Genomic DNA, 56,108 nt, shown 5'->3' with positions numbered 1-56,108 from the left:
GAGTATTTCCCCAAATGTTGAATTAGTTGTTGCGCCTTGGTGGCCTCGGCCTTCTGCGTGGTGGGTTTCTTCGTGGGCGTGACCTCACGAAGATAGCGGCCCAGAGCTTTCTCAAGCGTCATGCGCTCGGAGCCGCTGCGTTGTATGTAGACGCCACGTACCATCTCGTCTTCTGTGCGACGAGCCCAATCCTCGGCGTCGCGTTTGGTTCGGAAGGTCTTGGCGTTCGTTGGCCAGCCGGTTTTGCGGATAACCGCTTTCCAAGTGCCGGCAGTGGTCTTGACGATTGTGGCCATCAGGTTGGAGCTCCAAAGTTAGGCTGGTTTAGCAACTGCGCTGAATAGCGGTGGAGTCGACGTTTCCATCAACCGTGGTGCAGTGCTGTGTTTCCTAACAGTGGAAAGGGAGTGCCCCTAATGAGGCTCCTCCGATCCTGAGGGGATCGGATGGACGCTTTGGAATAAGTCCCAACCAGGGTGAGTCAATATGGCTGGGCTGGATGAAGATGCTCCATGCGATACAGCCTTCGGCTTGGTATGCCTGGTTCTCGGCTTTGCCCTTGGTTGGGAAGGTCTTGGGGGAAGTCGGGCAGCCAGCTTCACTGAGAAGGGCATTCCCAATACAGGAGAGTGTTTTGACGTTCGTGGTCATCTGAGAGGACTCCAAAGGTAGGCTGGCGTGCCAGCGCTGTACCGTTTTCGTACCTTTGGACCAAAGGACTGATCCGGGTGCCACGACCGTAGAAAGCACAAAGCCGCGCAGGACGCGGCTTTGAAGGTGGTGGGCCCACACGGACTCGAACCGTGGACCAAAGGATTATGAGTCCTCTGCTCTAACCGACTGAGCTATAGGCCCTCAGCAGGTGCGCCGGATTATAACGAGGGTTTCGATACCGTGCCATCCGAAAGATCCGATAGTGCTATGCGCAGGAAGGTCGCGGCGAACTCCGCGGGTGGCAGGGGCAGGCTGACGATGTAGCCCTGGATCTGTTCACAGCCCTCGGCGGCGAGGAAGCGCTGCTGGGCCTGGTTCTCCACGCCCTCGGCAATGATGGTGAGCTGCATGCTGCGCCCGAGCGCAATGATCGCACGGGCGATAGCGGCGTCGTGGGGGTCATCCGGCAGGCCGCGGATGAACGACTGGTCGATCTTGAGGATGTCCAGCGGCAGGCGCTTGAGGTAGCTGAGCGACGAATAACCGGTACCGAAGTCGTCGATGGCCAGCTGCACGCCAAGCTGCTTGAGCTGGTGGAGGACGGCCAAGGCTTCTTCAGCCTGGCTCATGATGAAGTTTTCGGTGATTTCCAGTTGCAGGTCACCCGCCTTGAGCTGGTATGTCCTGAGCAGTTGCTCGATGCGCTTGGCCAGGCTTGGCTGGCGCAGTTGGGCGCCGGCGAGGTTGATCGAGAGCGGGCCGAAGGACTGGTAGTTCTTTTTCCACGCGTGCATCTGCCGGCAGGTCTGTTCCAGCACCCAGTCGCCAAGCTGAAGGATGGTGCCGTTTTCTTCGGCGAGGTGGATGAACTGCTCGGGCGGCACCTCGCCGAAGGTGGGATGGGTCCAGCGGATCAGCGCCTCGGCGCCTACCAGGCCCTGGGTCTTGAGGCTGAACTTGGGCTGGTAGCACAGGCTCAGCTCGTTGCGTTCGATGGCGCGGCGCAGTTCGTGCTCGAGGGCGATGCGTTCGCTGGCCTGGGCGGTAAGGTCGCGGGTGTAGGCTTCGACCCGGTTGCGGCCCTTGGCTTTGGAGCGGTACATCGCGGCGTCGGCGTTGCGGATCAAGGTGGCAACGTCGGTGCCGTCCTGTGGGTACAGGCTGATGCCGATGCTGGCGCTGGTGAAGAACTCATGCTCGCCGGCCTGGAAGGGGGCATGGAAGCAGGCCAGCAGCTTGTTGGCGATGGCGCTGGCGTCGTCGGGCTTGTGCAGGCCGGGCAGCAGGATGATGAATTCGTCCCCCCCCAGGCGGGCCACGGTATCGACGTCGCGCACCTGCTCCTTCAGGCGTTGGGCGATACCTTTGAGCAGCAGGTCGCCGACCGGGTGGCCGAGGCTGTCGTTGATGTGCTTGAAGCGGTCGAGGTCGAGGAACAGCACCGCACCCTGGCGGTTGGAAACCTGGGCGCAGGTCAGTACGGCCTGCAGGCGGCTCTCGAACAGCGTGCGGTTGGGCAGGCCGGTCAGTGGGTCGTGATGGGCCTGGTAGTCAAGCTTGGCCTGGGCGTGCTTGAGGCTGGAGATGTCGGCGAATACGGCGACGAAGTGGGTGATCTCGCGCTCGCTGTTGCGCACGGCGCTGATGGTCAGCCAGCTGGGGTAGAGCTCGCCGTTCTTGCGTTTGTTGTGGATCTCGCCCTGCCAGTGGCCTTCGGCGGTCAACTGGTGCCACATGGCGAGGTAGAAGGCGCTGTCGTGCTGGCCAGAGGCAAGCAGGCGAGGGGTCTGGCCGAGGGCTTCGATTTCGCTGTAGCCGGTGATCTCGCTGAAGGCGCGGTTGACTGCGCTGATGCGCTGCTCGATGTCGGTAATCAGCACGCCTTCGGCGGTGTTCTCGAACACCGTGGCCGCCAGTTGCAGTTTTTCCTGCATCAGGTGGCGTTCGGTGATGTCGCGGGCGATGGTCAGCATGCAGTCGACGCCGCCGATCGGCAATGGTCGGGCGGCCAGCTCGCACAGGCGGATCTGCCCGTCGCTGCGGCGGATGTGGCAGCTGAAGTCGCGCACGGCACCCTCGCGCTGGAGCCGTTCGACCAGGCGCTGGCGTTCGTTGAGGTCGACCCAGATGCCGAGGTCCAGGGAGGTCTGGTCGACGTTCGGGCTTATGTCGTAACCGGTCAGGCGACAGAAGCCTTCATTGACCTCCAGCAGCAGGCCATCACTCTGGCGCGACAGCAGCAGGCCGTCGGGGGAGGCATGGAAGGCCTTGGCGAACTTTTCTTCCGAGGTTTGCAGTTGTTGCTGGGTCTCTTTCAGCTGGCTGATGTCGCGCACCGCCACCACCAGGGCCCGGGTTCCATCGAGGTCGAAGGCCTCGGCGGAGGTGAGGCCGGTGAACAGCTGGCCGTTGCTGCGGCGGAAGGTCATCTCGAGGTTGCGCACACCGCTGCGCTGCAGGCGTTCGAGCATGATCGGGCCGGTGCCGGCGACGCCCCACAGGTCGAGTTCGGTGGCGGTGCGGCCGAGTACCTGGTTCGGGCTCAAGCCGATCTGTTCTTCGAACGCTTCGTTGACCTCCAGCAGGCAGCCGTCGCTTTGCCGGGCAATGAGCAGGATGTCCGGGCACTGCTGGAATACCGAGGCGAACTTCTGCTCCGACAGGCGCAGTGCGTCCTCGGTGTGCTTGGTTTCGCTGATGTCGATCATCAGGCCGCGCATCAGGGGCTTGTGGCCGTGCTCGATCATGCTGACGATGTTGCGCACCCACAGGGCATGACCGTCGGCGCGGATCACCCGATAGTCGAGGCTGTGATCACGTCCGGCGGCAGTCTCGCTGTCGCAGTAGGCCTGAGCCCAGAGCGCGTCCTCCGGATGCAGGATGCTGCGCCAGAAACCGGGCTTGAGCCATTCGCTCAATGGGTAGCCGAGCAGGTCTTCGGCATGGGGCGAAACATAGCTGTAGGTAAAATCGTTGGCGTCGGCCTCCCAGGCGATCGCCGACAGGCTCTCGACCAGGCCGCGATAGTGGTATTCGCTGCTGCGCAGCTCCTGCTCCAGGGCGATACGCCGGGAAATTTCCGAGCTCAGCCGGCGGTTGATGCGAATCACCACGGCGAGGATGGCCACCAGCAGCAGGACCGCAGGCAGGCCGTACAGCAGCATGTCATGCCAGAAGGTACGCTGGTCGACGACATTGCCCACCCAGCGTTGCTGGATATGGCTGATTTCGCTGTTGCTCATGTCGGCCATGACCTTGTCGAGGATGGCCACGAGAATCTTCTGCTGCTGTGGCACGGCCATGGCCAGTTGGTAGCGGTAGGGCGTTTCGCCGCTGACGTAGAGGCCATCGAGCTTGAGCTGGCGCAGGCTCCAGATGCTCGAGGCAAGGTCGCCGACCACGGCGTCCACGGCGTCGGTGGCCAGTGCCTGCAGCGCCGAGCTGACGTTGGGCATGGCCACCAGGTTGAGGTCCGGGTGGTGCGTGCGCAGCAGCTCGTGGGGGGCGTAGTTCTCTACCACGGCGATCTTCAGGCCGTAGAGGTCCTTGAGGTTGCGCGGCTGCGCGCCACCGGAGTGGGCGAGTATGACAATCGGGAAGTCCAGGTAGGGGCGGGTGAAGGCCAGGTAGCTCTGGCGCTCCGGGGTGGACATGATGCCGGGCAGCAGGTCGATGCGGTTGTTGCGCGCCTGCTCGAGCACCTCGGTCCAGCTGCTGGGCTCGACCGGTTTGAGCGTGACGCCCAGGCGCTCCTGGATAAGGGCGATGTAATCGGCGGCCAGTCCCTGGTAACGGCCTTCCTGGTCGCGAAATTCGAAGGGCGGCCATGAAGCATCTACGCCCAGGCGCAGCTGCGGGTGCGCGCTGAGCCAGGCTTGTTCCTCGTCAGTCAGGGTCAGGGCGCCGGCCGTTGTGTTCCAGACCATCAGGAGCAGCAACAGGAGGGCCGGCATCAAGGGCATAGCGGCCTCTCGATCAGGGGGTCTGAGTCGAGTGTAGACGGGCATCCTGCCAGCAGGGTGACGCCGGTCATGACCTTTTGTCACATAAGAAAAACCCCGGCCTGGGCCGGGGTTCGTCATCACTCGTCGAGGAAGGAGCGCAGATGCTCGCTTCGCGTCGGGTGGCGCAGCTTGCGCAGCGCCTTGGCTTCGATCTGACGGATCCGCTCACGGGTCACGTCGAACTGCTTGCCGACTTCTTCGAGGGTGTGGTCGGTGTTCATGTCGATACCGAAACGCATGCGCAGCACTTTGGCTTCGCGTGCGGTCAGGCCCGAGAGCACGTCACGGGTCGCTTCCTTGAGGCTTTCGACCGTGGCCACGTCGATCGGGGACTGCATGGTGGAGTCCTCGATGAAATCGCCCAGGTGCGAGTCTTCGTCGTCACCGATCGGCGTTTCCATGGAGATCGGCTCCTTGGCGATCTTCAATACCTTGCGGATCTTGTCCTCTGGCATCTCCATGCGCTCACCGAGCTCTTCCGGGGTCGGTTCACGACCCATTTCCTGCAGCATCTGCCGGGAAATGCGGTTGAGCTTGTTGATCGTCTCGATCATGTGCACCGGAATACGGATGGTGCGCGCCTGGTCGGCGATCGAACGGGTGATCGCCTGGCGGATCCACCAGGTGGCGTAGGTCGAGAACTTGTAGCCGCGACGGTATTCGAACTTGTCCACCGCCTTCATCAGGCCGATGTTGCCTTCCTGGATCAGGTCGAGGAACTGCAGGCCACGGTTGGTGTACTTCTTGGCGATGGAGATCACCAGACGCAGGTTCGCCTCGACCATTTCCTTCTTGGCGCGGCGGGCCTTGGCCTCACCGATGGACATGCGACGGTTGATTTCCTTGATTTCGGCAACGGTCAGGCCGGTCTCGGTCTCAAGGTCGATCAGTTTCTGCTGGCAGGCGACGATCGCGGCGTTTTTCTCACCCAGGGCAGCGGCCCATTTGGTGCTGCGCTTGGCGAGGTCTCCGCTCCAGGTCTGGTCGGTCTCGTTGCTCGGGAACAGACGCAGGAAGTCGGCACGCGGCATGCGCGCGTCACGCACGCACAGCTGCATGATGGCGCGTTCCTGCTGGCGCAGACGGTCCAGGGCGCTGCGAACGCGCTCTACCAGTGCTTCGAACTGCTTGGGCACCAGCTTGATCGGCATGAACAGATCAGCCAGGGCCTGCATGGCGCCAATGCTTTCGGCATGGGTGCGGCCATGTTTCTTCAGCACCTTGAGGGTGATGACGAGCTGCTCGGAGACGGCACCGAAACGCTGGGCTGCAACGACCGGGTCCGGACCGCTTTCGGCCTCTTCCTCGTCGTCGCTGCTCTCGGCGTTTTCTTCGTCTTCGTCTTCGTCTTCCTTCGCGGCAGCGGCCTTGGCACCAGGGATCGGTACTTCTTCGGTCGGTGCGGCGATGTTGTCATCAGGGTCGATATAACCGCTGAGGACGTCGGACAGACGGCCACCTTCGGAGGTGACGCGGTCGTATTCGCTGAGGATGTGGTCGACAGTACCGGGGAAGTGGGCGATGGCGCCCATGACTTCGCGGATGCCTTCCTCGATGCGCTTGGCGATTTCGATTTCGCCTTCGCGGGTCAACAGCTCGACGGTACCCATTTCGCGCATGTACATGCGCACCGGGTCGGTCGTGCGGCCGATATCGGTCTCAACTGCCGCCAACGCTGCGGCGGCCTCTTCGGCTGCGGCTTCGTCGGTGTCGGCTTCCGCCAACAACAGGGCATCCGCATCCGGAGCACTCTCGAATACGTTGATCCCCATGTCGTTGATCATGCGGATGATGTCTTCCACCTGCTCCGGATCTGAAATATCCTCGGGCAGGTGGTCGTTGACCTCCGCGTAAGTCAGGTAGCCCTGCTCACGACCGCGGGTGATCAACTCTTTGATGCGAGATTGCTGTTGCGCTTTTCCGGACATAACACCCTATCCACTGAAGGTCTTGGCGGGCAAAAAACAAGCCGAGGATTATACCCGAGCATGGACCTCACGCGCCAGATGAGGTCGGGTTTTGTGCGGGAACATTGCGGCGGAGCAAGTCACGAAGCTTGGCAGTTTCGTCCTCGTCCAAGCCTGTTAGACGAGATTTGCTGATCAAATGTTCCAGGCTGCGCTCGCGTTGGCGGGCGGACAAACTAGTTATAGTGTCGAAAAACTGTTGTTCAAGGTTGTCGGCATCGATCAACCATTCCTTTTCCGCCAGGGCGCGCAGCAAGCGGCCTTGTTCGGTGCCATGCCAGCGTGCGATCAACTGCATAGAGCTTAGCTTAGGATTCTTCTGCGCAGCCTCGATCAGGGCCACCAGCAGTTGGCTGTAGAGTTGCTGCTCGTCGGCGAAGTGGCCGGCATCTTCGACCTTGCCGGCCAGCAACGGGTGGTGCAACAGCGTGCGCAGCGCCGATAACGACGGTGGTTCCACCGGCGCCGGTACCCGCGGTGGCGCCTCGCCACGTTGGCCATCGCGCTGCCAGGGCTTGCCGCCTTTCTTGTCCCAGGGCTTTCCATCCCATTGTTTCTTGCCGCCCTTGTTCGGTGTCCAGGGGCGTTGCTCCTGTTGCGCCGGGGCGTAGTCGGGCTGGTGCTGCAGGTCGCCATAGTCCGGGGTGTAGCTGGCCATGGCGTCGTAGTCGAAGCCCGGGTCGTAATCCGGCACGCTGCTGGCGGCCGGCGCACTCTGCGCCAGTTGCTCCAGCTGCTGCGGGTCGAGGCCGGTGATCTCCTTCAGGCGGTTGCGCATCAGTTGGCGCAGGTTCGCTCCTGGGACCTTTTCGATCAGCGGGGCGGCCAGCGTGACCATGTGCGCCTTGCCTTCCAGCGAGCGCGGATCGGCCTCGTTGCTCAACTGCTCGAAGAAATAGTCGGCCAGCGGCTGGGCGTGCTGGTTGATGCGGGCATGGAAGGCGTCGGTGCCTTCCGCGCGGACCAGGCTGTCCGGGTCTTCGCCCTCGGGCAGGAACAGGAAGCGTGCGCGGCGGCCATCCTGCAGGCTCGGCAGGGTCGACTCCAGTGCGCGCCAGGCGGCCTTGCGTCCTGCCTGGTCGCCGTCGAAGCAGAACAGCACGCTGGGCACCACGCGGAACAGGCGCTTGAGGTGTTCTTCGCTGGTAGCCGTGCCCAGTGTCGCCACGGCGTTGCGCAGCCCCTGCTGGGCCAGGGCGATGACGTCCATGTAGCCTTCGACGACGATGATTTCGTCGAGGTTGCGGTTGTTCTTGCGTGCCTCGTACAGGCCGTACAGCTCCTGGCCTTTATGGAATACCGGGGTTTCCGGGGAGTTCAGGTACTTGGGCTTGTCGTCGCCCAGCACCCGGCCGCCGAAGGCAATGACCCGGCCACGGCTGTCGCGAATCGGGAACATCACGCGGTCGCGAAAACGGTCGTAACGCTTGCCGCTCTCGGCGTTCTCGATCAGCAGGCCGGCATCGATCATGACCTTCTGCTGCAGCGTGTCGGCGCCCAGGTGCTTGAGCAGGTTGTCCCAGCCTGGCGGGGCGAAGCCCAGGCTGAAATCGCGGGCGATCTCGCCGGACAGGCCGCGGCCCTTGAGGTAGTCCACCGCCGCCTTGCGGGTCGGGTGGCTGCGCAGGGCCTGGCGATAGAATTCGCTGGCCGCTTCGAGCAGCGGGTACAGGGGGGAGTCGGTTGGCTGGCGCGGCTTCTGCCCTCGACGGCCCTCTTCGCGTGGCACTTCCATGCCGGCTGCACGGGCCAGTTCCTCGACCGCCTGGGGGAAGTCCAGGTTGTCGTGGTCCATGATGAAGCCCAGCGCGTTGCCGCCGGCGCCGCAGCCAAAGCAGTAGTAGAACTGCTTGTCGGGGCTGACGGTGAAGGAGGGAGACTTCTCCTTGTGGAACGGGCAGCAGGCGGAAAGATTCTTGCCGGTCTTCTTCAGCTGGACGCGCGAACTCACCACGTCGACGATGTCGGTGCGGTTCAGGAGGTCATCGATGAAACTCTGGGGAATCAGCCCGGCCATGGCAGCCTCGTCATCTGGCAACTGGCAAGTCTAAACGCTTGTGCTCGGGTTTGGCGTGGGGTGTTGCGAAGGGGTATGTGCTCGTCACCAGCCTGTGAGGGCTCGTCAGAAAGGACGTGCACGTCTGGCCAATGGCCAGGTCTGACGTGTTATTGCAGGTTGCCCATGGCTTTTGCCGGGGCACCCCAGGCGCATGGCCAAGGGTTTGAAGCGACCGCTGCCATCAGCCCGGCACGAGGCCGGGCGGGGCAGAAGCTTTGCGTAGAACGGCTGTATTAGTACAGACGAACTGCGCGGCGCTGTTCGCGCTGAACTTTCTTCGCGTGACGCTTTACAGCGGCAGCGGCTTTGCGCTTACGCTCGGCGGTCGGCTTCTCGTAAAACTCGCGGCTACGAACTTCAGCCAGTACACCGGCTTTTTCGCAGGAGCGCTTGAAACGACGCAGAGCTACGTCGAAGGGTTCGTTCTCTTTAACTTTGACGGCTGGCATCCAGGGCTACCTTAATTCATTACCGGGGTAGACGTGCTCCTGGCAAAACATAAGGTGTGCTGGAGTACGTCGGTTTTCAAGGGTTGCGGATGTTAACCCTTAGCTGGCAGGAATGCAAAGCCTCTGATCGAAAACCGCTGGTCGGCACAGGGTGCGGGGACTATCATGCGCGCCTTCGAATTCAGCCTCGACAGGGCACGAACCCATGCTAGTACTGGGATTGGAAACATCCTGCGACGAAACTGGCGTCGCATTATACGACAGCGAACGCGGCTTGTTGGCCGACGCGCTGTTCAGCCAGATCGACCTGCATCGCGCTTATGGTGGTGTGGTGCCCGAGCTTGCCTCGCGCGACCACGTCAAGCGCATGCTGCCGCTGATCCGGCAGGTGCTGGAGGAGGCCGACTGCGTCGCCACCGAGATCGACGCCATCGCCTACACCGCGGGTCCTGGCCTGGTCGGCGCGTTGCTGGTGGGCGCTTCATGCGCCCAGGCCCTGGCGTTTGCCTGGGATATCCCGGCGATCGGTGTGCACCATATGGAAGGGCACTTGCTGGCGCCGATGCTTGAAGAGCAGCCGCCGGAGTTTCCGTTCGTCGCTTTGTTGGTGTCGGGCGGCCATACCCAGTTGGTACGGGTCGATGGCATCGGCCAATACGAACTGCTCGGCGAGAGCCTGGACGATGCAGCTGGCGAGGCGTTCGACAAGACGGCCAAGCTGATCGGCCTCAATTATCCAGGTGGGCCTGAAATCGCTCGCCTGGCCGAGCAAGGCACCCCGGGGCGCTTCGTGTTCCCGCGGCCGATGTGCGACCGCCCAGGCCTGCAGTTCAGCTTCAGCGGCCTCAAGACGTTCGCCCTGAACACTTGGCAAAAATGCCGCGATGCCGGGGACGACAACGAGCAAACCCGTAGCGACGTGTCGCTGGCGTTCCAGCAGGCGGTGGTGGAGACTCTGACCTTCAAGTGCAAGCGGGCGCTCAAGCAGACCGGCCTGAAGCGCCTGGTGATCGCCGGTGGTGTGAGTGCCAACACCGCCCTGCGCACGTCACTGGAGACGATGCTGGCCGGCCTCAAGGGTAATGTCTATTACGCGCGCCCGCGCTTCTGCACCGACAATGGCGCGATGATCGCCTATGCTGGCTGCCAGCGCTTGATGGCCGGGCAGCAGCAGGACCTGGCGATCAGCGTGCAGCCGCGCTGGCCGATGGAGCAGTTGCCGGCACTGTAACAAAGGGCTGGGTTCGGGCGAGCGTTTCAGAAGTGCCGTTCGCGCCCGGCAAACAAGTCACGCAGATTGTTGCGATGGCGCCAGACGATCATCACCGTGAGCACGGTCATCGGCAGCAAGGCTGCCGGCTCGCGCCAGGCCAGCAGTGGCAGGGTGAGGGGCGTGGCGATCAACGCGGCCAACGAGCTGGTGCGGGTGAGGTAGAAGGTCAGCAGCCAGGCGCTGATGGCCAGCAGGGCGGCCGGCAGGTACAGGGCCATGAGCATGCCAGCGGCAGTGGCCACGCCCTTGCCGCCCCGGAAGCGGAAGTAGATCGGGAACAGATGGCCGACTACCGCGCAGATACCGACCCAGGCCTGCTCTTGCAGGTCCAGCCCGGCCAGGCGTGCCAGCAGCACCGGCAGCATGCCCTTGCACAGGTCGCCCAGCAGCGTCAGGATCGCCAGCTTGCGCCCGGCCAGGCGCAGCATGTTGGTGGCGCCGGCATTGCCCGAGCCGCTGGAACGCGGGTCGGGGCTGCCGCTGAGGCGGCTCAGGACGATGGCAAAGGACAGAGAGCCGAGCAGGTAGGCAAGCAGCGCCAGTGACCAAAACATGCTAACTATTCCGGGCGAGGACGCCCTGATTCTAACGGCGCCCGTCGCCCTTGTCGTGCTGTGGAGAGAAGTGCTTGGACAGAGTGTTCATCGAAGGCCTGGAAGTCGATACCGTGATCGGCGCCTACGACTGGGAGCGGGATATTCGCCAGTGCCTGCGCCTGGACCTGAGTTTCGCCTGGGACAACCGCCCGGCCGCCGCCGGTGATGACCTGTCGCTGGCACTGGACTATGCCAGCGTTTCGGCGCGGGTCCAGGCGTTTGCCGAGCAGGCTCGCTTCGAGCTGGTCGAGACCTTCGCCGAGCGCCTGGTGGCGGTACTGATGGCCGAGTTCAACATCCCCTGGGTGCGCCTCAAGCTCACCAAGCCGGGCGCAGTGCCAGCGGCTCGCGGCGGCGTTGGCGTGGAGATCGAGCGCGGATGTCTCTGAACACGGTTTACCTGGGCCTGGGCAGCAACATCGACCGCGAGCGGCACTTGTGTGCGGGGCTCGATGCGTTGGCTGGCATGCTCAGCGGCATGCAGTGTTCGGCGGTGTTCGAGAGCCAGGCGGTGGGCATCAAGAGCGGCCCGTTCTACAACCTGGTAGTGCGTGGGCAGACCGAGCTGCCGCTGCTGGAGTTCGACCGCCGGCTCAAGTTCATCGAGGCGGAAAATGGCCGCTATGCGCCGGACCGCAAGGGTTTGCCGCTGGATATCGATGTGCTGATGTACGGCGATCTGCACGGCACCTTCGATGGCTTGGTGCTGCCGCGTGCGGAAATCCTGAAAAATGCTTTTGTGCTCTGGCCGCTGTCACTGCTGGCGCCGACGCTGATGCATCCGGGCGCCGGGAAAAGCATGGCGCAGCTGTGGCATGAGGCGAGCATCGAACAGGTGCTGGCGCCGGTGCCGTTCGAATGGCGTGGGTTGCAGTTGACCCCAGCGTGAGCCCGCGCCGCCCCTTCGCGGGCATAGAGCAGGTCTTGAGTTCGGCGCGGTCAGGTGGGAGCGCCTTTAGCCGCGAAGCAAGCGACGCGGTGGATGGCACCGGCTCTGCCGGTGTTCGCGGCTAAAGCCGCTCCCACATTGATCGCGCTAACCTCGAGGCAAGCATCGTACCTGTGGGAGCTGCGGTTCGCCGCCGCGACTTGCCAGCGATGAGGCCAGTCAGATCATACCGACGTGTAAGCTTCGAGCGCCTTGAGGCGCTCGGCTTTGAGCGCTTCGCCCAGGCCCTGGCCAGTCAGCCCGGTTTCCAGCAACGGCTTCACATCCACGGCACGCGCTGCTTCTGCGGCCCCGCGCAAGTACTCGCCTTGTGGATAAACTGAGCCCAGCGTCGCCATCTCGCAGGCGGCGATGAAGTCCTCGAAGCGCTGCGGCCGCCGATACACGTCGAACTTTTGCAGCATTTCCAGCAGGCTTGCAGGCTCCAGCTCCAGGGCATGGTCCGCCCGCTCGGCAAACTCCCCCACCAGCGCCGCCAGTTCCTGGCATTCACGCGGGGCTTTGAGGCGCTGGTTGAGCGCCTTGATCGCGGCAAGCGGCAGCCCTCGCAGCAGGCACGCCCAGCGCACTGGCAGCGGTTGCTGACGGCTTGCCGCCTGGTGCAGCGCCGGCAAGGTTTCAGCGCCGTGCGCAAGCTCGGGCATCAGTTCCGTCAGCCCGCCACAGCTACGCAGCACTTCGATGAACACCTGGGGCTCGCGCTCCATCAGCGCACGCTCGATCTCTTTCCAGCTGCGCTCTGCGGTCAGCGCCTGCAGTTCGCCCGACTCGGCAATCTGGCGCATCAGCCCCAAGGTTTCTTCGGCGACCTTGAAACCCAACGGCGCGTAACGGGCAGCAAAACGGGCAACACGAAGTACCCGCAAGGGATCTTCGGCGAACGCCGGGGAAACATGACGAAGGATGCGTTCATCCAGGTCGCGTTTGCCGCGGTAGGGATCGTACAGCGTGCCCTTTTCGTCCTCGGCCATGGCGTTGATGGTCAGGTCACGACGGATCAGGTCTTCTTCGAGGGTGACATCCGGGCTTGCGTGAAAGGTGAAGCCGCCATAGCCACGGCCGCTTTTGCGCTCGGTGCGGGCCAAGGCGTATTCCTCGCCCGTCTTCGGGTGCAGGAACACCGGAAAATCGGCACCGACGGGGCGAAAGCCCTGGGCCTGCATCTGTTCGACGGTGGCGCCGACCACCAACCAGTCGATGTCGCTGACCGGGCGGCCGAGCAGGCGGTCGCGCACGGCGCCGCCAACCTTGTAGATCTGCATGTGGAACCTCCATTACTGGCGACAGGATACCTTGTCGACAGCAATGGAGGGGGCGTTGCGCTAGAGGTGGTGCACCACGGCCAGATCCATGCGCCCGTAGTCACCTGCCTCGCCGTGTTCACTGCGCGGCGGCATGTGGTGGGTTTTCATCACCTGGTCGCCCTGGACGGTCTCGAGGTGGATGTCGAAGCCCCACAGGCGGTGCAGGTGCTTGAGTACTTCGTCGGTGGAGTCACCCAGTGGTTTACGGTTGTGCTGCTGGTGGCGCAGGGTCAGGGAGCGGTCGCCGCGGCGGTCGATGCTCCAGATCTGCACGTTGGGTTCACGGTTACCCAGGTTGTACTGGGCGGCCAACTGTTCACGGATGGTGCGATAGCCATCTTCGTCATGGATTGCCGGCACCAGCAGATCGTCGCGCTGATCGTCGTCGAGAATGCTGAACAGCTTGAGATCGCGGATCACTTTGGGTGACAGGTACTGCAGGATGAAACTCTCGTCCTTGAAGCTGCTCATGGCAAATTTGAGGGTGGAAAGCCAGTCGCTGCCGGCGATGTCCGGGAACCAGCGGCGATCTTCTTCCGTCGGGTTTTCGCAGATACGGCGGATGTCGGTGTACATGGCAAACCCCAGGGCGTAGGGGTTGATGCCGCTGTAATAGGGGCTGTCGAAGCCCGGCTGGAACACCACGCTGGTGTGCGACTGCAGGAACTCCATCATGAAGCCTTCGGTGATCAGCCCTTCGTCGTACAAGTCGTTCATCAGGGTGTAGTGCCAGAAGGTCGCCCAACCCTCGTTCATCACCTGGGTTTGTCGCTGCGGGTAGAAGTACTGCGCAATCTTGCGCACGATGCGCACTACCTCACGTTGCCAGGGTTCGAGCAACGGCGCGTGTTTTTCGATGAAATACAGGATGTTTTCCTGAGGTTCGGCAGGGAAGCGCGCATCGTCGCGCTCGCCGCCCTTTTCGGTGCCTTTGGGGATGGTACGCCACAGATCGTTGATCTGCCGCTGCAGGTGCTCTTCACGCTCCTTCTGCCGGCGGCGCTCCTCTTCGGCCGAGATCGGGTAGGGGCGTTTGTAGCGGTCGACGCCATAGTTCATCAGGGCGTGGCAGGAGTCGATCAGGTCCTCGACGGCATCGATGCCGTGGCGTTCCTCGCACTGGGCGATGTACTGCTTGGCGAATACCAGGTAGTCGATGATCGAACTTGCGTCTGTCCAGGTGCGGAACAGGTAGTTGCCTTTGAAGAAGCTGTTGTGGCCATAGCAGGCATGGGCGATCACCAGTGCCTGCATGCACATGGTGTTCTCTTCCATCAGGTAGGCGATGCACGGGTCGGAATTGATCACGATCTCGTAGGCCAGGCCCATCTGCCCACGGCTGTAGGATTTCTCGGTACTGAGGAATTGCTTGCCATAGGACCAGTGGTGATAACCCAACGGCATGCCCACGGACGCGTAGGCGTCCATCATCTGCTCGGCGGTGATCACTTCGATCTGGTTGGGGTAGGTATCCAGCGCGTAACGCGCGGCCAGGCGACTGATTTCGCGGTCGTAGGTCTGGATCAGCTCGAATGTCCATTCGGAGCCGGTGGAAATGGGTTGGCGTCTCTGCTCTCTGGCGGTCATGTGGCTAACCTGCGCTGGAAGAGTTCACGGAAGACCGGGTAGATGTCGCCGGCCGATACCAACTGTTGCTGGGCAAAGGTGTCGGGGAAGCCCTCGCCGATGCGCTCGTATTCGTACCACAGCGCCTGATGCTCGCGTGGGGTGATTTCGACGTAAGTGTAGTACTGCACGTGCGGCATGATCTGCTTGGACAGGATGTCGCGGCAGATTGGCGAGTCGTCGTTCCAGTTGTCACCGTCGGACGCCTGGGCGGCGTAGATGTTCCAGTCGCTGGCCGGGTAGCGCTCGGCCATGATTTCCTGCATCAGCTTGAGCGCACTGGAAACGATGGTGCCGCCGGTTTCGCGGGAGTAGAAGAATTCTTCCTCGTCGACTTCGCGGGCACTGGTGTGGTGCCGGATGAACACCACTTCGATGCGGTCATAGTTCCGCTTGAGGAACAGGTACAGGAGGATGAAGAAGCGTTTGGCGATGTCCTTGGTGGCCTGGGTCATCGAGCCGGAAACGTCCATCAGGCAGAACATCACCGCCTTGGAACTGGGGTTGGGCTGCTTGACCAGCAGGTTGTACTTGAGGTCGAAGGTATCGAGGAACGGCAGGCGGTTGATGCGTGCCTTGAGCCGCTCGATTTCGGCCTCGGTTTCCTGGATGTCGGTGAAGTTGTCGGGCTCCTCGACTTTCAGCCGGTCCAGCTCCTTTTGTGCCTCGCGCAGCAGCGCGCGGCTGCTGCCCGTCAGCGCGATGCGCCGGGCATGGGCCGAACGCAGGGTGCGCACGATGTTGATGCGCGAGGGGTTGCCTTCGTTGGCGATCCCGGCGCGCACGGTCTTGAAGGTGTCGGCACCGGTCAGGTGGCGTTTGACCAGGTTGGGCAGCTCGAGGTCCTCGAACATGAATTCGAGAAACTCTTCCTGGGTGATCTGGAAGACGAAATCGTCCATGCCCTCGCCGGAGTTGCCGGCCTTGCCGCGCCCGCCACCCCCGCCGCCGCCTTGTGGTCGAGCGATATGCTCGCCTGCAGTGAACTCTTTGTTGCCGGGGTGGACGACGGTCTGCTTGCCGCCGCGACCGTGGTGCAGCACCGGTTCGTCGATGTCCCGGCCCGGGATGCTGATCTGCTCGCCGTGCTCCATGTCCATGATGGAGCGGCGGCTAACGGCCTCTTCGACGGCTTTCTTGATGTGCTCACGGTAGCGCCGCAGAAAACGCTGGCGGTTGACCGTGCTCTTGTTCTTGCCGTTCAGGCGTCGGTCGATTACGTAGCTCATGATCCCTCCGGTGACTGGATGCAGCTACCACTCTCAAGCTGCAAGATGGAGCAGCCACCGCTGCTGAAAGCCGTGGCGCCAGAGCTCGCCCTGGCGCCGTGCGGCTTGCAGCTTGCGGCTTGTCACTTGCCGCTTTATTGCGATTTGCGGACCCGCAGGTACCACTCGGACAGCAGGCGCACCTGCTTGTCGGTGTAGCCGCGTTCGACCATTCGGGTGACGAAGTCGTTGTGCTTCTGTTGATCCTCCTTGCTGGCCTTGGCATTGAAGCTGATGACCGGCAGCAGGTCCTCGGTGTTGGAGAACATTTTCTTCTCGATGACCACCCGCAGCTTCTCGTAGCTGAGCCAGCTGGGGTTCTTGCCATTGTTGTTGGCCCGGGCGCGCAGCACGAAGTTGACGATTTCGTTGCGGAAGTCCTTCGGATTGCTGATGCCGGCCGGTTTCTCGATCTTCTCCAGCTCTTCGTTGAGGGCGATGCGGTTGAGGATTTCGCCGGTTTCCGGGTCGCGGTACTCCTGGTCCTGAATCCAGAAGTCTGCGTACAGCACGTAGCGGTCGAAGATGTTCTGGCCGTACTCGCTGTAGGACTCGAGGTAGGCGGTCTGGATTTCCTTACCGATGAACTCGATGTAGCGCGGCGCCAGGTATTCCTTGAGGTAGCGCAGGTAGCGTTCGCGCACTTCGGCCGGGAATTGCTCCTGCTCGATCTGCTGCTCCAGCACATACAGCAGGTGCACCGGGTTGGCCGCGATTTCGTGCGGGTCGAAGTTGAACACCTTGGACAGGATCTTGAAGGCGAAGCGGGTCGACAGGCCGTTCATGCCCTCGTCGACGCCTGCCGCGTCGCGGTACTCCTGAATCGATTTGGCCTTGGGGTCGGTGTCCTTGAGATTTTCACCGTCATAGACCCGCATCTTCGAGTAGATGTTGGAGTTTTCCGGTTCCTTGAGCCGCGAAAGCACGGTGAACTGGGCCAGCATCTTGAGGGTGTCGGGCGCGCAGTGGGCCTTGGCCAACGAGCTGTTGACCAGCAGCTTGTCGTAGATCTTGATCTCGTCGCTGACCCGCAGGCAGTAGGGCACCTTGACGATATAGATACGGTCGATGAAGGCTTCGTTGTTCTTGTTGTTGCGGAAGGTGTGCCACTCCGATTCGTTGGAGTGGGCCAGCAGGATACCGGTGTAGGGGATGGCCCCGAGGCCTTCGGTACTGTTGTAGTTGCCTTCCTGGGTGGCGGTGAGCAAGGGGTGCAGGACCTTGATCGGCGCCTTGAACATCTCGACGAATTCCATCAGGCCCTGGTTGGCCCGGCACAGCGCGCCCGAATAGCTGTAGGCGTCGGCGTCGTTCTGCGGGAATTCCTCGAGCTTGCGGATATCCACCTTGCCGACCAGGGCAGAGATGTCCTGGTTGTTCTCGTCACCGGGTTCGGTCTTGGCGATGGCGATCTGGTTGAGGATCGAGGGATAGAGCTTGACCACCTTGAACTTGCTGATATCGCCGCCGAACTCCTGCAGGCGTTTGGTGGCCCAGGGCGACATGATGGTGTTGAGGTAACGGCGGTTGATGCCGAACTCTTCTTCGAGAATCGCGCCATCTTCGGTGGCGTTGAACAACCCCAGCGGTGACTCGAATACCGGCGAGCCCTTGATGGCATAGAACGGTACTTTCTCCATCAGCTGCTTGAGTTTCTCGGCCAGCGACGATTTACCGCCGCCCACCGGGCCCAGCAGGTAGAGGATCTGCTTCTTCTCTTCCAGGCCTTGGGCGGCATGGCGGAAGTAGGAGACGATCTGGTCGATGCATTCTTCCATCCCATGGAAGTCGGCAAAGGCCGGATAGCGGCGGATCACCTTGTTGGAGAAGATCCGCGACAGCCTGGAGTTGCTTGAGGTGTCGATCAGCTCTGGGTCGCCGATGGCCAGCAACAGCCGCTCGGCCGCCGAGGCATAGGCACTGCGATCCTCTTTGCACAGCTCGAGGTATTCCTGCAGCGTGAGTTCTTCCTGGCGGGTGGACTCGAAACGTTGTTGGAAGTGGCTAAAAATGCTCATGACGTCACCTCGCTCGATACGTGGAGACGACGCCGGATCAGTCAGCCGATGCTGGCATGCAACCGGTTTTTGCCGGTTGCTGTATACCCCCCAGAACACCCTGAAACGCTACCGATGACCCGCACGCCGGTGTACCGGCTCTCCCCTTTTTTGGATGGCCTGGGCTTAAGGATAGTTGGTTATACGAGAGGTCAAGGGCGGGGGGCGAAGAAGACGACTGCGACCGTTCGTCAGGTCGGTCGCAAGCCCGCACGGAGCGCGGGCTGCAGGAAAAATGAAAAAATTATTCAGCGCTGCCCTGGGCGGTTTCGCCCGGGTAGGTGGTGCGCCACAGCTCGAAGCCTCCGTCGATGCTGTAGACGTTGGAGAAGCCCTGGCCGACGAGGTAGGCGGCGGCGCTCTGGCTGGAGTTGCCGTGGTAGCAGACTACCAGTGTAGGTGCGTCGAGGTCGGCGTTGCGGATGAAGTCGGCAACCGAGTGGTTATCCAGATGAGTGGCGCCGCTGATGTGGCTGGCGGCATAGGCTTGTGGGTCGCGAATGTCGACCACGACCGCGCCTTCTGCGCGCAGGGCGAGGGCCTGTTCGGGGGTGATGCGCTTGAATTCGCTCATGGGGCGGTTCCTTCAGGGCTGATCGGTGGGGGCGGCCGGTGCTGCCGGCAGGCGAGGGGTGCCCTCGCGGGTGCAGTCGCAGCGGTGGTACTCGCCGCTGTCGACGTTGTACAGGGTCATGGCGCCACCCCAGACGCAGCCGGTGTCCAGGGCGATGACGCCCGGCGCATTGACGCGGCCTTCAAGGGCGGCCCAGTGGCCGAATATGATCTTCACATGGCGTGCGCGACGGTCGGGGTGGTCGAACCATGGCTTGTAGCCTTTCGGCGCGCTGTCCAGGCCTTCCTTGCTCTTGAGGTCGAGCTTGCCGGCGGCGGTACAGAAGCGCATGCGGGTGAAGTAGTTGGTGATCACCCTCAGGCGCTCGACGCCGGTAAGGTCCTTGCTCCACTTGTTCGGTTCGTTGCCGTACATGCCGTCCAGGTAGAGCTTGAGGCGATTGTCGTCGCGCAGCACTTCCTCGACTTCGCCAGCCAGCTCCAGCGCTCTGCCCAGGGTCCATTGCGGCGGGATCCCGGCATGAACCATGGCGATGCCACGGGGCTCGTCGTAGTGCAGCAGCTTCTGCTGGCGCAGCCAGTCGAACAATTGGTCGGCGTCCGGCGCTTCGATGATTTCGCGCAGGGTGTCGCTCTTCTTCAGGCGCTCGACGTTATGCCAGGCCGCCAGCAGGTGCAGGTCGTGGTTACCCAGCACGCACACCAGGGCGTGGCGAATGGAGTACAGGTAGCGCAGTGTCTCGAGTGACTCGGGGCCGCGGTTGACCAGGTCGCCCACCAGCCACAGTCGATCGACGGCAGGATCGAAGCGTACGCGTTCGAGCAGGCACTTGAGCGGCTGCAGGCAACCTTGCAGGTCACCGACCGCGTAAGTGGCCATCAGTGCAGGGCCCCGGGAACGGCCAGGCGGAACGGTGCGATCTCGGCGTCGAAGCGTTTACCGTCTTCGGCGAACATCTGATAGCTACCCTGCATGGTGCCGACGCGGGTGGTGATGACCGCCCCGCTGCTGTAGGTGTGGCTCTGGCCTGGGTCGATCAGCGGTTGTTGGCCGATCACGCCGGCGCCGCGCACTTCCTCGACTTCGCCATCGCCATTGGTGATCAGCCAGTGACGCGACATCAGCTTGGCCTTGACCGTGCCGTTGTTCTGCACGGTGATGGTGTAGGCGAAAGCGAAGCGACTGTTTTCGGGGTCGGATTGTTCTTTGAGGTAGCGGGTCACGACGCTGACGTCGATCTGGTAGCGGGGGTCGGACATGCAAGGGCCTTGGGCGAACTGACGCAATAACGCAGTCTAGGCCATTGGCGGGGGGGAGGGCCAGTCATGGCAGATCGCGGGGCAAGCCCGCTCCCACGGGAGCGAGCCTGTGTTGCGAGGCGGGGTCAGCCTTGCTGCTCGGCCAGCTTGTCGGCCAGGCGCACGAACGCTGCCAGGTCGAGCTGCTCGGGGCGCAGGCTGCCGTCCACGCCGGCGGCCTCGATGGCCTGGCTGTCGAGCAGGCCCTTGAGCGTGTTGCGCAGGGTCTTGCGGCGCTGGTTGAACGCTTCGCGCACGACCCGCTCCAGCAGCAGCGGGTCCTTGGCCGGGTATGGCAGCACTTCATGGGGCACCAGGCGCACGATGGCCGAATCGACCTTCGGTGGCGGGTTGAAAGCGCCGGGGCCTACGTTGAACAGGTGCTCCACGCGGCAGTGGTACTGCACCATGATCGACAGCCGCCCCCAGTCACCACCGCCAGGCCCTGCGGCCATGCGCTCGACCACTTCCTTCTGCAGCATGAAGTGCATGTCGCGGATCAGGTTGGCGTGTGCCAGCAGGTGGAAGATCAGCGGCGTGGAGATGTTGTAGGGCAGGTTGCCCACCACTTTCAGGCTGCGTGGCGGTACACCCAGCTGATTGAAGTCGAACTTCAGGGCGTCGCCCTGGTGCAGGCGGAAATTGTCACGCCCGGCGAACTTGTGTTGCAGGATCGGCACCAGGTCCTTGTCCAGCTCCACCACGTCCAGTTGTGCGCCGCTGTTCAGCAGGCCCTCGGTGAGGGCGCCCTGGCCAGGGCCGATTTCCAGCAGGTTTTCGCCGGCCTTGGCGTGGATCGCCCGCAGGATGCGGTCGATGATTCCGGCGTCATGCAGGAAGTTCTGGCCGAAGCGCTTGCGCGCCCGGTGTTGGTAATGCTCGGTCATGGTCGGTTCTCGGCCATCTGGTAGGCGGTTTCCAGGGCGACGCGCAGGCTGCCGGTGTCGATCTTGCCGGTGCCGGCCAGGTCCAGGGCGGTGCCGTGGTCGACCGAAGTACGGATGATCGGCAGGCCCAGCGTCACGTTGACCGCGGCGCCGAAGCCTTTGTACTTGAGTACGGGCAGGCCTTGGTCGTGGTACATCGCCAGCACCGCGTCGCAGTGCTCCAGATATTTGGGGGTAAACAGGGTATCGGCCGGTAGCGGTCCGCGCAGGTCCATACCTTCGGTACGCAGGCGCTCCAGTACGGGCTCGATGATGTCGATTTCTTCGCGGCCAAGGTGGCCGCCTTCGCCGGCATGCGGGTTGAGCCCGCAGACCAGGATGCGTGGTTTGCCGATGCCGAACTTGTCACGCATGTCCGCATGCAGGATGCGGGTCACGCGCTCCAGGCGCTCGGCGGTGATGGCGTCGGCAATGTCGCGCAGTGGCAGGTGCGTGGTCACCAGGGCCACGCGCAGGCCGTGGGTGGCCAGCATCATGACCACCTGTGCGGTGTGGGTGAGCTCGGCGAGGAACTCGGTATGCCCGGAGAACGCGATACCGCTCTCGTTGATCACGCCCTTGTGTACCGGGGCGGTGATCATCCCGGCAAAGTGCCCGTCAAGGCAGCCTTGCCCGGCGCGTGTCAGCGTTTCCAGCACGAACGCGGCGTTGGCCTTGTTCAGCTGCCCGGCGGCCACTGGCGCGGCCAGGGGTGTGTCCCAGACATACAGGCTGCCGGCAGGGGCAGGCTGATCGGGCAAGTTGTCCGGAGTGACGACCAGCAGGCTGACGGCCAGGCCCAGCTGCGTGGCCCGCTCGGCGAGCAGGTCACGGCTGGTGATGGCGATCAGGGGATGGGGCTGGGCCTCGGCGGCGAGCAGCAGGCACAGGTCGGGGCCTATGCCGGCTGGTTCGCCGGGTGTAACGGCAAAGCGCAGGGGCTTCACTGGGTGGCCTGGTCAGCGCCAGGCAGCTTGACTTCAACGTAGGCCTCGTCGCGGATCTGGCGCAGCCAGGTCTGCAGCTCTTCGTCGTACTTGCGGTTACGCAGTACGCTCATGGCCTGCTGTTCACGGGCTTTTTCGGTGCTGTCGGTGGCGCGGCGGCCCAGCACTTCCAGCACATGCCAGCCGTACTGAGTACGGAACGGCTTGGTCACCACGCCTTGTTGGGCGTCGGCCATCTGCTCTTGGAATTCCGGGACCAGGCTGGCCGGGTCGACCCAGTTGAGGTCGCCACCGTTGAGTGCCGAGCCTGGATCTTCCGAGAAACTCTTGGCCAGGGTGGCGAAGTCTTCGCCGCTGGTGATCCGGTCGTACAGTCTTTCGGCGAGCTCCTTGGTGGCGGCTTCGCTGCGGATCTCGCTTGGCTTGATCAGGATGTGACGCACATGCACTTCGTCGCGCAGCACGTTCTCGCTGCCGCCACGTTTTTCCTCGAGCTTGAGGATGATGAAACCGTTGGGGATGCGAATAGGCTGGGTGACGTCGCCGACGGTCATGCTGCTGAGCATCTTGGCGAAGTCCGGTGGCAACTGGCCGGCTTTACGCCAGCCCATCTCGCCGCCTTCCAGGGCGTTTTCGCTGGCCGAGCGTTCGATGGCCAGCTTGCCGAAGTCGGCGCCTTGCTTGAGCTGCTGATAGACCTGGCCGGCCTGCTGGGCTGCTGCCTGGATGGCCGTGGAGTTGGCGCTTTCCGGGGTCGGGATGAGGATGTTGGCCAGGCGGAACTCTTCCGACATCTGCATCTTGCCGAGGTCGGAGTTGAGGAAGTTCTTCACTTCCTGCTCGGACACCTGGATACGTTCGGCGACACGACGCTGACGCACGCGGCTGATGATCATCTCGCGCTTGATCTGTTCGCGGGCGTCGTCGAACGACAGGCCATCATGGGCCAGGGCGGCACGGAACTGCTCGGGCGACATGCCATTGCGCTGGGCAATGGTGGCGACGGCCTGGTTCAGCTCCTCGTCGGTGATGCGGATGCCCGAGCGCTCGCCGATCTGCAGTTGCAGGTTCTCGACGATCAGGCGCTCCAGTACCTGCTGCTCCAGCGCGCCGGCCGGCGGCACGCCGCCACCGCGCTTGGCGATGGTCTGCTGGACTTCACGCACGCGCTGGTCCAGTTGGCTCTGCATGACCACGTCGTTGTCGACGATGGCCACCACGCGGTCCAGGGACTGCGGTGCGGCATGCGCCGCGCCACTGAGTAAAACGGCGCCCAGCATCAGCGGGCGCAGACGATCAATAAGCTTGGTCTTCACGTTCACGATAACCTTGAATGCCTTTGTCCAGGAACGACTCAACCTTGTTGCCCACTACACCGCCGAGGCCCTTGAGCACGACTTGCAGGAAGATACCGTGGTCGCCCTTCTCGTTGTCCGGGATCGCCTGGCTGAAATCGTCGTAGTCGATCCAGTAGCGGTTGATCAGGCGCAGCTTCCAGCAGCAGTTGTCGTACTCGAAACCACCCATGGCTTCCAGGGTGCGGTTACGGTTGTAGTCATGCTGCCAGCGCGCGATCACGCTCCACTGCGGCACGATCGGCCAGATGACCGAGAAGTCGTGCTGCTGGATCTTGTAGTAATCCTTGATGTAGCCAGGTTGGCCCGGCGTGCCGTAGTCACCGCCACCGACTTTCCACAGACCGGTCAACTGGTCATAGGTGATCAGGTCGTTGCGATAGCGGTAGCCGAGGTTGACGATCTTGTTCGGATTGTCTTCAGGCTGGTAGTGGAACATGGCGCTACCCGAGCGGGTGCTGCGGCTGTCCGGGTCCCAGTTGAAGTCCGAGTTGAAGCGCCAGTCGCGGTTGAAGGCGTACTCGTATTCCAGGGCATACGGTGAAACATCCGACAGGCTGTCCTTGCGGGTGCTGTAGTCGATGCCCGGCAATTGGACCTTGCGATCCTTGAAGTACAGGGCCTGGCCAATGCTGAAGCGCTGACGCTGGAAACCGTTGTCCTCGATCCAGCGGGAGGTCACACCCAGCGACAGCTTGTTTTCGTCGCCGATGCGATCGGTGCCGCTGAAGCGGTTGTCGCGGAACAGCGAACCGTAGTCGAACAGGCGCTCGCCGGTATCGAAGATCGGAATGTCCTTCTGGTCCTCGTACGGGACGTAGAGGTAGAACAGTCGCGGCTCGAGGGTCTGGCGGTAATTGGTGCCGAACATCTGGGTGTTGCGGTCGAAGTACAGGCCGCTGTCGACGCTGAAGATCGGGACGTCGCGGCTCAGCGAGCTGTTGTAGCTGCCATAGCCCGGAAGGCCCGACTGCGTGATCGCCTGGGCCTTGCCCTGGCTGTCCAGGTCGAGGTCGTAGCGAGTGACGGCGTACTTGAGCTTCGGCTTGATGTAGCCGTAGCTTGCTTCCATCGGCAGGCTGATGGCCGGTGCCGCGTGCAGGCGGGTACCGTTGGCACGGGCGATGCCGGTGACACTCTCGTCAAGGCGGCGGCCGCCCAGGACATTGCCGTTGGCATCGGTCACGAGGCCGAGCGAATCGTCAGGCTGGCCATCCTTGTCGAACACCAGATCGTTCTTCAGGTCACGTTCGAAGCGAACGGCCTCGGCTTCGTAGCTGAGGTCGAGCCCTTCGGGGTGGTACGGCAGCAGGCCGGTAATCGAAAGCTGTGGAAGCTTGTCGTAAGGAGTGATCTGCGAAATGGTCGCCATTTCGTAGGCATGCACGTTCAACCGGGCGGTGTAGTCGTCGCCACGGTAGTTGAGCGTGCCGCGCTGGTTGACGTAGTCCTGGCTGTTGACGCCGATCTGGTCCGATTCCAGGTCCTGGAAGTAGAACGGGTCGCTGATGTCGGTGTAGTCCACCTCGCCCATCAGGCGATCATCCAGGCCGCCTTTGTGCTGCCAGTTGATCATCCAGCGTTCTTTCTTGTAGTCCGTTTGCAGCTTGCGGTCGTCGTCCTGATCGCTCAGGTAGGCGCCACCGAACTGACCTTCGCTGGATTTGGTCAGGTAGCGGAATTCGCCTTCCATGAGCATGCCGCGCTTGGCCATGTAGCGCGGGTACAACGTGGCGTCGTAGTTCGGCGCCAGGTTGAAGTAGTACGGGGTGACCAGCATGAAGCCGGTATCGCTGCTGCTGCTGAACGATGGCGGCAGGAAGCCGGACTGCCGACGATCATCGATCGGGAAGTAGATGTACGGCGTATAGAAGACCGGGAAGTCCTTGACCCGCAGCGTGACGTTGGTGGCAGTACCAAAGCCGGTGGCCGGGTTGAGGGTGATGTTGTTGCCCTTGAGCTGCCAAGCGTTGCTGCCCGGCTCACAGGTGGTGTAGGTACCGTCCTTGAGGCGGATGATCGCGTTTTCCGCGCGCTTGGCGTACAGCGCATTGCCGCGGATGTGCGATTTGTGCATCACGTATTCGGCGTTGTCGACCCGGGCTTCACCGGTGTCGAGCTGAATCTGTGCCTCGTCGCCGACCACCAGCGAGCCGTTGTCACGGATCTTGACGTTGCCCTTGAGCTCGCCACGGTTCTCGGCCTGGTACAGGTTGGCTTCGTCCGCTTCGGCCTGCATGCTGCCCTGGCGCATGACCACGTCACCGGCGAGGGTGGCGATCTGCTGCTCCTGCTGGTACTTGGAGACCTTGGCGTTGATGTAGGTCGGGGCCTCGTCCTTGGGCGTGGTGTCATCCATGCCCGGGCGGATTGGCTCGATATAGGCGCCACCGCAGTACGGGCCGGTCTCGGCCAGCTGCGCGGCAGTGAGCTTCTCGCGGGGTACCCAGTCGAGGTGGCTGTAGTCTTCGCTGCGCGATTTCAGGGCGCGGCCCTTGCTCTCGGTGACCAGCACCGGCTTGTCGGCCTGTTCCTGGGCTACTTGCTCCGGTGTTTCATCACCGGAACTGGCGGCAGCGGCACCCGGATGAACCGGGCGAGGCGGCAGGTTACTGGCTGCCTTGGGCTTGCAGTCCCAGCCACCGGAAGCGGACACTTGGCAGTCGAACTGCTCGGCTGCTAACGCATGCGGCATGGCCAAAGGTTGCAGGGCCAGCAGACCGCCAGTGACCAGCAATGGAAACTTTCTACGAAACGCGGGGGATTTCAATGCCATCTTATTAGTCCGGGCTTCCTGCGTGCCATCTGCCCGCGTGTGGGGGCCGCACGCCTCTCGATGGTCTGAAAAAGATGCTGGATAATAAAGCATGACCCGCTTGACGGCTAGCGCCGTCGGAGACCCTTGTAATGCCCGACCACGATGTACGTCTGCAACAACTGACTGCCTGGCTCGCCGAGCAGCTCGAGATTCTATTTCGCACCAACGGCTGGGGTGAGGTGCCCGCCGGCAGCCTGACCGCCGCCAGCAGCGATGCGAGTTTCCGTCGCTACTTCCGCTGGGAGGGCGCCGGCCACAGCTTCGTGGTCATGGATGCGCCACCGCCCCAGGAAAACTGCCGCCCGTTCGTTGCCATCGACCACTTGCTGGCCAGCGCGGGCGTGCATGTGCCGCAGATCCATGCCCAGGACCTTGAGCGCGGCTTCCTGCTGCTGGGCGATATGGGGCGCCAGACTTACCTGGACGTCATCGACGCCGACAACGCCGACGCCCTGTTCAAGGACGCCATCGAAGCCTTGCTGGCGTTCCAGCGCCTGCCGATGGACGCCCCGTTGCCCAGCTACGACGATGCGCTGTTGCGCCGCGAAGTCGAATTGTTCCCGGAGTGGTACGTCGGCCGCGAGCTGGGCGTGAAGCTGACCGAGGCCCAGCAGGCCAGTTGGCAGCGGGTCAGCCAGCTGTTGATCGACAGCGCCCTGGCGCAACCTAACGTGCTGGTGCACCGCGACTACATGCCGCGCAACCTGATGCAAAGCACGCCGAACCCTGGCGTGCTGGACTTCCAGGACGCGGTATACGGCCCGGTCACCTACGACATCACCTGCCTGTTCAAGGACGCTTTCCTCAGCTGGCCCCAGGCCCGTGTCGAGGGGTGGCTTGGCGATTACTGGCAAAAGGCCCGGGCTGCCGGCATTCCAGTACAGCCGGCATTCGAGGACTTCCACCGCGCCAGCGACCTGATGGGGGTGCAGCGCCACCTCAAGGTGATCGGTATTTTCGCCCGCATCTGCCACCGTGACGGCAAACCGCGCTACCTCACTGACGTACCGCGTTTCTTCGCCTATATAGATGAAGTGATTGGTCGCCGTCCGGAGTTGGCCGAGCTGGGCGCGCTGATCAGCGAACTCAAGGCCGAGGCCCATTCATGAAGGCAATGATCCTCGCGGCGGGCAAGGGCGAGCGCATGCGCCCACTGACCCTGCACACCCCCAAACCGCTGGTGCCGGCCGCCGGCAAGCCGTTGATCGAGTACCACCTGGAGGCGCTGGCCCGCGCCGGCTTCACCGAGGTGGTCATCAATCATGCCTGGCTCGGCCAGCAGATCGAGGATCACCTGGGCGATGGCAGCCGCTTCGGCCTGCGCCTGCGCTACTCGCCGGAAGGCGAACCGCTGGAGACCGGCGGCGGCATCTTCAAGGCGCTGCCGCTGCTGGGTGATGCGCCGTTCGTGCTGCTCAACGGCGATATCTGGACCGACTACGACTTCAGCGCGTTGCAGGCGCCGCTGCAGGGGCTCGCGCACCTGGTGCTGGTAGACAACCCCGGGCACCACGGGCGCGGCGACTTCCGTCTGCAGGGCGAGCAGGTAACCGATGGTGACGACGCGCCCGGGACGCTGACGTTCAGCGGTATCTCGGTGCTCGACCCGGCGCTGTTCGAGGGCTGCCAGCCCGGCGCCTTCAAGCTCGCACCGCTGTTGCGCAAGGCCATGGCTGCAGGCCAGGTGAGTGGCGAGCACTACCAGGGTCACTGGGTCGATGTCGGCACCCTCGAACGCCTGGCCGATGTCGAACGCCTGATCGGCGAGCGCGCCTGACATGTGGTGGCCAAGCACAGTGATTGGTGCCGGGGCCGGTTTCGCCATGGCCAGCATCCCCGGGGCTTTGCTCGGGGCGCTGCTGGGCCAGGCCATGGATCGGCGCCTGCGTCTGCAGGGATGGGACGACATGCGCGAGCGCCTGGGCGGGCGCCCGGCGCTGCGCGACGAAGAGTTGCTGTTCGTGCTGCTCGGGCGACTGGCCAAGAGCGATGGTCGGGTTGCCGAGGGGCACATCCAGCAGGCGCGCCAGGAAATGACCCGGCTGGACCTGGCGGAACCCGCGCGGCTGCGGGCGATTGCTGCGTTCAACCGAGGTAAGTCGGGCAAGGGCCGGCTGGGCCATTACCTGCGCCGAATCAAGTTGCAGCCGCATGCCGCCGAGGGCACCTTGCGCGCCTGCTGGCGAATGGTCTGGGCGGATGGCAAGGCCGGTCGGCATGAGCACGATCTGCTGCTGCGCTGGGGCGAGCAGCTGGGGCTCAGCCGTCAGCAGGTGCAGGCCCTGGCCAAGGAGTACGAGCCACGGCGCTCGTCCGTCGAAGGCGGTGTGATGACCTATGCCGCCGCGCTGCGGCTGCTTGGGGTGGAGCCGGACACCGAGGCCGACAAGGTCAAGCAGGCCTATCGGCGACTGCTCAGCCGGCACCATCCGGACAAGCTGGTGGGCAGTGGTGCCAGTGAGGCCAAGGTGCGCGAGGCAACCGAACACACGCGCGAACTGCACCAGGCCTATGCCCTGGTCCGCAAGCGCCGGGGCTTCTAGCAAAGCTATCGCGGGGCGACGATGCGACGTGCCCCGCGCTGATCGTCACTGTTCCTGCGGGCTCAGCCAGCCGCGAACCCGGCGCAGCAACTGCTCTTGCTCCGCTGCCTTGTTGCCCGGCATGGCCATCAGCGAAAGCTGGCGGTACGCGCTGTCCTTCTGCCGCTTGCTGGCCTGCAGGCGCTGCTCGGCGGCCTGGCGGTCCTGGGGGCGCGTGGTGTAGTAGAGGTCGGCGGTCGGCACTTTCAGGGTTGGGGTCAGGCTCAGCAGATCGTGCTCGACCCGCGCCGGCGTCTGCGCCGCGACCATCACCAGTTTCTGTACCTCTGGCGGCTGCTTCTCGCTGAGGTAGCGCGCCGCCCAGTAGGCGCCGCTGCCGTTGCCCAGCAGTACGATGCTGCGTGCCTGCTGCTGTTGCGCATAGGCCACGGCAGCATCCAGGCGGGCGAAAATGCGCTCGGCGTCGGCCTGGTCGGTGTGTTCGTCGGCCTTGGCGGCGTCGGTGCTTTCGGCGGCGTCCGCCTCGGCGGCCGTGGCTTGGGCAACGTTGGCGTTGGCGTCTGCGGGCGTATCCTTGGTTGGCGCGGTTTCACCCGCTTCCTTGACCGGTTCTGCGGCAGGCTTGGCCTCGACGCGCGCCTGCGGGCGTTCGGCCAGCAGGTCTGGAAGGCTCACGCTCAAGGTGTGCCAGCCGACATCGGGGAAGCCGCGGCGCAACGGCCCGACCGTGGTCGGCCAGTCGGCGTTTTCGCCGGCACCGGGGACGATGATCACCGCACCTTTCGGGTCGCTGTCGTTGGCCGGCTTCCACAGCGCCAGGAAGGGTTCACCGTTGGCCTGCAGGGTCTGCTGCTCGGCCTTGGGTACCTGGCGCTCGAGGGCGAGGGCATCGTCCTGGCTGCGTTCGGCCAGCGCCGGGCGTACTGCGGGGGCAGGGGCTGCCTCGGCGGCAGCCTCGGTTTTTTCGGCATCGGCTGCTTGCGCGCCGAGGGGCAGGAGCGAAGCCAGGCAGAACATGGCCAGCGTCGTGCGATAGAGTGTGAACATGGATCGGTCCAAGGCCATAAAGTTACCGGCAGCCTAATAGTATTTGTCCGCGACGGCCACGTCAGGTGGCCGTCCTTGCCAAGATGAGCGTAGAGATGAAGCGAGTGCGTTGCCTGTGGGTTATCGGCTGGTTGTGTCTACCCTTGATCGCGCTGGCGCGCCCGGAGACGCCGCCTTCGGTAGTGCTGGAGCCCAGCCAGCAACACTGGCTCGAGGCGCATCGCAGCCTGCGGGTCGGCCTGGTGCTGCAAGCGCCCTATGCCCAGTTCGACCGGCGTCTGCAGCAGTTCTACGGGGCCAACGTCGAGCTGGTCGGTGCGCTGGCCCAGGCCCTCAGGCTCGACCTGACCTGGCGCGGTTTCACCGATGAAGCGGCCCTGGAGCACGCCTTGCAAGCTGGCGAGATCGATTTCGCCCCAGGCCTGACCCAGACCCCCGCCAGCCTGCGCAACTGGTTGTTCAGCGACCCGTACATGCGCGTGCCGCAACTGGTGGTGGGCCTGCGCAGCGGTGCGGTGGCGGTGGACCTGGAGAAGCTCGGCGCCAACGACCGAGTGGCCGTGCGCATGCCATCCAGGCTCGCCGACTACCTGCGCGGCAACTACGGCAACCTCAACCTGCAGGGCGTGCCCAACGAGCGTGAGGCCCTGCAACTGGTGCTGGGTGGCCAGGCCGGTTTTGCCGTGCTGGACGAGGCGCAGCTCAGTCGCCTGTCCCGCGAGAGTGAGTTCGGCGAGCTGGCCGTGGTCGGAGACATCGGCCTGCCGCAATTGCTGCGGGTGGGGTCGCGACGCGACTGGCCGCTGTTGGCCGACGTCCTTGAACGTGGGCTGCAGGCCATGCCGGCCAAGGACCTCGAGCAGATCCACCAGCGCTGGCTACAACCGAAATACCCGCGGTTCTCTGAATCGCCTGGCTTCTGGCAGAACCTTGCCTTGCTGTTCGGCCTGTTGCTGTTGTGCGCCTTGGCCACGCTGGTGTGGCAGCGTCGCCAGCAGCGGGGGCTGGAGCGCGGCTTGCTGGCGGCACGCGAGAGCCTGGCCGAGCGCCAGACCCGCGAGCAGGCGCTGCGCCTGAGCCAGTTTTCCATCGACCAGAGCACCGTCGGGATTCTGTGGGTCAACTGGGACAGCCATGTGCGCTACGCCAACCACGCCGCCGAACGCATGCTCGGTTTCGCCGAAAACGCCTTGCTCGAGCGCCCGTTGATCGACATCGAGCCCACCCTGGCCATGGACCGCTGGCTGGCGCTGTGGAAGCGCGCGCGTGGCGGCGAAGGCGAGTTGCAGTTCGAGAGCCAGTGCCGCTGCGCCGACGGCAGCTTGCTGCCGGTCGACCTGTCGCTGTCGTTCCTGCGCTTTCGCGATGCCGAATACCTGGTGGTGTTCCTCACCGATGTCACCGAACGCCGCCGGGCATTGGCCGCCCTGCGCGAAAGCGAGGCGCGGCTCAAGGGCATTGCTGGCAACGTGCCAGGGCTGGTGTTCCGCCTGGAGCGCGACGCCGCCGAAGGCGAGTTGGAGTTCCCCTATATCAGCGAAGGCAGCGAAGCGCTGGTCGGTTACACCCCGGCGGCGATCCAGCACCCTGACATGGGCCTGCGCAACCTGGTGCACCCGCAGGACCGCGCCGATTATCACCGGGTCCAGGACATGGCCCTGGCCACTGACCAGGACTGGTCGTGGCAAGGCCGCATCCTCACCCGCCAGGGCGAGCAGCGCTGGGCCGACATCAAGGCCACCACCCGGCGCCTGGCCGATGGCCGAGTGGTGTGGGACGGCGTGGTCTGGGACATCACCCAGGGCAAGCAGGCCGAGTTGGCGCTGGCCGGGTCCCAGGAGCAACTGCGCGAGTTGTCGGCGCACCTGGAGAGCGTGCGCGAAGAGGAGAAGGCGCGGATTGCCCGTGAGGTGCACGACGAACTGGGGCAGATGCTCACGGTGCTCAAGCTTGAAGTGTCGATGTGCGAGCTGGCGTTCGCCGAGCTGGACCCCGCCCTCAACGAGCGCCTGGCCAGCATGAAACGCCTGATCGCCCAGTTGTTCCAGCTGGTACGCGACGTGGCCACGGCCCTGCGCCCACCGATCCTCGACGCCGGCATTGCCTCGGCCATCGAGTGGCAGGCGCGGCGTTTCGAAGCGCGCACGCAGATACCCTGTCTGGTGCAGGTACCGGACAATCTGCCACCCTTGAGTGATGCCAAGGCCATCGGCCTGTTTCGTATCCTGCAGGAGGCGCTGACCAACGTCATGCGCCATGCCCAGGCGCACACGGTGCAGATCGAACTGGTGCACGAGGCCGGGCAGTTGCGCATGACCGTGATCGACGACGGCGTGGGGTTTGCCATGGAGGCAGCGCGGCCGACGTCGTTCGGCCTGGTGGGTGTGCGTGAACGGGTGTTGATGCTCGGTGGCAGCATGAGCCTGGACAGCGAGCCGGGGGAGGGCACCAGCCTGAGCGTGGCGATTCCTTTGAAGCAGGAGAAACAATCGTGATTCGAGTGCTGGTGGCCGAAGACCACACCATCGTCCGGGAAGGCATCAAGCAATTGATCGGCCTGGCCAAGGACATGCAGGTGGCGGGCGAGGCGGGCAATGGCGAGCAGTTGCTCGAGACCCTGCGCCACACGCCCTGCGAGGTGGTGCTGCTGGATATCTCCATGCCTGGGGTGAACGGCCTGGAGGCGATCCCGCGGATCCGCGCGCTGAACAACCCGCCGGCGATCCTGATGCTGTCGATGCACGACGAAGCGCAGATGGCGGCGCGGGCGCTCAAGGCCGGTGCGGCGGGCTATGCGACCAAGGACAGCGACCCGGCTCTGCTGCTCACGGCCATCCGCCGGGTGGCCGGGGGCGGGCGCTACATCGACCCGGCCCTGGCCGACCGCATGGTGTTCGAGGTGGGCCTGACCGAAACCCGGCCGTTGCACACACTGCTGTCGGAGCGCGAGTTCTCGGTGTTCGAGCGCTTGGCCCAAGGTGCCAACGTCAACGACATCGCCCTGCAGCTGGCGCTGTCGAGCAAGACCATCAGCACCCACAAGGCGCGGCTGATGCAGAAGCTCAAGGTCAACTCGCTGGCGGAGCTGGTGAAGTACGCCATGGAGCACAAGTTGGTGTGAGTGTTCTGGTTGCGACAGGCAGGGCCGCGGCCTGGCGCATATCGCTGTGGGAGCGGGTTTACCCGCGAATGGGCCTGACCTGCTGATTTCGGTGGCTGCACCGGCCTCTTCGCGGGTAAACCCGCTCCCACAGGCTCGGCATGGCCCCAGGTTGGCATTCCAAACGCGCCATCCTTGTAGGGCGATCCCTACAACAAGTCTTCCATCCGGATGATGGCATTCTCTCAGTACCCCCGATTTTCGGGCGTTTGCGCCTCTTCTACTCTTTTGCCTACGCAGTCATTCCAACAAGAAGGTGCAGGGCATGAGCGAGGCGAATTCAAACGAGACGCTGGTCAGCTTCCGTGGTGTGCAGAAGAGCTACGACGGCGAATCGCTGATCGTCAAAGACCTCAACCTGGACATTCGCAAGGGTGAGTTCCTGACCCTGCTCGGCCCCTCCGGCTCGGGCAAGACCACCAGCCTGATGATGTTGGCCGGTTTCGAAACCCCTACCGCCGGCGAGATCCAGCTGGCCGGGCGCTCGATCAACAACGTGCCGCCGCACAAGCGCGATATCGGCATGGTGTTCCAGAACTACGCGCTGTTCCCGCACATGACCGTGGCCGAGAACCTGGCCTTCCCGCTGACCGTGCGCAACCTGAGCAAGACCGACGTCAGCGAGCGGGTCAAGCGCGTGCTCAACATGGTCCAGCTCGACGCCTTCGCCAAGCGCTACCCGGGGCAGTTGTCCGGCGGCCAGCAGCAGCGCGTGGCACTGGCCCGGGCATTGGTGTTCGAACCCCAGCTGGTGCTGATGGACGAACCACTCGGTGCCCTGGACAAGCAACTGCGCGAACACATGCAGATGGAAATCAAGCATATCCACCAGCGCCTGGGCGTGACCGTGGTCTACGTGACCCACGACCAGGGCGAGGCGCTGACCATGTCGGACCGGGTGGCGGTGTTCCACCAGGGCGAGATCCAGCAGATCGCCGACCCGCGCACCCTCTACGAAGAACCCTGCAACACCTTCGTCGCCAACTTCATCGGTGAGAACAACCGTATCAACGGCACCCTGCTGGCCAGCGATGGCAAGCGTTGCCAGGTGCAGCTGGGCCGTGGCGAGCGGGTCGAGGCATTGGCGGTCAACGTCGGCCAGGCCGGCGAGCCGGTCACCCTGTCGATCCGCCCCGAGCGCGTGCGCCTCAACGGCCACAGCGAGAGCTGCGTCAACCGCTTCTCTGGCCGGGTGGCCGAGTTCATCTACCTGGGCGACCACGTGCGGGTGCGCCTGGAAGTCTGCGGCAAGGCCGACTTCTTCGTGAAGCAGCCGATTGCCGAACTCGACCCGGCCCTGGCCGTGGGCGATGTGGTACCGCTGGGCTGGGAGGTGGAGCACGCCCGCGCGCTCGATCCGATTGCACAAGCCCACTGATGGATTGCTTCACCAACCCTGTACTGTGGAGAGAATAATAATGCGCAAGCAGTTGAAACTGACCGCCCTGGCCCTGGGGTTGTTCGCCGCCGGCCAGGCCATGGCGGCCGACCTCACCGTGATTTCTTTCGGGGGCGCCAACAAGGCCGCCCAGACCAAGGCGTTCTACGAGCCATGGGAGAAGGCGGGCAAGGGCAAGATCGTCGCCGGTGAGTACAACGGCGAGATGGCCAAGATCAAGGCCATGGTCGACACCAAGAGCGTGAGCTGGAACTTGGTGGAGGTGGAGTCGCCAGAGCTGGCCCGCGGTTGCGACGAGGGCATGTTCGAGGAGCTTGACCCGGCGTTGTTCGGCAATGAAGGCGATTATGTGCCGGGCGCCATCCAGCCATGCGGCGTGGGCTTCTTCGTCTGGTCCACGGTCATGGCCTACAACGCCGACAAGCTCAAGACCGCCCCCACCAGCTGGGCTGATTTCTGGGATACGAAGAAATTCCCGGGCAAGCGCGGCCTGCGCAAGGGCGCCAAGTACACCCTCGAATTCGCCCTGATGGCCGACGGTGTCGCGCCGAAGGAAGTCTACAAAGTGCTGGCCACCAAAGAGGGCCAGGACCGTGCCTTCAAGAAACTCGATGAGCTCAAGCCGAGCATCCAGTGGTGGGAAGCCGGCGCCCAGCCGCCGCAGTACCTGGCCTCGGGTGACGTGGTCATGAGTTCGGCCTACAACGGCCGCATCGCCGCCGTGCAGAAAGAGAGCAACCTCAAGGTGGTGTGGAACGGCGGCATCTACGACTTCGACGCCTGGGCCATTCCGAAAGGCGCCAAGGATGCCGAAGAAGCGAAGAAATTCATCGCCTACAGCGTCCAGCCCGAACAGCAGAAGACCTACTCCGAGAACATCGCCTACGGCCCGGCCAACAGCAAGGCCGTGAGCCTGCTGTCGGACGAGGTGAAGAAAGACATGCCGACCACGCCTGAGAACATCGCCAACCAGGTGCAGATCGACGTGGCCTTCTGGGCCGACAACAGCGAGCAGCTGGAGCAACGCTTCAACGCCTGGGCGGCGAAGAAGTAAACCACCTGGAGCCGCTGCGCGGCTCATCGCCGGCAAGCCGGCTCCCACAGGGATCGCACACTCCCTGAAGCCAGTGCAGTACTTGTGGGAGCCGGCTTGCCGGCGATGGGCTGCGCAGCAGCCCCAATTTCAGCCTGTATCGCGGAGTTCGCCATGGCTATTGCAGTGCCCCTCAACGAAGGCGCAGGTCCAAGCCTCAAACAGCGCCTCAAGCATGCCGAGCGGGTCAACCGCTGGAAGGCCCAGGCGTTGATCGCGCCGCTGGCGCTGTTCCTCCTGCTGGTGTTCCTGGTGCCGATCGCCGCGCTTTTATACAAGAGCGTCGGCAACCCCGAGGTGGTCGCCGGCCTGCCGCGCACCGTCGAGGCCGTGGCGCAGTGGGACGGCAAGAGCCTGCCCGGCGAGGAGGCCTACAAGGCCTTGAGCCAGGACCTGGCCGAATCACGCAAGAACCAGACACTGGGCGATCTATCCAAGCGCCTGAACATGGAGCTGGCCGGCTACCGCAGCCTGCTGGCCAAGACTGCGCGGGCGCTGCCGTTCAAGGCCGAGCCTGCTTCCTATAAGGATGCCATGCAGACGCTGGACGAGCGCTGGGGTGATCCGGCCTACTGGCAGGCGATCCGCCGTAACACCAGCAGCGTCACGCCGTTCTACCTGCTGGCGGCGCTCGATCACCGTATCGATGATCTCGGTGAGCTGGCCAAGGCCACGCCGGACCAGGCCATCTACCTCGACATCTTTGCCCGCACCCTGTGGATGGGGGTGGTGATCACCGCCATCTGCCTGGTGCTGGCCTATCCTCTGGCCTACCTGCTGGCCAACCTGCCCACCCGGCAGAGCAACCTGCTGATGATCCTGGTGCTGCTGCCGTTCTGGACCTCGATCCTGGTGCGGGTGGCGGCGTGGATCGTGCTGCTGCAGTCGGGCGGGCTGATCAACAGCGCGCTGATGGCCATGGGCATCATCGACCAGCCGCTGGAGCTGGTGTTCAACCGCACCGGCGTGTACATCTCGATGGTGCACATCCTGCTGCCGTTCATGATCCTGCCGCTGTACAGCGTGATGAAGGGTATCTCGCCCAGCTACATGCGTGCGGCGATCTCCCTGGGCTGCCACCCGTTCGCCAGCTTCTGGCGGGTGTACTTCCCGCAGACCTACGCCGGCGTAGGTGCCGGTTGCCTGCTGGTGTTCATCATCTCGATCGGCTACTACATCACCCCGGCACTGCTGGGCAGCCCGAACGACCAGATGGTCAGCTACTTCGTCGCCTTCTACACCAACACCAGCATCAACTGGGGCATGGCCACCGCGCTGGGCGGGTTGCTGCTGCTGGCCACCGTGGTGCTGTACCTGATCTATAGCTGGCTGGTCGGCGCCAGCCGCCTGCGCCTGAGCTGAGGAGCCTTGTCATGCTGAGCCCCTACATGTCGCCCGTGGAGCGGGTGTGGTTCTACACCTTGCGCATTCTCTGCGGGCTGGTGCTGCTGTTCCTGGTGCTGCCGGTGCTGGTGATCGTGCCGCTGTCGTTCAACAGCGGGAGTTTCCTGGTGTACCCGCTGCAGGGCTTCTCGCTGCACTGGTACCAGGACTTCTTCGCCTCGGCCGAGTGGATGCGCTCGCTGAAGAACAGCATCATCGTCGCCCCCGCAGCGACAGTGCTGGCCATGGTGTTCGGCACCCTGGCCTCGATCGGCCTGACCCGCGGCGATTTCCCCGGCAAGTCGCTGGTGATGGCGCTGGTGATCTCGCCGATGGTGGTGCCGGTGGTGATCATTGGTGTGGCGAGTTATCTGTTCTTTGCCCCGCTGGGGATGGGCAACAGCTTCATTTCGCTGATCCTGGTGCATGCGGTGCTGGGTGTGCCCTTCGTGATCATCACCGTGTCGGCCACGTTGCAGGGCTTCAACTACAACCTGGTGCGTGCGGCAGCCAGCCTTGGCGCATCGCCGCTGCTGACCTTCCGTCGGGTGACCTTGCCGCTGATTGCGCCGGGGGTCATTTCCGGGGCGCTGTTTGCCTTTGCCACCTCGTTCGATGAAGTGGTGGTGACCCTGTTCCTTGCCGGGCCCGAGCAAGCCACCCTGCCGCGGCAGATGTTCAGCGGCATTCGCGAGAACCTGAGCCCGACCATTGCGGCGGCGGCAACCCTGTTGATCGCGTTTTCGGTGGTATTGCTGCTGACCCTGGAGTGGTTGCGTGGGCGGAGCGAGAAGCTGAGGACCCAGCAGCCGGGCTGATTTTCGGATGCCTGTAGCGGCCTCTTCGCGGGTAAACCCGCTCCCACAGGTGATGTGCGGCTCTCGAGATCTGCGCGATCCCTGTGGGAGCGGGTTTACCCGCGAAGGGCCAGCACAGGATTGACACCAATCAGCCCCGATCCGCTTCCCTGGGTTACAATGCGCGCCACCGTGATTCTGCCCAACAGGTGCGCCATGCAGCCCTACGCTATTGCCCCCTCCATTCTTTCCGCCGATTTCGCCCGTCTGGGCGAGGACGTCGACAAGGTTCTGGCCGCCGGGGCCGACATCGTCCACTTCGATGTCATGGACAACCACTACGTACCCAACCTGACCATCGGCCCGATGGTCTGCACCGCGCTGCGCAAGTACGGCGTGACCGCGCCGATCGACGTGCACCTGATGGTGAGCCCGGTCGATCGCATCATCGGCGACTTCATCGAAGCCGGCGCCACCTACATCACCTTCCACCCGGAAGCCACCCAGCACATCGACCGATCGCTGCAGCTGATCCGTGACGGCGGCTGCAAGGCCGGCCTGGTGTTCAACCCGGCCACCGGCCTGGATGCGCTGAAGTACGTGATGGACAAGGTCGACATGGTCCTGCTGATGAGCGTCAACCCAGGCTTCGGTGGGCAGAAGTTCATCCCCGGTACCCTCGACAAGCTGCGTGAGGCCCGTGCACTGATCGACGCCAGCGGCCGTGATATCCGCCTGGAGATCGACGGCGGCGTCAACGTCAACAACATCCGCGAAATCGCCGCAGCCGGCGCCGACACCTTCGTTGCCGGTTCGGCGATCTTCAACGCCCCGGACTATCAGGAAGTGATCGCCAAGATGCGTGCCGAAATGGCGCTGGCACGCGCATGAGCGGCTTCGAGCAGCTGTTCCCGGGGACGCTGCCCAGGCTGGTGATGTTCGATCTGGATGGCACCCTGATCGACTCGGTCCCCGACCTGGCCGCAGCCGTCGACCGCATGCTGCTCGAACTCGGGCGCGAGCCCGCCGGGCTCGACGCCGTGCGTCATTGGGTGGGCAACGGCGCCCAGGTGCTGGTGCGCCGGGCGCTGGCCGGTGGCCTGGACCACGACGGCGTGGACGATGCCTTGGCCGAGCGCGCGCTGGCGCTGTTCATGGAGGCCTACGCCGACAGCCATGAGCTGACCGTCGTCTACCCCGGTGTGCGCGACACCCTGCGCTGGCTGAGCAAGCAGGGCGTGGAGATGGCGCTGATCACCAACAAGCCCGAGCGCTTCGTTGCCCCCTTGCTCGACCAGATGAAGATCGGGCGCTACTTCCGCTGGATCATCGGCGGCGACACCCTGCCACAGAAAAAGCCCGACCCGGCGGCGCTGCTGTTCGTGATGAAGATGGCCGGTGTCGAGCCTGCGCAGTCGCTGTTCGTCGGCGATTCGCGCAGCGACGTACTGGCGGCGAAAGCGGCCGGGGTGAAGTGCGTCGGCCTGAGCTATGGCTACAACCATGGCCGTCCCATCGACGAGGAGTCTCCCAGCCTGGTGATCAGCGACCTGCGCCTGCTGCTGCCTGGTTGCTTAGTCACCGACACTGGGATAACGTTGGCGGACCTTCAAGCCCCGCACAGCAGAGACAACGACGTGGTGGTTACTGGCAAATTCTGGATGAAAGTCATCAAGGCCCTGGCCCGCTGGCGCTGGCGCGCCTGACTTATGCCCGCCGGCGCCTGCCGGCCCGTCCGCTTGCCTGACCCCATTGCTGCTTGCCACGAGGCTACACATGACCCGCGAAGAATTCCTGCGCCTGGCCGCTGCCGGCTATAACCGCATCCCCCTGGCCCGCGAAACCCTGGCCGACTTCGATACCCCCCTGTCGATCTACCTCAAGCTGGCCGACCAGGCCAACTCGTACCTGCTCGAGTCCGTGCAGGGCGGCGAGAAGTGGGGCCGCTACTCGATGATCGGCCTGCCGTCGCGCACCGTCATGCGTGTGCATGGCTACCACGTGAGCATCCTGCACGATGGCGTGGAAGTGGAAAGCCATGACGTCGAAGACCCGCTGGCCTTCGTCGAAACCTTCAAGGATCGCTACAAGGTCGCCGACATTCCGGGCCTGCCGCGCTTCAACGGCGGCCTGGTCGGCTACTTCGGCTACGACTGCGTGCGCTATGTGGAAAAACGCCTGGGCGCCTGCCCGAACCCGGACCCGCTGGGGGTGCCGGACATCCTGCTGATGGTTTCCGACGCGGTGGTGGTGTTCGACAACCTGGCGGGCAAGATGCACGCCATCGTGCTGGTCGACCCCAGCGACGAGCAGGCCTTCGAGCAAGGCCAGGCCCGTCTGGAAGGCCTGCTGGAGAAACTCCGCCAGCCGATCACTCCACGTCGCGGCCTCGACCTCGATGGTCCGATGGCGGCCGAGCCGGCCTTCCGCTCCAGTTTCACCCAGGGTGACTACGAGCGCGCGGTGGACACCGTCAAGGAGTACATCCTCGCCGGTGACTGCATGCAGGTGGTGCCGTCGCAGCGCATGTCCATCGATTTTGCGGCCGCGCCGATCGACCTCTACCGCGCCCTGCGCTGCTTCAACCCGACCCCCTACATGTACTTCTTCAACTTCGGCGACTTCCACGTCGTGGGCAGTTCGCCGGAAGTGCTGGTACGGGTCGAGGACAACCTGGTCACGGTGCGCCCGATCGCCGGTACCCGCCCGCGCGGCGCCACCGAAGAGGCCGACCGCGCCCTGGAAGACGACCTGCTGTCGGATGACAAGGAAATCGCCGAACACCTGATGCTGATCGACCTGGGCCGCAACGACGTGGGCCGTGTGTCGGCCACCGGCAGCGTGCGCCTGACCGAGAAGATGGTGATCGAGCGTTATTCGAACGTGATGCACATTGTCTCCAACGTCACCGGCCAACTGGCCGAGGGGCTGACTGCAATGGATGCGCTGCGGGCGATCCTGCCGGCGGGCACCCTGTCGGGGGCGCCGAAGATCCGCGCCATGGAGATCATCGATGAGCTGGAACCGGTCAAGCGCGGCGTCTACGGCGGTGCGGTGGGCTACTTCGCCTGGAACGGCAACATGGATACCGCCATCGCCATCCGCACTGCGGTGATCAAGGACGGCGAGCTGCATGTGCAGGCCGGCGGCGGCATCGTCGCCGACTCGGTGCCGGCACTGGAGTGGGAAGAAACCATCAACAAGCGTCGGGCGATGTTCCGCGCGGTGGCCCTCGCCGAGCAGACCAGCAAACGCTGAGCCGGCCGTGGTCCATGAGCCCGGCGGGCCGCCACGCGCCCCCGGAGTCCCCCGTATTCAAGAGGTTCGTTCCAGATGCTACTGATGATCGACAACTACGACTCCTTCACCTACAACGTCGTGCAGTACCTCGGCGAGCTGGGTGCCGAGGTCAAGGTCATCCGCAATGACGAGATGACCATCGCCCAGATCGAAGCCCTCAACCCCGAGCGCATCGTGGTTTCCCCAGGCCCCTGCACCCCGAGCGAAGCCGGTGTGTCCATCGAGGCCATCCTGCACTTTGCCGGCAAACTGCCGATTCTGGGCGTCTGCCTTGGCCATCAGTCGATCGGCCAGGCCTTCGGCGGTGACGTGGTGCGTGCCCGCCAGGTGATGCATGGCAAGACCAGCCCGGTGGTGCACCGAGACCTTGGCGTGTTCGCCAGCCTCAACAACCCGCTGACCGTTACCCGTTACCACTCGTTGGTGGTCAAGCGCGAGACGCTGCCGGACTGCCTGGAAGTGACCGCCTGGACCGCCCACGCCGATGGCTCGGTCGACGAGATCATGGGCCTGCGCCACAAGACACTGAATATCGAAGGGGTGCAGTTCCACCCCGAGTCCATCCTGACCGAGCAGGGCCACGAGCTGTTCGCCAATTTCCTCAAGCAGACCGGCGGCCGCCGCTAAGGATCGAGCATGGATATCAAGATTGCATTGAGCCGTATCGTCGGCCACCTGGACCTGAGCACCGATGAAATGCGCGAGGTCATGCGCCAGATCATGACCGGCCAGTGCAGCGAGGCGCAGATCGGCGCCTTCCTGATGGGCATGCGCATGAAGAGCGAAAGTATCGACGAGATCGTCGGCGCGGTGTCGGTGATGCGCGAGCTGGCCGACAAGGTCGAGCTCAAGAGCCTCGACGGCGTGGTCGACATCGTCGGCACCGGCGGCGATGGCGCCAACATCTTCAACGTTTCCACCGCGTCGTCGTTCGTCCTCGCGGCCGCCGGCTGCCCGGTGGCCAAGCACGGCAACCGCGCGGTATCCGGCAAGAGCGGCAGCGCCGACCTGCTGGAAGCCGCCGGTATCTACCTGAACCTCACCCCGGTGCAGGTCGCCCGCTGCATCGACAGCCTGGGGATCGGCTTCATGTTCGCCCAGAGCCATCACAAGGCCATGAAGTATGCCGCCGGCCCGCGTCGCGAGCTGGGGCTGCGCACCCTGTTCAACATGCTCGGCCCGCTTACGAATCCGGCCGGGGTGAAGCATCAGGTGGTCGGTGTGTTCAACCAGGCGCTGTGCCGCCCGCTGGCCGAAGTGCTGCAGCGCCTGGGCAGCAAGCATGTGCTGGTGGTGCACTCCAAGGACGGCCTGGACGAGTTCAGCCTGGCGGCGCCGACCTTCGTTGCCGAACTGAAGAATGACCAGATCACCGAGTATTGGGTCGAGCCCGAAGACCTCGGCATGAAGAGCCAGAGCCTGCACGGCCTGGCGGTCGATGGGCCGCAGGCGTCGCTGGACCTGATCCGTGACGCCTTGGGCCGGCGCAAGACCGAGAACGGCCAGAAGGCCGCCGAAATGATCGTGCTCAATGCCGGTGCGGCGCTGTACGCCGCCGACCACGCCATGACCCTGGCCCAGGGCGTGGAACTGGCCCACGACGTGCTGCACACCGGGCTGGCCTGGGAAAAGCTGCAGGAGCTGGGCGCCTTTACCGCGGTATTCAAAGTGGAGAACGAAGCATGAGCGTGCCGACGGTGCTGGAAAGGATCATCGCCCGCAAGTTCCAGGAAGTGGCCGAGCGCAGTGCGCGGGTCAGCCTCGCCGAACTGGAGCGCCTGGCCAAGGCGGCCGACGCCCCGCGTGGCTTCGCCAATGCCCTGATCGAGCAGGCCAAGCGCAAGCAGCCGGCGGTGATCGCCGAGATCAAGAAGGCTTCGCCAAGCAAGGGCGTGATTCGCGAAAACTTCGTACCGGCCGAGATCGCGGTCAGCTATGAAAAGGGTGGGGCGACCTGCCTGTCGGTGCTGACCGACGTGGATTACTTCCAGGGCGCCGACGAATACCTGCAGCAGGCCCGCGCCGCAGTGTCGCTGCCGGTGATCCGCAAGGACTTCATGGTCGACCCCTACCAGATCGTTGAAGCCCGCGCCTTGGGTGCCGACTGCGTACTGCTGATCGTATCGGCGCTGGATGACGTGAAGATGGCCGAGCTTGCCGCCACGGCCAAGGATGTCGGCCTCGACGTGTTGGTCGAAGTGCACGACGGCGATGAGCTGGAGCGCGCGCTGAAAACCCTCGATACCCCGCTGGTCGGTGTCAACAACCGTAACCTGCACACCTTCGAGGTCAGCCTGGAGACCACCCTCGACCTGCTGCCACGCATCCCCCGCGATCGCCTGGCCATCACCGAGAGTGGCATCCTCAATCGGGCCGATGTCGAGTTGATGGCTATCAACGAGGTGTATTCGTTCCTGGTCGGCGAGGCGTTCATGCGCGCCGAACAGCCGGGGCTCGAGTTGCAGCGGCTGTTCTTCCCTGACCAGGTGAAGAAGACCGTTCAGCCACTGGACTGATTGAACCGAAGCCGGCGTTTGTTGCCGGCTTTTTTGTGTCTGTATTCGAGGGCCTGATCGCGGGGCAAGCCCGCTCCCACGGGTGACAACGTAGGAGCGGGCTTGCCCCGCGATGAGGCCGGTAGAGCTTTCATCAAAGGTGGATCAATGACCGATCAACCCCTGGCCCTGACCGTCGAGCAAGGCCTGCACGCCGAGCAGGAATTGCTGGCCGCCGTGTGCCGTGGCGAGCGTGACGCTGGCGTGCTGTTCTGGCGCCCCACCGATCATGCGCTGGTGATGCCACGCCGGATGAGTCGTCTGGATAACTTCGAAGCCGCCTGCGCCGAGTTGGCGATCGCCGGCTGGCCGGTATTGCTGCGCGAAACCGGTGGTGAGCCTGTGCCGCAGTCGCATTCGACCGTGAACGTGGCGCTGGTCTACGTTGCCCCGCGCAGTGAAGGCGATCACGGGCGCATCGAGAATGCCTACGAGCGCCTGTGCCTGCCGCTTTGCGATGTACTGCGCGAGTGGGGTGGGGTGGCGTCGGTGGGAGAAATCGACGGCGCCTTTTGCGATGGCCGCTACAACGTCAACCTGAACGGCCGCAAACTGGTCGGCACTGCCCAGCGCTGGCGCCAGGGCCTGGGTGGCAAGCGCCCGGTGGTGCTGGTGCATGGTGCACTGCTGCTGGATAACGAGCGTGAATCGATGGTGGCGGCGGTCAATCGTTTCAATGAATGCTGCGAACTTGAACAGCGTTGCCGGGCCGACAGCCATATCGCTCTGCATGAAGTGGCGCCACAGGCGCCCTGGTTCGAGCGCCTTTCCCTGGCCTATGCCGAGGTCATTGCCGGGCTGCCGAAAGACTAACGGGTGCCGTAGACCACCATGGTCTTGCCCTTCACCTGCACCAGGCTGCGCTCCTCGAGATCCTTGAGGACGCGGCCGACCATTTCCCGTGAACAGCCGACGATGCGCCCGATCTCCTGGCGGGTGATCTTGATCTGCATGCCGTCGGGGTGGGTCATGGCGTCTGGCTGCTTGCACAGTTCGAGCAGGCAGCGGGCAACTCGGCCGGTCACGTCGAAGAAGGCCAGGTCGCCGACCTTGCGGGTGGTGTTGCGTAGCCGCTGGGCCATTTGCGCGCCGAGGGCGTAGAGAATCTCCGGGTCCTGGCGGCCCAGTTCGCGGAACTTGTCGTAGCTGATCTCGGCCACTTCGCATTCGGTCTTGGCCCGCACCCAGGCGCTGCGCTGATGCTCCTGGCCGACGGGCTCGAACAGGCCAAGCTCACCAAAGAAGTCGCCGTTGTTGAGGTAGGCGATGATCATTTCGTGGCCATCGTCGTCCTCGATCAGGATGGTCACCGAACCTTTGATGATGAACGAGAGGGTCTCGGCCCGGTCGCCCGCGCAGATGATGTTGCTTTTGGCGGCATAGCGACGGCGCTGGCAGTGCACCAGCAGCTTTTCGATGTTCTTGATCTTGGGCGCAAGGGCTGAAGAAACCATCACGAAATCCTGTTCGATGTGAGGCGTTGGCTTTTTATTGAGGCTGCCTGGCGTGATGTGCCAGTCATTTGGCGCCAGCTTATCAGACACGTCCCCATGTATCGGCATTAAAGCGCTGCGCCTTGAGCTTTTCCGACAGCGTCACAAGGTCTAAGCTGGCACCCTTTTTACGAGATCGGGAGTCCGGATAGATGAAGGCACGCATCCAGTGGGCGGGTGAAGCAATGTTCCTCGGCGAGTCGGGGAGTGGCCATGTGGTGGTCATGGACGGCCCGCCCGAAGCCGGCGGCCGCAACCTTGGCGTGCGCCCGATGGAAATGCTGCTGTTGGGGCTGGGCGGCTGCAGCAGCTTCGACGTGGTCAGCATCCTCAAGAAGTCTCGCCAGGCGGTGGAGAGCTGCGAAGCCTTCCTGGAAGCCGAGCGCGCCAGTGAGGACCCCAAGGTGTTCACCAAGATCCATATGAACTTCGTGGTCAAAGGGCGTGGGCTGAAAGAGGCACAGGTCAAGCGCGCGGTGGAGCTGTCGGCCGAGAAATACTGCTCGGCATCGATCATGCTCGAGCGTGCCGGGGTGGAAATCACCCACGGTTACGAGATTGTCGAACTCGCGTGACCGGTAATGGCGCCTGGCAATCAGGCGCTTTGCAGGTTCAGCCGCTCAGCGGCCAGTAGCCAGGCGACACCCGGGGCGAACGCGAGCAGCAGCATCGGGATGTTGAACAGCAGTAGCCCAAGTATTTCGCTGGTGCTCCAGGTGTTGCCGAAACTTTGGGCAAACAGCATGCACTGCAGCAGTGCCGTGACCATGGCGGCCAACCCGAACAGGGCGATGAGCGTGCGACGCTTGCGGCAGTTGCAAGCCAGCAGCAGGAACAGCAGCAGCCCGGGCACTGTGAACCGCAGCATCTCGACCACGCTGTTGCTGTCGGGCTCGCCGAGGTCGGGCAGTTGCAGGCTGAAGGCGGTTTGCCTGATGGCAGCGGTCATCAGGCAGACAAACGCATAGGCAACCGGCATCAGCCCGAGACTTTGCAGCAACCGAGCCGTGATCAGTCGAGCCTTCAACGGCGCAACGCCGGCAGCAATCGCAACAGGCGCTCGGGTAGCCTGGCCCGCAGCTGTGCACTCAAGGCTTCCCGGCGTTTCTGGTACAGCAGGCCCAGGCCGATAACGCCAAGGCCGATCAGGGTGACGACCAGCGGGAACAGCAGCGAGTCGGCAAATACCTCGTAGGACAGATAGCCGAGATAGGCCGCCACGCCCATCGCCCCGAATACCATGAACACCGGCCGGCGCAACAGCACGGCCAGCCCCATCAGCCCAAGGTTGATCAGGCAATACAGGGCCTTGCCCAGTTCGCTGGCGCTGTCCATCGACGTCAGCCCGCCCCAGAACGCCAGCAGACCGGCCAGGTAGCCCCAGCCGGCGTAGTCCTGGCGGGTGCGCCCATCGACGCCGACGAACACCACCAGCACGGCCAGGCCGAACCACACCGAGACCGTACGTCGCTGGTCCCAGCTGAACACATCGCCATACACCCACTCGGTCAGGTCCATGGACATGAACCACAGCGCCAAGGCGATCGGCATGACGATGAACGGGAAGGGCACCAGGCGCAGCATCAGCAGGCCGGCGACCACGGTTGCGGCCTCCATGGCCAGCCAGCCGCCCTGCACATAGGTGTAGTACTGGTGATAGTCACCCTGGGCATCGTCCAGCGGCCACCAGCCCACCAGCCGTTCCACGGCGAAAACCGCCAGCGGCACGATACTCACCGCGACCGCCGCCAGCACGCCGGCGGCGATCGGCTGCCCGCGGCGTTGCAGTGACAGGGCGAACAGGGTGAGCGTGGCGATGTAGAGCAGGGCGATGGCCAGCAGTGCACTGTCGCCGATGCGCATCCAGGCTTCGGTGAGCAACCAGCCCATCGCCCCCATGATCAACAGGGCGCCGAAGTAGAAGGCGACGTGGGCCAGCTGGAAGCTGCCGCGGTTTTGCGGTTGCTGGCGCAGGAAGTCCAGCAGTGCGCGGTCCTGGCCCGGTTGCAGTACACCGGCGTCTACCGCGCGTGCCAGGTCCTTGGCGTCGAAGCGTTCCATGCGCTGTGCCTCAGATGCGGTAGGTGCTCTTGGTCATGACCTTGGCCATCAGGCTCATGCCGAACCGGATGGGCGCCGGGAAGCGATAGCCGCCGGCTTCCAGCGCGGATTCGGCGTGGTGCTCTTCGTCGACGCGCATCTGTTCGAGGATGGCGCGGGATTTGCCATCGCTTTCGGGGATCTGCTCAAGGTGCTCGTCCAGGTGTTTGCACACCTGATGCTCGGTGGCGGCGACGAAACCCAGGCTGACCTTGTCGCTGACCAGGCCGGCGAGTGCGCCGATGCCGAAGGACATGCCGTAGAACAGCGGGTTGAGCACGCTGGGGTGGCTGTTGAGCTGGCGAATGCGCTGTTCGCACCAGGCCAGGTGGTCGATTTCTTCTTCGGCCGCATGCTCCATGGCCTTGCGTACCTGGGGCAGCTTGGCGGTCAGGGCCTGGCCCTGGTAGAGCGCCTGGGCGCAGACTTCGCCGGTGTGGTTGATGCGCATCAGGCCGGCGACGTGGCGGCTTTGCTGTTCGTCGAGTTCGGCGTCGGGCTGGATGATCGCCGGTGACGGGCGCGAAGGTTGGCCGCTGAAGGGGAGCAGGGTGCGCATGGCGGTATCGGCCTGCAGCAACAAGCGGTCGAGCGGCGAGTAGTGACGTTCGGTAGCCATCGGGCACCTCCACTAGAGTGTGCCCGACAGTTTACCGCAATCGGCTGGAGGGGGCTTGCCCTGGATCAGCCCGGTGGCCAGTGCATCTGGCGCTGGCCAAGCACGTGCATATGGATGTGGTAGACGGTCTGGCCGCCTTTGGGGTTGCAGTTCATGACGACGCGGAAGCCTTCCTCGCAGCCTTGCTCAATGGCCAGGCGCTGGGCGGTGAAGAGGATGTGCCCAGCCAGGGCCTTGTCTTCTTCGGTCAGGTCGTTGAGGGTGCGGATGTGTTTCTTCGGGATGACCAGGAAATGGACCGGCGCCGCGGGGGCGATATCCTTGAAGGCCAGAATCTGGTCATCTTCGTAGATGATATCCGCCGGGATTTCCCGGTTGATGATTTTGAGGAATAGATCGTCCACAGCACTTGCTCCATGGTGAGTGTCCGGGCCGAGTGTACTGAGCCCGCTGCCACTCGCCCAGTGCTTATTCCATGCCGACCGGGCAGTAACGGCGGTGGATCACGCCGGCCAGCTTGCGCGTCAACCAGCGCGGCAACAGGCGCGGGGCAAAGGCCAGCCAGCGGTTGCGCCGGCCGGGGATGATCCGCGCGCGGTTCTTGTCCAGCGCGCGTACGGTGTACAGCGCGATCTCCTCGGGGCTTGGGCTGCTGTCGTCGAGGCGGGGAATGCGCCGGCGCGACGAACGAACCGGCCCGGGGCACAGCACCGAAACTTTGATCCCGGTGCGCCCGAGCTCTTCGCGCAAGGCTTCGCTGAAGCTGAGCACATAGGCCTTGCTGGCGGCGTAGGCGGCCATCCAGGGGCCGGGCGCGACCCCGGCCAGGCCCGCGACATTGAGGATCTGCCCGCCACCCTGCACGGCCATCAGGTTGCCGATGGCATGGCACAGGCGGCTCAGGGCCAGGATATTGACCTCCAGCAGGTCCTGCTCGTCAGCCCACTCATGGGCAAGGAAGGGCCCGTAGGTGCGTTGGCCTGCGCAGTTGACCAGCAGGTCGATGCGCCGCTCGCCTTCCTCCAGCTCAAGCACGAACCCCGACAGGCGCAGGGGCTGGCTGAGGTCGCAGGCGCGGAACAGCACCTCCACGCCAAAACGCTGGGTCAGTTCGATGGCCACCGGCTCCAGCGTCTCGCGCTGGCGTGCCACCAGGATCAGGTTGCGCCCGCGCCGCGCCAGGGCCTCCGCCAGGGCCAGGCCCAGGCCGGTGGAAGCGCCGGTAATCATGGCGTAACGGGTCATGCAAGGCTCCTGGGGCGTAAGGGGCGCCTAGTGTACAGCCTGGTTGGTTTGCTACAAGGCGTTGCTGCGTAGCTGTTGGGCGCGGTCCAGGGCGCCTCGGTATTCGCTGTGCAGGCGTTCGATCAGAGTTGCGGCGCCGGGCAGGTCATTGATCTCGCCGACGCCCTGGCCTGCGGACCAGACGGTCTTCCAGGCCTTGGCTTCCTCGTCCAGGGGCTTGAGCTTGGCGGCCTCATGGCTGCTGGTGAGCGCCGCCAGGTCGTAACCGGCCTGGTCCAGGCTTTGCCGCAGAAAGCTGGCAGGAATGCCGGATACTGCAGGCGTGTGAATGATATCGGCGGCTGTTGCGCCGAGGATCATCTGTTTATAGGCGTCCTGGGCCTGGCTCTCACGGGTGGCGATGAAGCGTGTGCCCATGTAGCCCAAGTCTGCCCCGAGCATTTGCGCCGCGAGCAATTCGTGGCCGTGGTTGAGGCAGCCCGCCAGCAGCAGGGTCTTGTCGAAGAACTGGCGGATCTCGGCGATCAGGGCGAACGGGCTCCAGGTCCCGGCATGGCCACCGGCGCCGGCCGCCACGGCGATCAGCCCATCGACACCGGCCTCTGCCGCTTTTTGCGCATGGCGCCGAGTGGTCACGTCATGGAACACCAGGCCGCCGTAGCTGTGCACGGCATCCACCACTTCCTTCACTGCGCCAAGGCTGGTGATGACGATGGGCACGCGATGCTCGACGCACAGGGCCAGGTCGGCCTGCAGGCGTGGATTGCTCGCATGAACGATCAGGTTGACGGCATAAGGGGCTGGCGCCTGCATCTGGGCCAGGCCTGCCTCGATTTCCTCCAGCCAGGCCTTGAAGCCTGCGCTGTCGCGCTGGTTGAGCGCAGGGAAACTGCCCACCACGCCGCTGGCGCAACAGGCCAGCACCAGTTGCGGGTTGGAAATCAGGAACATCGGCGCGGCCACCAGTGGCAGGCGCAGCCGCTGTTGCAGCGAGGCGGGCAGGGACATGGCGAAACTCCTGTGCAGGGCGGGCTATCGTCAGAACGGTTTGACCACCACCAGAATTACGATCCCCAGCAGGATCAGGACCGGCGCCTCGTTGAACCAGCGGTAGTACACGTGGCTGCGGGTATTGGTGCCGGCGGCGAAGCGCTTGCGCTGGGCGCCGCAGATATGATGGTAGGCGGTCAGCAGCACCACCAGGGTCAACTTGGCGTGCAGCCAGCCCTGGCTCAGCCAGCCGGGGTTGAGGTAGAGCATCCAGCCGCCGAACACGTAGGTGGCGATCATTGCCGGGTTCATGATGCCCCGGTACAGCTTGCGCTCCATGGTGATGAAGCGCTCGAGGCTGATGCTGTCCTGGCTCTGGGCGTGGTAGACGAACAGGCGTGGCAGGTAGAACAGGCCGGCGAACCAGCAAACCACGCTGACGATGTGCAGCGCCTTGATCCATAGATAGAGCATGTGCGGTTCCTTCAGGTTTTCACGGTCGTGCGAATAGTAGTGGGCAAGCGCCGAAGGGTCATGGGAATAGTTGTTACAGGCCTGCCGGGCCCCTATTATCGTGCGCTTTCCAGTGGGCTCGTTGATAAGGGGCAAGCGTTATGATCAAGGTCGGTATCGTCGGCGGCACGGGTTACACCGGTGTCGAACTGCTGCGTCTGCTGGCGCAGCATCCTCAGGCCGAAGTGGCGGTCATCACTTCGCGCTCGGAAGCGGGCGTGGCGGTTGCCGACATGTATCCCAACCTGCGCGGCCACTACGACGGGCTGTGTTTCAGTGTGCCGGACAGCAAGGCTCTGGGCGCCTGTGATGTGGTGTTCTTCGCTACCCCGCACGGTGTCGCCCACGCCCTGGCCGGCGAGCTGCTGGCGGCGGGCACCAAGGTCATCGACCTGTCCGCCGACTTCCGCCTGCAGGACGCCGTCGAGTGGGGCAAGTGGTACGGGCAACCGCACGGCGCGCCTGAACTGCTCAAGGACGCGGTCTACGGCCTGCCTGAAGTGAACCGCGAGAAGATCCGCCAGGCGCGCCTGATCGCTGTGCCCGGCTGCTACCCGACCGCTACCCAGCTGGGCTTCCTGCCATTGCTGGAGGCTGGCCTGGCCGACCCTTCGCGGCTGATCGCCGACTGCAAGTCCGGCGTCAGTGGTGCAGGCCGTGGTGCCGCTGTAGGTTCGCTGTTCTGTGAGGCCGGCGAAAGCATGAAGGCCTATGCGGTCAAAGGGCATCGCCATCTGCCGGAAATCAGCCAGGGTCTGCGCCTGGCCGCAGGCAAGGACATCGGCCTGACCTTCGTGCCTCACCTGACCCCGATGATCCGCGGCATTCACGCCACCCTCTATGCAAACGTCGTCGATACCTCGGTCGATCTGCAGGCGCTGTTCGAAAAGCGCTACGCCAACGAACCGTTCGTCGACGTGATGCCGGCCGGCAGCCACCCTGAGACCCGTAGCGTGCGCGGCGCCAACGTGTGCCGTATCGCCGTGCACCGGCCACAGGGTGGCGACCTGGTGGTGGTGCTGTCGGTGATCGACAACCTGGTCAAGGGCGCGTCCGGCCAGGCGGTGCAGAACCTGAACATCCTGTTCGGCCTGGACGAGCGCATGGGCCTGTCCCACGCCGGCCTGTTGCCGTAAGCCTGCACTGTTGCAAAGGGCCCGCCGTGTGCGGGCCTTTTTCATGGGGGCGACTAAAGCAGCACAATTGTTGACCGATTTTCTCGGACAAGCGGATAATACGCGCCATCGAGTTTTATGGCGGCACTGCGCCGGGAGAATCAGCATGAGCGTCGAAACCTTCACCCCCACGGCTTTGGAGTTCACCTCAGGGGCTGCACACAAGGTGAAGACCCTGGTCAGCGAAGAGGGCAACGAGCGTCTGAAGCTGCGCGTTTTCGTGACGGGCGGTGGGTGCTCGGGCTTCCAGTACGGCTTCACCTTCGATGAGGACGTGGCCGAGGATGACACTATCGTCGAGCGTGAAGGTGTCGCGCTGGTGGTCGACCCGATGAGCTTCCAGTACCTGGCGGGCGCCGAAGTGGACTACCAGGAAGGCCTGGAAGGTTCGCGCTTCGTGATCAAGAATCCGAATGCCAGCACCACCTGTGGCTGTGGTTCGTCGTTCTCGATCTGATCCATGGGCTGACATGAAAACGCCGCGCATTTGCGCGGCGTTTTGCATTGTGCAGGCGGGTTAGGCGGGGTAGATGGCGCCGAGGACGCGCAGGCCCCTGGCGGCGGTGACGCTGGGCCGGTTGGCGGGGATGCGCTGCAGGCAGCAATGGGCCAGCCAGGCAAAGGCCATGGCTTCGACCCAGTCCGGATCGACGCCATGCGCTGCGGTGCTGGACACCTGGGCGCCCGGCAGCAGTTGCGCCAGGCGTGCCATCAGCGCGCCGTTGCGGGCGCCTCCGCCGCACACCAGCAAGGCTTCGGTGCCTTGTTGAGCCTGGCCCAGCGAGTCGATGATGCTGCGTGCAGTCAGTTCCAGCAGTGTGGCCTGTACATCTTCGTCGCGGTAGCTGGGCAGTCGGGCGAGATGGCCGTCGAGCCAAGGCAGGTTGAAGACTTCGCGGCCGGTGCTTTTCGGGCCGCTGCCGGCGAAGAACGGGTCGCTCAGCAGTGTATGGAGCAAGTCCGGTTGCACTGCCCCGCTGGCCGCCCAGGCTCCGTCAGCATCAAATACCTGGCCGCGCTTGCGCTCGATCCAGGCGTCCAGCAGCACATTGCCCGGCCCGCAGTCGAAACCATGCACTGGTTTGTCCTGCTCGATCAGGCTGAGGTTGCTGAAGCCGCCCACATTGAGGATCGCCAGGCGCTGGCCTAGGTGGCCGAACAGCGCTTCATGGAAGGCCGGTACCAGCGGCGCGCCCTGGCCGCCTGCCGCCACGTCGCGGCGCCTGAAATCACCTACCACACAGATACCGGTCAGCTCGGCGAGCAACGCCGGGTTGCCGATCTGTACCGTGAAGCCGCGGGCGGGTTCGTGGCGAATGGTCTGCCCATGGCTGCCGATGGCGGCAATGGCATCGGGCTGCAGGCCTTGCTCGCGCAGCAGGTAGTTGATCCCTTCGGCGGCAAGGGTAGCCCAGTGGTTCTCCGCCAGTGCCGCGCGGGCGATCTCGTCGGGGCCGCTGGCGCAGAGGCCAAGCAGCTGCTGGCGCAGGTCGGTGGGCATGGGGATGTAGTGGGTGGCGAGCAGCCGAAGCTGCTCGCGTTGTTCGATCAGGGCGATGTCCAGGCCATCAAGGCTGGTCCCGGACATCACGCCAAGATAGAGCGCCATGTGGTCAGCGCTTGTTGGCGGCGAGCAGGGTGGCCTTTTCCTGATCCATACGGGCGATCAAGGGTTGGCTCTGCTGGTTGAAGCGCGCGCGCTCAGCCTTGGCGATCGGGTCGGCCATCGGCACCTTCTGGCTCAGCGGGTCGACGTGCACGCCGTTGACCTGGAACTCGTAGTGCAGGTGTGGGCCGGTCGACAGGCCGGTAGTGCCGATGTAGCCGATGACCTGGCCTTGTTTGACGTTGCTGCCGGTCTTGATGCCCTTGGCGAAGCCCTGCATATGGCCATACAGCGTCTTGTACGAGTTGCCGTGGGCAATGATCACGGTGTTGCCATAGCCGCCACGGCGCCCGGCCAGCTCGATACGGCCATCGCCGGCGGCCTTGATCGGTGTGCCGCGCGGGGCGGCGTAATCGACACCCTTGTGGGCGCGGATCTTGTTCAGGATCGGGTGCTTGCGGCCGGCGGAAAAACGCGAGCTGATGCGGGCGAAGTCCACCGGCGTACGGATGAACGCCTTGCGCAGGCTGTTGCCGTCGGCGGTGTAGTAGTTGGTGTTGCCTTGCTTGTTGGTGTAGCGCACGGCGGTGTAGGTCTTGCCGCGGTTGGTGAAGCGGGCCGACAGGATGTTGCCGGTACCGACCACCTTGCCGTCCATCATCTTCTGCTCGTAGACCACGTCGAATTCGTCGCCCGGGCGGATGTCCTGGGCGAAGTCGATGTCGTAACCGAGGATGCGTGCCATGTCCATGGTCATGCTGTGGGACAGGCCCGCGCGTTGTGCCGAGGCCGAAAGCGAGCTCTTGATCACGCCATGGGCGTAGGCGGTGCGCACGACCGGCTTGCTGACTTCGCGATCGAAGCTGAAGCCCTTGTCGGTACGGGTCAGGCGGATGGTTTCGAGGTTGCTGACCTTGCTGTGCAGGCTGGTCAGTTGGCCGTTCTTGTCCAGTTCGAACTGCAGCACCTGGCCATGCTTGAGCTGGCTGAACTGCTTGGCCTGCTTGTTGCTCGCCAGCAGGTCGTGGACGGCGTTGGCCGGCAGGCCGACCTTGTTGAACAGTGTGGAGAGCGTATCGCCGCGCGCCACGACTACCTCGCGGTGGCCGGGGGCCTTGTCTTCCTGTTTGGCAACAGCGGCGGGTTCCGGCTTGCTCTCGGGCTTGGCCTGGGCGGTGTCCGCTTCTTCGCCTTCGATCTGGGCGAAGGGCGAGTCGGTGTTTTGTTCGGATTGCACCAGTGGCGCGGCGCGGGATTCTTCCTTCAGCTGCTCGGCCGGGCTCTCCAGCTCCAGGCTGAGCGTGGTTTTCTTGGCTTCGACTTCGCTGGAAGGGAATACCAGCAAGGCCAGGCTGAGGAGAGCAGCGATGCCGCTGGCGGCCAACAGATGGCTTTTCGGATAAAGCGGGGGCGCTTTAGGCGTTTCGTTGGTCATAGGTGAGGTGACTTTGAAAAATGATGAAATGGAAAAGATGAATGACATGATGAAGATGAAATAACTGTATAAAATATAACCAAATCCATTCTCGCGCAAGGGCGCGTAGACGTTGCGTTGCGCTGTTCGGGTCACATTCCGTTGCGAAACTTGTATTTGATGGCCGATCTTGTATGGTTGGCTCCCCTTGAATCTGAGCCTTGCGGGTCTGTCTATGAAGTCTGTTGAAGAGCAGCTGGCGCTAATCAAGCGCGGTGCGGAAGAGGTACTGGTCGAGTCGGAACTGGTGGAGAAGCTCAAGCGCGGCCAACCGCTGCGTATCAAAGCGGGCTTCGACCCTACCGCGCCGGACCTGCACCTGGGCCACACGGTGCTGATCAACAAGCTGCGCCAGTTCCAGGATCTGGGCCATCAGGTCATCTTCCTGATTGGTGACTTCACCGGCATGATCGGCGACCCGAGCGGCAAGAGTGCCACTCGCCCGCCGCTGACACGCGAGCAGGTGCTGGATAACGCCGAGACTTATAAGCAGCAGGTGTTCAAGATCCTTGACCCGGCCAAGACCGAGGTCGCCTTCAACTCCACCTGGATGGATAAGCTCACGCCGGCCGATTTCATCCGCCTGGCCTCGCAGTACACGGTCGCGCGCATGCTCGAGCGTGATGACTTCGACAAGCGCTACAGCAGCAATCAGCCGATCGCGATCCATGAGTTCCTCTATCCGCTGGTACAGGGCTATGACTCGGTGGCGCTGAAGGCGGACGTCGAGCTGGGTGGCACGGATCAGAAGTTCAACCTGCTGATGGGGCGTGAACTGCAGCGCTCGTATGGTCAGGAGGCGCAGAACATCGTCACCATGCCGCTGCTCGAAGGGCTTGATGGCGTGAAGAAGATGTCCAAGTCGTTGGGCAACTATGTCGGTATCCAGGAAGCGCCGGGTGTGATGTTCAGTAAGCTCGTGTCGATTCCGGACACCTTGATGTGGCGTTACTTCGAACTGCTCAGCTTCCGTTCCATGGAGGAGATCGACCAGTTCCGTGCGGATGTGGCGCAGGGCGCGAATCCGCGCGACATCAAGATCAAGCTGGCGGAAGAAATTGTTGCGCGCTTCCATGGTGAGGAAGCTGCTGCCAATGCTCACCGTGCGGCGGGTAATCGGATGAAGGAAGGCGAGCTGCCTGAAGATCTGCCGGAGATCGAAGTCGCTGCGGCTGAGGACTTGCCGATTGCTGCCGTGTTGAACCGGGCTGGCCTGGTGAAAAACTCGGCTCAGGCGAGGGACCTGCTCAGTGCTGGCGCCGTTAAGGTTGATGGCGCAGTGGTTGAGCGTGATTTCATGTTTGTTCTGGGCGCTACTCACGTGTGCCAGGCGGGCAAGAAAGCCTTTGGCCGGGTTACCCTCAAGGCTGAGTGATCACTTGGCGGCATAGCTATATAGAAGCGGGGAGGCCGACAGGCCTCCCCGCTTTGTTTTCAGGCTGATGACACTTTCTTGAAATTAAAGGTTGACGGGGTTTCAGATCCCCTTATA

General features: G+C 63.7%; 51 protein-coding genes and 1 tRNA gene (1 of these 52 running past the window's edge). 23 read left to right on the top strand and 29 right to left on the bottom strand.

Going from position 1 to position 56,108, the window contains the following annotated elements; all coding sequences use genetic code 11:
• The 6 genes from F6X61_RS07140 to rpsU form a co-directional block, all read right to left on the bottom strand.
• Positions 1–296, bottom strand: partial view of a site-specific integrase gene (locus F6X61_RS07140; RefSeq protein WP_034003578.1) — the start only. 766 nt of this gene lie to the left of the window's left edge; 296 of the gene's 1,062 nt are visible here — the first part of the coding sequence; its start codon is at positions 294–296; its stop codon lies beyond the left edge, outside the window.
• Between the two features lie 482 nt (positions 297–778).
• Positions 779–855: transfer RNA gene (locus F6X61_RS07135), tRNA-Ile, on the bottom strand.
• 17 nt (positions 856–872) lie between these two features.
• Entirely contained in the window at positions 873–4,616 is a 3,744-nt protein-coding gene (locus F6X61_RS07130) for a bifunctional diguanylate cyclase/phosphodiesterase (RefSeq protein ID WP_153785996.1), read from the bottom strand.
• A gap of 119 nt (positions 4,617–4,735) precedes the next feature.
• The gene (gene rpoD / locus F6X61_RS07125; protein ID WP_153785995.1) at positions 4,736–6,586 is read right to left on the bottom strand and encodes an RNA polymerase sigma factor RpoD; all 1,851 of its coding nucleotides are present in this window, start codon (positions 6,584–6,586) and stop codon (positions 4,736–4,738) included.
• 67 nt (positions 6,587–6,653) lie between these two features.
• Positions 6,654–8,642: a DNA primase gene (gene dnaG / locus F6X61_RS07120; protein ID WP_153785994.1), complete on the bottom strand. Its 1,989-nt coding sequence runs from the start codon at positions 8,640–8,642 to the stop codon at positions 6,654–6,656.
• A gap of 275 nt (positions 8,643–8,917) precedes the next feature.
• Entirely contained in the window at positions 8,918–9,133 is a 216-nt protein-coding gene (gene rpsU / locus F6X61_RS07115; RefSeq protein ID WP_003255575.1) for a 30S ribosomal protein S21, read from the bottom strand.
• A 205-nt stretch (positions 9,134–9,338) separates the two neighbouring features.
• Here rpsU and tsaD point away from each other — a divergent pair, with 205 nt between their 5' ends.
• Entirely contained in the window at positions 9,339–10,364 is a 1,026-nt protein-coding gene (tsaD, locus tag F6X61_RS07110) for a tRNA (adenosine(37)-N6)-threonylcarbamoyltransferase complex transferase subunit TsaD (protein WP_153785993.1), read from the top strand.
• Positions 10,365–10,390: 26 nt separating this feature from the next.
• Here the strand turns inward: tsaD and plsY are convergent, their stop codons facing one another.
• Positions 10,391–10,960, bottom strand: coding sequence for a glycerol-3-phosphate 1-O-acyltransferase PlsY (plsY, locus tag F6X61_RS07105; protein WP_153785992.1), 570 nt, complete (start codon positions 10,958–10,960; stop codon positions 10,391–10,393).
• A gap of 74 nt (positions 10,961–11,034) precedes the next feature.
• Here plsY and folB point away from each other — a divergent pair, with 74 nt between their 5' ends.
• Together folB and folK are read left to right on the top strand one after the other, a co-directional pair.
• The gene (folB, locus tag F6X61_RS07100; protein ID WP_110994292.1) at positions 11,035–11,391 is read left to right on the top strand and encodes a dihydroneopterin aldolase; all 357 of its coding nucleotides are present in this window, start codon (positions 11,035–11,037) and stop codon (positions 11,389–11,391) included.
• Complete coding sequence (gene folK, locus F6X61_RS07095) at positions 11,382–11,891, top strand: 2-amino-4-hydroxy-6-hydroxymethyldihydropteridine diphosphokinase (protein ID WP_125462341.1); 510 nt, start codon at positions 11,382–11,384, stop codon at positions 11,889–11,891. Before folB ends, folK begins: the two co-directional genes overlap by 10 nt.
• A gap of 224 nt (positions 11,892–12,115) precedes the next feature.
• On the opposite strand, the gene F6X61_RS07090 is transcribed toward folK, so the two are convergent.
• The 11 genes from F6X61_RS07090 to F6X61_RS07040 all read right to left on the bottom strand — a co-directional run bounded on the left by F6X61_RS07090 (position 12,116) and on the right by F6X61_RS07040 (position 26,082).
• Positions 12,116–13,213, bottom strand: a complete 1,098-nt coding sequence (locus tag F6X61_RS07090; protein WP_153785991.1) for a multifunctional CCA tRNA nucleotidyl transferase/2'3'-cyclic phosphodiesterase/2'nucleotidase/phosphatase — start codon at positions 13,211–13,213, stop codon at positions 12,116–12,118.
• Between the two features lie 60 nt (positions 13,214–13,273).
• Positions 13,274–14,842, bottom strand: coding sequence for a SpoVR family protein (locus tag F6X61_RS07085; RefSeq protein ID WP_153785990.1), 1,569 nt, complete (start codon positions 14,840–14,842; stop codon positions 13,274–13,276).
• Entirely contained in the window at positions 14,839–16,110 is a 1,272-nt protein-coding gene (locus F6X61_RS07080) for a YeaH/YhbH family protein (RefSeq protein WP_110994288.1), read from the bottom strand. Before F6X61_RS07080 ends, F6X61_RS07085 begins: the two co-directional genes overlap by 4 nt.
• A gap of 134 nt (positions 16,111–16,244) precedes the next feature.
• Complete coding sequence (locus F6X61_RS07075; protein WP_153785989.1) at positions 16,245–18,167, bottom strand: PrkA family serine protein kinase; 1,923 nt, start codon at positions 18,165–18,167, stop codon at positions 16,245–16,247.
• 283 nt (positions 18,168–18,450) lie between these two features.
• A complete protein-coding gene (glpE, locus tag F6X61_RS07070; protein ID WP_153785988.1) occupies positions 18,451–18,780 on the bottom strand; it encodes a thiosulfate sulfurtransferase GlpE in 330 nt (109 codons plus the stop codon).
• Positions 18,781–18,792: 12 nt separating this feature from the next.
• Positions 18,793–19,659 carry a symmetrical bis(5'-nucleosyl)-tetraphosphatase gene (locus F6X61_RS07065; RefSeq protein ID WP_153785987.1) on the bottom strand — a complete coding sequence of 289 codons (867 nt, stop codon included), beginning with the start codon at positions 19,657–19,659 and terminating at the stop codon, positions 18,793–18,795.
• Complete coding sequence (apaG, locus tag F6X61_RS07060) at positions 19,659–20,039, bottom strand: Co2+/Mg2+ efflux protein ApaG (protein ID WP_125462348.1); 381 nt, start codon at positions 20,037–20,039, stop codon at positions 19,659–19,661. Before apaG ends, F6X61_RS07065 begins: the two co-directional genes overlap by 1 nt.
• A 125-nt stretch (positions 20,040–20,164) precedes the next feature.
• Positions 20,165–20,965, bottom strand: coding sequence for a 16S rRNA (adenine(1518)-N(6)/adenine(1519)-N(6))-dimethyltransferase RsmA (gene rsmA, locus F6X61_RS07055; protein WP_110994283.1), 801 nt, complete (start codon positions 20,963–20,965; stop codon positions 20,165–20,167).
• A complete protein-coding gene (gene pdxA / locus F6X61_RS07050; RefSeq protein ID WP_153785986.1) occupies positions 20,962–21,951 on the bottom strand; it encodes a 4-hydroxythreonine-4-phosphate dehydrogenase PdxA in 990 nt (329 codons plus the stop codon). The genes rsmA and pdxA overlap by 4 nt, the downstream gene beginning before the upstream one ends.
• The gene (gene surA / locus F6X61_RS07045; RefSeq protein WP_153785985.1) at positions 21,948–23,267 is read right to left on the bottom strand and encodes a peptidylprolyl isomerase SurA; all 1,320 of its coding nucleotides are present in this window, start codon (positions 23,265–23,267) and stop codon (positions 21,948–21,950) included. Before surA ends, pdxA begins: the two co-directional genes overlap by 4 nt.
• Positions 23,248–26,082 carry an LPS-assembly protein LptD gene (locus F6X61_RS07040; RefSeq protein WP_153785984.1) on the bottom strand — a complete coding sequence of 945 codons (2,835 nt, stop codon included), beginning with the start codon at positions 26,080–26,082 and terminating at the stop codon, positions 23,248–23,250. Before F6X61_RS07040 ends, surA begins: the two co-directional genes overlap by 20 nt.
• A gap of 131 nt (positions 26,083–26,213) precedes the next feature.
• Here F6X61_RS07040 and F6X61_RS07035 point away from each other — a divergent pair, with 131 nt between their 5' ends.
• Genes F6X61_RS07035 through F6X61_RS07025 form a run of 3 tightly spaced genes read left to right on the top strand, consistent with a single transcriptional unit; the run spans position 26,214 to position 28,667 of the window.
• Positions 26,214–27,233 (top strand): aminoglycoside phosphotransferase family protein, encoded by a 1,020-nt coding sequence (locus F6X61_RS07035; protein WP_153785983.1) that lies wholly within the window; start codon positions 26,214–26,216, stop codon positions 27,231–27,233.
• Complete coding sequence (gene murU / locus F6X61_RS07030; RefSeq protein WP_153785982.1) at positions 27,230–27,901, top strand: N-acetylmuramate alpha-1-phosphate uridylyltransferase MurU; 672 nt, start codon at positions 27,230–27,232, stop codon at positions 27,899–27,901. The genes F6X61_RS07035 and murU overlap by 4 nt, the downstream gene beginning before the upstream one ends.
• A gap of 1 nt (position 27,902) precedes the next feature.
• Positions 27,903–28,667, top strand: coding sequence for a TerB family tellurite resistance protein (locus F6X61_RS07025; protein ID WP_153785981.1), 765 nt, complete (start codon positions 27,903–27,905; stop codon positions 28,665–28,667).
• Positions 28,668–28,712: 45 nt separating this feature from the next.
• On the opposite strand, the gene F6X61_RS07020 is transcribed toward F6X61_RS07025, so the two are convergent.
• On the bottom strand, positions 28,713–29,714 hold the full coding sequence (locus F6X61_RS07020; RefSeq protein WP_153785980.1) for an alpha/beta hydrolase family protein: 1,002 nt from the start codon (positions 29,712–29,714) through the stop codon (positions 28,713–28,715).
• 95 nt (positions 29,715–29,809) lie between these two features.
• Here F6X61_RS07020 and F6X61_RS07015 point away from each other — a divergent pair, with 95 nt between their 5' ends.
• From F6X61_RS07015 to F6X61_RS06955, 13 genes are all read left to right on the top strand, one after another.
• Positions 29,810–32,209 (top strand): PAS domain S-box protein, encoded by a 2,400-nt coding sequence (locus F6X61_RS07015; protein ID WP_153785979.1) that lies wholly within the window; start codon positions 29,810–29,812, stop codon positions 32,207–32,209.
• Positions 32,203–32,835: a response regulator transcription factor gene (locus tag F6X61_RS07010; RefSeq protein WP_172670942.1), complete on the top strand. Its 633-nt coding sequence runs from the start codon at positions 32,203–32,205 to the stop codon at positions 32,833–32,835. Before F6X61_RS07015 ends, F6X61_RS07010 begins: the two co-directional genes overlap by 7 nt.
• Positions 32,836–33,139: 304 nt before the next feature.
• Positions 33,140–34,252, top strand: a complete 1,113-nt coding sequence (locus F6X61_RS07005; RefSeq protein ID WP_110994274.1) for an ABC transporter ATP-binding protein — start codon at positions 33,140–33,142, stop codon at positions 34,250–34,252.
• A gap of 40 nt (positions 34,253–34,292) precedes the next feature.
• The gene (locus tag F6X61_RS07000) at positions 34,293–35,327 is read left to right on the top strand and encodes an ABC transporter substrate-binding protein (protein ID WP_153785978.1); all 1,035 of its coding nucleotides are present in this window, start codon (positions 34,293–34,295) and stop codon (positions 35,325–35,327) included.
• A 153-nt stretch (positions 35,328–35,480) separates the two neighbouring features.
• Positions 35,481–36,728 (top strand): ABC transporter permease, encoded by a 1,248-nt coding sequence (locus F6X61_RS06995; RefSeq protein ID WP_153785977.1) that lies wholly within the window; start codon positions 35,481–35,483, stop codon positions 36,726–36,728.
• Between the two features lie 11 nt (positions 36,729–36,739).
• On the top strand, positions 36,740–37,567 hold the full coding sequence (locus F6X61_RS06990) for an ABC transporter permease (protein ID WP_125462360.1): 828 nt from the start codon (positions 36,740–36,742) through the stop codon (positions 37,565–37,567).
• A 195-nt stretch (positions 37,568–37,762) separates the two neighbouring features.
• On the top strand, positions 37,763–38,437 hold the full coding sequence (rpe, locus tag F6X61_RS06985; RefSeq protein WP_153785976.1) for a ribulose-phosphate 3-epimerase: 675 nt from the start codon (positions 37,763–37,765) through the stop codon (positions 38,435–38,437).
• The gene (locus F6X61_RS06980) at positions 38,434–39,252 is read left to right on the top strand and encodes a phosphoglycolate phosphatase (RefSeq protein ID WP_153785975.1); all 819 of its coding nucleotides are present in this window, start codon (positions 38,434–38,436) and stop codon (positions 39,250–39,252) included. The genes rpe and F6X61_RS06980 overlap by 4 nt, the downstream gene beginning before the upstream one ends.
• 70 nt (positions 39,253–39,322) lie before the next feature.
• Positions 39,323–40,804, top strand: coding sequence for an anthranilate synthase component I (gene trpE / locus F6X61_RS06975; RefSeq protein WP_153785974.1), 1,482 nt, complete (start codon positions 39,323–39,325; stop codon positions 40,802–40,804).
• A 75-nt stretch (positions 40,805–40,879) separates the two neighbouring features.
• Positions 40,880–41,473 (top strand): aminodeoxychorismate/anthranilate synthase component II, encoded by a 594-nt coding sequence (locus F6X61_RS06970; protein WP_125857222.1) that lies wholly within the window; start codon positions 40,880–40,882, stop codon positions 41,471–41,473.
• Between the two features lie 9 nt (positions 41,474–41,482).
• The gene (gene trpD / locus F6X61_RS06965; protein ID WP_125462364.1) at positions 41,483–42,532 is read left to right on the top strand and encodes an anthranilate phosphoribosyltransferase; all 1,050 of its coding nucleotides are present in this window, start codon (positions 41,483–41,485) and stop codon (positions 42,530–42,532) included.
• Positions 42,529–43,362 carry an indole-3-glycerol phosphate synthase TrpC gene (gene trpC / locus F6X61_RS06960; RefSeq protein ID WP_153785973.1) on the top strand — a complete coding sequence of 278 codons (834 nt, stop codon included), beginning with the start codon at positions 42,529–42,531 and terminating at the stop codon, positions 43,360–43,362. Before trpD ends, trpC begins: the two co-directional genes overlap by 4 nt.
• A 147-nt stretch (positions 43,363–43,509) precedes the next feature.
• Positions 43,510–44,214 carry a lipoate--protein ligase family protein gene (locus F6X61_RS06955; protein ID WP_110994265.1) on the top strand — a complete coding sequence of 235 codons (705 nt, stop codon included), beginning with the start codon at positions 43,510–43,512 and terminating at the stop codon, positions 44,212–44,214.
• On the opposite strand, the gene crp is transcribed toward F6X61_RS06955, so the two are convergent.
• On the bottom strand, positions 44,211–44,855 hold the full coding sequence (crp, locus tag F6X61_RS06950) for a cAMP-activated global transcriptional regulator CRP (protein ID WP_153785972.1): 645 nt from the start codon (positions 44,853–44,855) through the stop codon (positions 44,211–44,213). The two genes, F6X61_RS06955 and crp, sit on opposite strands and share 4 nt — an antisense overlap.
• A 191-nt stretch (positions 44,856–45,046) precedes the next feature.
• Between crp and F6X61_RS06945 the strand changes: the two genes are divergently transcribed.
• Positions 45,047–45,469 carry an OsmC family protein gene (locus F6X61_RS06945; RefSeq protein ID WP_110994264.1) on the top strand — a complete coding sequence of 141 codons (423 nt, stop codon included), beginning with the start codon at positions 45,047–45,049 and terminating at the stop codon, positions 45,467–45,469.
• 20 nt (positions 45,470–45,489) lie between these two features.
• On the opposite strand, the gene F6X61_RS06940 is transcribed toward F6X61_RS06945, so the two are convergent.
• The 7 genes from F6X61_RS06940 to hemJ all read right to left on the bottom strand — a co-directional run bounded on the left by F6X61_RS06940 (position 45,490) and on the right by hemJ (position 50,322).
• The gene (locus tag F6X61_RS06940; RefSeq protein WP_256671322.1) at positions 45,490–45,873 is read right to left on the bottom strand and encodes a hypothetical protein; all 384 of its coding nucleotides are present in this window, start codon (positions 45,871–45,873) and stop codon (positions 45,490–45,492) included.
• A gap of 44 nt (positions 45,874–45,917) precedes the next feature.
• Entirely contained in the window at positions 45,918–46,955 is a 1,038-nt protein-coding gene (locus F6X61_RS06935; RefSeq protein WP_153785971.1) for a DUF2157 domain-containing protein, read from the bottom strand.
• A 10-nt stretch (positions 46,956–46,965) separates the two neighbouring features.
• A complete protein-coding gene (coq7, locus tag F6X61_RS06930) occupies positions 46,966–47,613 on the bottom strand; it encodes a 2-polyprenyl-3-methyl-6-methoxy-1,4-benzoquinone monooxygenase (RefSeq protein ID WP_110994262.1) in 648 nt (215 codons plus the stop codon).
• Positions 47,614–47,678: 65 nt separating this feature from the next.
• Complete coding sequence (locus tag F6X61_RS06925; protein ID WP_153785970.1) at positions 47,679–48,017, bottom strand: histidine triad nucleotide-binding protein; 339 nt, start codon at positions 48,015–48,017, stop codon at positions 47,679–47,681.
• 64 nt (positions 48,018–48,081) lie between these two features.
• Positions 48,082–48,858 carry an SDR family oxidoreductase gene (locus F6X61_RS06920; protein WP_153785969.1) on the bottom strand — a complete coding sequence of 259 codons (777 nt, stop codon included), beginning with the start codon at positions 48,856–48,858 and terminating at the stop codon, positions 48,082–48,084.
• A gap of 51 nt (positions 48,859–48,909) precedes the next feature.
• A complete protein-coding gene (locus tag F6X61_RS06915; RefSeq protein WP_153785968.1) occupies positions 48,910–49,866 on the bottom strand; it encodes a nitronate monooxygenase family protein in 957 nt (318 codons plus the stop codon).
• Positions 49,867–49,896: 30 nt separating this feature from the next.
• Positions 49,897–50,322 (bottom strand): protoporphyrinogen oxidase HemJ, encoded by a 426-nt coding sequence (hemJ, locus tag F6X61_RS06910; protein ID WP_125462371.1) that lies wholly within the window; start codon positions 50,320–50,322, stop codon positions 49,897–49,899.
• Positions 50,323–50,462: 140 nt separating this feature from the next.
• Here hemJ and argC point away from each other — a divergent pair, with 140 nt between their 5' ends.
• Both argC and erpA read left to right on the top strand, forming a co-directional pair.
• Positions 50,463–51,497: an N-acetyl-gamma-glutamyl-phosphate reductase gene (gene argC / locus F6X61_RS06905; protein ID WP_110994258.1), complete on the top strand. Its 1,035-nt coding sequence runs from the start codon at positions 50,463–50,465 to the stop codon at positions 51,495–51,497.
• Positions 51,498–51,642: 145 nt separating this feature from the next.
• On the top strand, positions 51,643–51,993 hold the full coding sequence (gene erpA, locus F6X61_RS06900; protein WP_153785967.1) for an iron-sulfur cluster insertion protein ErpA: 351 nt from the start codon (positions 51,643–51,645) through the stop codon (positions 51,991–51,993).
• A 60-nt stretch (positions 51,994–52,053) separates the two neighbouring features.
• On the opposite strand, the gene F6X61_RS06895 is transcribed toward erpA, so the two are convergent.
• Complete coding sequence (locus F6X61_RS06895) at positions 52,054–53,145, bottom strand: anhydro-N-acetylmuramic acid kinase (protein ID WP_153785966.1); 1,092 nt, start codon at positions 53,143–53,145, stop codon at positions 52,054–52,056.
• A 4-nt stretch (positions 53,146–53,149) separates the two neighbouring features.
• Positions 53,150–54,577: a peptidoglycan DD-metalloendopeptidase family protein gene (locus F6X61_RS06890; RefSeq protein ID WP_153785965.1), complete on the bottom strand. Its 1,428-nt coding sequence runs from the start codon at positions 54,575–54,577 to the stop codon at positions 53,150–53,152.
• Between the two features lie 214 nt (positions 54,578–54,791).
• Between F6X61_RS06890 and tyrS the strand changes: the two genes are divergently transcribed.
• Positions 54,792–55,991, top strand: coding sequence for a tyrosine--tRNA ligase (tyrS, locus tag F6X61_RS06885; protein WP_153786054.1), 1,200 nt, complete (start codon positions 54,792–54,794; stop codon positions 55,989–55,991).
• Positions 55,992–56,108 lie beyond the last annotated feature (117 nt).

This window comes from Pseudomonas sp. EMN2 (genome assembly GCF_009650555.1).
Taxonomy (GTDB): Bacteria; Pseudomonadota; Gammaproteobacteria; order Pseudomonadales; family Pseudomonadaceae; genus Aquipseudomonas; species Aquipseudomonas sichuanensis.
Note: the sequence above shows the minus strand (reverse complement) of the source record. Positions and strands in the feature narration are given on the sequence as shown.

What these genes read in the sequence shown, in the direction of transcription:
- F6X61_RS07130 (WP_153785996.1), bottom strand. Translation starts at nt 4,616, where the DNA reads ATGCCCTTGATGCCGGCCCTCCTGTTGCTGCTCCTGATGGTCTGGAAC.
- rpoD (WP_153785995.1), bottom strand. Translation starts at nt 6,586, where the DNA reads ATGTCCGGAAAAGCGCAACAGCAATCTCGCATCAAAGAGTTGATCACC.
- dnaG (WP_153785994.1), bottom strand. Translation starts at nt 8,642, where the DNA reads ATGGCCGGGCTGATTCCCCAGAGTTTCATCGATGACCTCCTGAACCGC.
- rpsU (WP_003255575.1), bottom strand. Translation starts at nt 9,133, where the DNA reads ATGCCAGCCGTCAAAGTTAAAGAGAACGAACCCTTCGACGTAGCTCTG.
- tsaD (WP_153785993.1), top strand. Translation starts at nt 9,339, where the DNA reads ATGCTAGTACTGGGATTGGAAACATCCTGCGACGAAACTGGCGTCGCA.
- plsY (WP_153785992.1), bottom strand. Translation starts at nt 10,960, where the DNA reads ATGTTTTGGTCACTGGCGCTGCTTGCCTACCTGCTCGGCTCTCTGTCC.
- folK (WP_125462341.1), top strand. Translation starts at nt 11,382, where the DNA reads ATGTCTCTGAACACGGTTTACCTGGGCCTGGGCAGCAACATCGACCGC.
- F6X61_RS07090 (WP_153785991.1), bottom strand. Translation starts at nt 13,213, where the DNA reads ATGCAGATCTACAAGGTTGGCGGCGCCGTGCGCGACCGCCTGCTCGGC.
- F6X61_RS07085 (WP_153785990.1), bottom strand. Translation starts at nt 14,842, where the DNA reads ATGACCGCCAGAGAGCAGAGACGCCAACCCATTTCCACCGGCTCCGAA.
- F6X61_RS07080 (WP_110994288.1), bottom strand. Translation starts at nt 16,110, where the DNA reads ATGAGCTACGTAATCGACCGACGCCTGAACGGCAAGAACAAGAGCACG.
- F6X61_RS07075 (WP_153785989.1), bottom strand. Translation starts at nt 18,167, where the DNA reads ATGAGCATTTTTAGCCACTTCCAACAACGTTTCGAGTCCACCCGCCAG.
- glpE (WP_153785988.1), bottom strand. Translation starts at nt 18,780, where the DNA reads ATGAGCGAATTCAAGCGCATCACCCCCGAACAGGCCCTCGCCCTGCGC.
- F6X61_RS07065 (WP_153785987.1), bottom strand. Translation starts at nt 19,659, where the DNA reads ATGGCCACTTACGCGGTCGGTGACCTGCAAGGTTGCCTGCAGCCGCTC.
- apaG (WP_125462348.1), bottom strand. Translation starts at nt 20,039, where the DNA reads ATGTCCGACCCCCGCTACCAGATCGACGTCAGCGTCGTGACCCGCTAC.
- rsmA (WP_110994283.1), bottom strand. Translation starts at nt 20,965, where the DNA reads ATGACCGAGCATTACCAACACCGGGCGCGCAAGCGCTTCGGCCAGAAC.
- F6X61_RS07040 (WP_153785984.1), bottom strand. Translation starts at nt 26,082, where the DNA reads ATGGCATTGAAATCCCCCGCGTTTCGTAGAAAGTTTCCATTGCTGGTC.
- F6X61_RS07035 (WP_153785983.1), top strand. Translation starts at nt 26,214, where the DNA reads ATGCCCGACCACGATGTACGTCTGCAACAACTGACTGCCTGGCTCGCC.
- murU (WP_153785982.1), top strand. Translation starts at nt 27,230, where the DNA reads ATGAAGGCAATGATCCTCGCGGCGGGCAAGGGCGAGCGCATGCGCCCA.
- F6X61_RS07025 (WP_153785981.1), top strand. Translation starts at nt 27,903, where the DNA reads ATGTGGTGGCCAAGCACAGTGATTGGTGCCGGGGCCGGTTTCGCCATG.
- F6X61_RS07020 (WP_153785980.1), bottom strand. Translation starts at nt 29,714, where the DNA reads ATGTTCACACTCTATCGCACGACGCTGGCCATGTTCTGCCTGGCTTCG.
- F6X61_RS07015 (WP_153785979.1), top strand. Translation starts at nt 29,810, where the DNA reads ATGAAGCGAGTGCGTTGCCTGTGGGTTATCGGCTGGTTGTGTCTACCC.
- F6X61_RS07005 (WP_110994274.1), top strand. Translation starts at nt 33,140, where the DNA reads ATGAGCGAGGCGAATTCAAACGAGACGCTGGTCAGCTTCCGTGGTGTG.
- F6X61_RS07000 (WP_153785978.1), top strand. Translation starts at nt 34,293, where the DNA reads ATGCGCAAGCAGTTGAAACTGACCGCCCTGGCCCTGGGGTTGTTCGCC.
- F6X61_RS06995 (WP_153785977.1), top strand. Translation starts at nt 35,481, where the DNA reads ATGGCTATTGCAGTGCCCCTCAACGAAGGCGCAGGTCCAAGCCTCAAA.
- F6X61_RS06990 (WP_125462360.1), top strand. Translation starts at nt 36,740, where the DNA reads ATGCTGAGCCCCTACATGTCGCCCGTGGAGCGGGTGTGGTTCTACACC.
- rpe (WP_153785976.1), top strand. Translation starts at nt 37,763, where the DNA reads ATGCAGCCCTACGCTATTGCCCCCTCCATTCTTTCCGCCGATTTCGCC.
- F6X61_RS06980 (WP_153785975.1), top strand. Translation starts at nt 38,434, where the DNA reads ATGAGCGGCTTCGAGCAGCTGTTCCCGGGGACGCTGCCCAGGCTGGTG.
- trpE (WP_153785974.1), top strand. Translation starts at nt 39,323, where the DNA reads ATGACCCGCGAAGAATTCCTGCGCCTGGCCGCTGCCGGCTATAACCGC.
- F6X61_RS06970 (WP_125857222.1), top strand. Translation starts at nt 40,880, where the DNA reads ATGCTACTGATGATCGACAACTACGACTCCTTCACCTACAACGTCGTG.
- trpD (WP_125462364.1), top strand. Translation starts at nt 41,483, where the DNA reads ATGGATATCAAGATTGCATTGAGCCGTATCGTCGGCCACCTGGACCTG.
- trpC (WP_153785973.1), top strand. Translation starts at nt 42,529, where the DNA reads ATGAGCGTGCCGACGGTGCTGGAAAGGATCATCGCCCGCAAGTTCCAG.
- F6X61_RS06955 (WP_110994265.1), top strand. Translation starts at nt 43,510, where the DNA reads ATGACCGATCAACCCCTGGCCCTGACCGTCGAGCAAGGCCTGCACGCC.
- crp (WP_153785972.1), bottom strand. Translation starts at nt 44,855, where the DNA reads ATGGTTTCTTCAGCCCTTGCGCCCAAGATCAAGAACATCGAAAAGCTG.
- F6X61_RS06945 (WP_110994264.1), top strand. Translation starts at nt 45,047, where the DNA reads ATGAAGGCACGCATCCAGTGGGCGGGTGAAGCAATGTTCCTCGGCGAG.
- F6X61_RS06940 (WP_256671322.1), bottom strand. Translation starts at nt 45,873, where the DNA reads ATGCCGGTTGCCTATGCGTTTGTCTGCCTGATGACCGCTGCCATCAGG.
- F6X61_RS06935 (WP_153785971.1), bottom strand. Translation starts at nt 46,955, where the DNA reads ATGGAACGCTTCGACGCCAAGGACCTGGCACGCGCGGTAGACGCCGGT.
- coq7 (WP_110994262.1), bottom strand. Translation starts at nt 47,613, where the DNA reads ATGGCTACCGAACGTCACTACTCGCCGCTCGACCGCTTGTTGCTGCAG.
- F6X61_RS06920 (WP_153785969.1), bottom strand. Translation starts at nt 48,858, where the DNA reads ATGACCCGTTACGCCATGATTACCGGCGCTTCCACCGGCCTGGGCCTG.
- F6X61_RS06915 (WP_153785968.1), bottom strand. Translation starts at nt 49,866, where the DNA reads ATGTCCCTGCCCGCCTCGCTGCAACAGCGGCTGCGCCTGCCACTGGTG.
- hemJ (WP_125462371.1), bottom strand. Translation starts at nt 50,322, where the DNA reads ATGCTCTATCTATGGATCAAGGCGCTGCACATCGTCAGCGTGGTTTGC.
- argC (WP_110994258.1), top strand. Translation starts at nt 50,463, where the DNA reads ATGATCAAGGTCGGTATCGTCGGCGGCACGGGTTACACCGGTGTCGAA.
- erpA (WP_153785967.1), top strand. Translation starts at nt 51,643, where the DNA reads ATGAGCGTCGAAACCTTCACCCCCACGGCTTTGGAGTTCACCTCAGGG.
- F6X61_RS06895 (WP_153785966.1), bottom strand. Translation starts at nt 53,145, where the DNA reads ATGGCGCTCTATCTTGGCGTGATGTCCGGGACCAGCCTTGATGGCCTG.
- F6X61_RS06890 (WP_153785965.1), bottom strand. Translation starts at nt 54,577, where the DNA reads ATGACCAACGAAACGCCTAAAGCGCCCCCGCTTTATCCGAAAAGCCAT.
- tyrS (WP_153786054.1), top strand. Translation starts at nt 54,792, where the DNA reads ATGAAGTCTGTTGAAGAGCAGCTGGCGCTAATCAAGCGCGGTGCGGAA.